Source organism: Actinocorallia longicatena (genome assembly GCF_039534125.1).
Taxonomy (GTDB): Bacteria; Actinomycetota; Actinomycetes; order Streptosporangiales; family Streptosporangiaceae; genus Actinocorallia; species Actinocorallia longicatena.
In genome coordinates, this window is the sequence record NZ_BAAAUV010000005.1 from 397,912 (window position 1) to 453,183 (window position 55,272).

Sequence of the window (55,272 nt, forward strand, 5' to 3'; positions counted from 1 at the left end):
AGCGAGGTCGCCGCGGTCGAGGTCAAGCGGGGCAGGACCGGCGAGCTCCTGTTCGTCACGGTCCGCAGCACATATCTCCAGCGCGGCAGGACCTGCCTGGTCGAGGAGCAGGACATCGTCTACCGCTCGGGCCGCGGCGCCGCCGCGCACCCGCCGGAACTCGACACCACCGCCGTGCCGGACGCGGACGAACCCTGGCTGCTTCCGCTCCGGGCCGATCCCGTGCTGCTGTTCCGGTTCAGCGCCCTCACCGCCAACGCCCACCGCATCCACTACGACGCCCCGTACGCCCGCGACGTCGAGGGCTATCCGGGGCTCGTGGTCCACGGGCCGCTGCTGGTCCTGGCGATGCTGGAGCCGGTGCGCCGCGACGCCTCCGCCCGTCCCGTGCGGTCCCTGTCCTACCGGCTGCGCAGCCCCGCCTTCGCGGGGGAGCACCTGCTGGCCGCCGGGACGGCCGCAGACGGGACGGCCTCCCTCCGCGTGGTGAGCCGTCGCGAGGAGCGGCACGCCACGGCCGAGGTCGTCTTCGGCTGAGGCCGGTCCTTCTCGCGGCAGGTCTCCCTCTTGCGGCGGGTCTATTTCCTGAGGTCGGCGGGCAGGCTCTCCAGCAGGCCGCGCAGGTCGTCGGCGTGGTCCTCCTCGTCGGCGAGGAGCTCCTCGAAGACGCGCCGGGTGGTGGGGTCGCCCTCGCCGAGCCACTGGATGATCTCGGTGTAGGAGGCGACGGCCACCCGCTCGGCGACCAGATCCTCCTTGATCATGTCGACGAGGTCGAGGCTGGCGTCGTAGGTGGTGTGGGAGCGGCCGGCCAGGACCTCGGGGTTGAAGTCCGGCTCGCCGCCGAGCTGGGTGATCCGCACGGCGAGCTTGTCGGCGTGGTCGGCCTCGTCCTTGGCGTGCTCGGCGAACTCGGCGACCACGGACTCGGAGTAGATGCCGGTCGCGGTGTACTGGTGGCGCTTGTAGCGCAGCACGCAGACGAGCTCGGTGGCCAGCGCCTCGTTGCAGACCTGGATGACGCGGTCGAGGTCGGCACCGTAGGCGTCCGTGACGGGTCCCTTGTCGATCTCCTGGCGAGCGCGTTCCCTCAGGGTCTTCAGGTCTGTCAGAAACTCCGCCATCGGTCCGCCTTCCCTGTTCGTCGGGGCGCCTGCGCGGAGCCCTCCTGTCTGGTCCTCTCCCGCTCCGGGTGCCTTAGTGCCATGGGGCGTTCAAGAATGCCCGTTCCGCGGCAGACGGGCGCGCAGATGGGGGGCGGTGCGGCTCAGCGGCGACCGCGCGACGTCCGCCGGTGTGCCCGCGGCGACGATCCGGCCGCCGTCCTCACCGCCGCCGGGCCCCAGGTCGATGATCCAGTCGGCGGCCGCGGCGACGCGCATGTCGTGCTCGACCATGACGACGGTGCCGCCCTCCTCGACCAGCCGGTCGAGCTGGCTCAGCAGGAGGTCCGTGTCGGCGGGGTGCAGCCCGGTGGTGGGCTCGTCCAGCAGGTAGAGCGTGTGGCCGCGGCGGCCGCGCTGGAGTTCGGCGGCGAGCTTGACCCGCTGGGCCTCGCCGCCGGACAAAGTCGTGGCGGGCTGCCCGAGGCGCAGGTAGCCCAGGCCGACGGAGTCCAGGGTCGTCAGGGTCCGGCCCGCGGCGGGCAGGTCGCCGAGCAGGACGGCGGCCTCCCCGACGGTCAGGTCGAGGATCCCGGCGATGGTGTGGTCGCGGAAGCGGACGCGGAGCGTGTCGTCGTTGTAGCGGGCCCCGGCACAGACGGGGCAGACCGCCGTGGCCTCGGGCAGGAACAGCATCTCGATGTGGACCAGGCCCTCGCCCTGGCAGTTCTCGCACCGCCCGCCCTGGACGTTGAAGGAGAACCGCCCGGCGCCGTAGCCCAGCCGACGCGCCTCGGGGGTGGTGGCGAAGGCGCGGCGCACCAGGTCGAACAGGCCCGTGTAGGTGGCGATGTTCGAACGCGGGGTGCGCCCGATCGGCTTCTGGTCCACGACGACGAGCCGGTCGACCGCCTCCAGGCCGGAGGCGGAACCCGGAGGAGAGTTCGGAGGAGCGCCCCCGTCCAGGTGCTCCGTCACCGCCTCGGCGAGGACCTTGCCGACCAGCGTCGTCTTACCGGAGCCCGAGACCCCGGTGACCACGGTCAGCAGGCCCAGCGGGAAGGAAGCCGTGACGTCGCGCAGGTTGTTCCGGCCGACGCCCCGCAGCTCCAGCAGGGGACCGGGGCGGCGCCCCCGGCGGACCGGGTCCGGTACCGCGCCCGCGAGGTACCGTCCGGTCACCGACTCCGGGACGCCCTTGAGGCCCGGGAGCGCGCCGCTGTACAGGACGCGTCCGCCCTCGGCTCCGGCGCCGGGCCCGACGTCCACGATCCAGTCGCAGTCGGCGACGAGGTCCAGGTCGTGCTCGACGAGGAAGACCGAGTTCCCGGCCGCGCGCAGCCGGTACAGGGCCGCCAGCAGAGCGCTCACATCGGAGGGGTGCAGCCCGGCGGACGGCTCGTCGAGCACGAACAGCACCCCGAAGAGCCCGGATCTGAGCTGGGCGCCCAGCCGGAGCCGCTGGAGCTCTCCCGCCGACAGGGTGTCGGTCGAGCGGTCGATCGACAGGTGGCCCAGGCCGAGTTCGACGAGTGTGCCGATCCGGTCGGCGAGCCCGCCCACGAGCAGCTCGGCCGCCTCCCGCGCGGCCCCGCCGCGCGGCCCGGTGGTGGACAGGGCCGCCGCCAGCTCGGTGAGGGGGAGCGCGGTGAACTCGGCGATGTCGCGCCCCGCGAGCTTCACGGCCAGCGCCTCGGGGCGGAGCCGTTTGCCCCCGCAGGCCGGGCACGGGTGGAAGACGATGAACCGCGCCGCCCTGGCGCGCAGCGCGTCGCTCCGGGTGGTGGCGAAGGTGTGCAGGACGTAGCGCCGGGCGCTGGAGTAGGTGCCCTGGTAGTCGCGGGTGATCCGGTCGGCGTCGCGGACGGGGTGGACGGTCACGACGGGCTGCTCGGCGGTCGTCAGGATCCACTCGCGCTGCTCCGCGGGGAGCTCCCGCCAGGGCGCGTCGACGTCGAAGCCGAGCTCGGCGAGGATGTCGCGGTAGTTCTTACCCTGCCAGGCGCCGGGCCAGGCCGCGATGGCGCCGTCCCGGATGGACAGGCCGGGGTCGGGCACCATCAGATCGGCGTCGACCTCGTGCACCCGTCCCCTGCCGTGGCACTCCGGGCAGGCCCCCGCGACGGTGTTGGGGGAGAAGGCGTCGGAGTCCAGGAAGGGGGTGCCCTCGGGCTGGTCGCCGACCCGGGAGAAGAGCATCCGCAGCAGGTCGGAGAGCTGGGTGACGGTGCCGACGGACGACCGGCTGCTGCCGCCGCCCCGCGTCTGCCGCAGCGCGACGGCCGGAGGCAGCCCGGTGATCTCGGTGACCTTCGGCGCCGCGACCTGCTCGATCAGCCGCCGCGCGTACGGGCTGACGGACTCCAGATAGCGGCGCTGGGCCTCGGCGTAGATCGTCGTGAACGCCAGCGACGACTTCCCCGACCCCGACACCCCGGTGAAGGCGACCAGCCGGTCCCGCGGTGCCTCGAGATCGACGTCGCGCAGGTTGTGCTCGGCGGCGCCCCGGACCCGGACCATCCCCTCGTCCATAGGGTCTACCTAGCCCGCCCGGACCCGCCAAAAGCCATGAAACCCCCAAATCTCGGCGCGGCCGCCGGGTCACTCGTCCTCGGGGGTGAGGAAGCCGGTGCGGTAGGCCCAGACGACGGCCTGGGTGCGGTCTCGGGCCTGGAGCTTGGTGAGGATGTGCTTGACGTGGGTCTTCACGGTCTCGAGGGAGACGTGCATGGCGGCGGCGATCTCGGTGTTGGACTTGCCGGTGGCCAGGGCCCGCAGGACGGCCGCCTCGCGGTCGGTCAGCCGGGGCGCGGACGGAGGGCGCCGGGGACGGGCGGCCAGCGATCTGAGCAACCGGCGGGTCACCCGTGGCGCCAGGACCGCGTCCCCGGCCGCGACGGTCCTGACGGCCGTGACGATCTCCTCGGGGGTGGCGCGCTTGAGAAGGAAGCCGTCGGCGCCCGCCGCGATGGCGTCGTCGACGATCTCGTCGAGGTCGAAGGTGGTGAGGACGAGGACCCTCGGCCTGGGGGCGGGCCACGAGGCGATCTCCCGGGTGGCGTGCACGCCGTCGTGGCCCGGCATCCGGACGTCCATGAGCACGACGTCCGGGCGGAGCGCCTCGACGCCCGTCACCGTCTGGAAGCCGTTGGCGGCCTCGCCGACCACGGCGATGTCGGGCTCGGCGGACAGCAGCGCCCGCATACCGCCCCTGACGAGCTCCTCGTCGTCGGCCAGGAAGACCCGGATCATGATCGCGTCCTCGCGGGGAGCGTCGCCCGGACGGTGAACCCGTCGAGACCGGGACCGGCGTGGAGGTCTCCTCCCTCCAGGCGGGCGCGCTCGCGCATGTTGGCCAGGCCGCGGCCGGGAAGCGGCTCGGCGAAACCGGTGCCCTCGTTGGTCACCTCCAGGCGGACCTCGTCCCCGACCTGGTGCAGCCGCACCCGGATCCGTCCCGACGCACTGTGCCTGAGGGCGTTGGTGACGGCCTCCTGGACGATGCGCCGCAGCGCCCTGTCACCGCCCGGCGGCAGGTCGACCCCGCCGTCGTCGAGGTCCAGCTCGCGTCCGGCTGCCCTGACCCGGGCGGCCAGCTCGGCGAGATCCGTCGCGACCGGGGCCTCCGAGCGCGGATCGAGGACCTTCAGGAGCTGGTCGAGCTCCACGAGCGCGCCCCGGCCCAGGGTCTCGACATGGCGCAGCGCCTCGCGGCCGAACGCCGGGTTCTCGGCGAAGACCCGCTGCCCGACCGCCGCCTGCATGACCATCACGTTGACGGCGTGCCCCAGGGCGTCGTGCAGTTCCCTGGCCAGCCGGGCCCGCTCCTCCAGGACCACCCGGGCACGCCTGCTGTGCGCCGCGTCGCCGCCGACGGTCGCGATCAGGAAGCTCATCGCGATCCCCGTCAGCTCGGACGCCCCGGTCGGACCGCGGTCCAGCGCGACGTAGGCCACGACGGCCAGGCCGGCGAGCGCCGCGGCGGCGGCCCGCCGGGTGAGGTCGCCGTGCAGCGCGAAGCAGCCGAACAGCGCGATCCAGGCGAGCCACTGCACGAACACCACCGGATATCCGGCCGCCGCGTTCCCGGTCAGGATCGCGCAGACCGCGGCGAGAACGGGCAGCGGAGCGGACTGGATCCAGGCCAGGCAGAGCGCCCCGGCCAGGCCGATGCAGAGCCCGGCGGCGTCGAAGTCCCGGTAGGGCGGCTCGGCGGGCGTCGCCAGGGCGAACACGAGGGACCCGGCGGCGAGCGCGGCGGGCAGCCAGAAGCGCATGGCCTCATCCTGCACCGGCGCGGCCGCCGGGGAATCCCTCAGATGAGTGAGGCGGGACCCGGGCCGTCCTTCCTACCGTGCTGAGCCATGACGACGATCCAAGCCCGTCCCCGGCGCCGCACCGCCGGCCTGTGGTGGCTGGCGCTCAGCGCGGCGGCCATCGCGGTGTTCGCGCCGCTGCCCTACCTCACCGACTCGCTGCACGCGCTGGCCGAGGACGACACCCAGCTCGCTGCCAACTACGCCGACCGGGCCGTCTGGGTGCGGGCGGCCTTCTACCTGCACATCACCTGCGGCGGAGTGGTCCTGCTGCTCTCGCCGGTGCAGCTGGCGTCGCGGGTGCGGGCACGGATCCCGCGCCTGCACCGGGCCGTCGGCCGGATCGTGATCCCGCTGATCGTCCTGGGCGCGGCCGGCGGGCTGGTCATCTCCTGGTTCAGCCTGGCCGGCCCGGTCGGGACGGCGGGCTTCGGCACCCTGGCCGTCCTGTGGGGCTCCTTCGCGGTCGCCGCCTTCCGCGCGATCAGGAGGGGCGACGTCGGGGCGCACCGCCGCTGGGCGATCCGGACGTTCGCCCTGACCTACGCGGGCGTCACCCTCAGGCTCTGGCTCGGAGTCCTCATCCCCCTCCAGGTCGGGGTCGACGCCGAGACCGCCTTCACCCGCGCTTACCACCTGGTCCCGTTCCTGTGCTGGGTCCCCAACCTGCTGGTCGCCGAACGCTACGCCCGGGCCTCGACCAGCCAGCAGGCCGCGGTGTAGCGGACCTCGGCGCCCTCGACGAAGGGCTCGAACGCGGCGCGGACGGCCTCGACGACCTTCTCCCGTGTCCTCTCGTCCGTCCCCGGCAGCGCCAGGCCGACATGGCCGAACCGGGTGTAGTAGCCGTCCAGCTCCCGCTCGGGCAGGACACAGGGGACGTCGACCGGGGTGATCTCGATGCCGGACCAGCCGCCGTCCGCCAGGATCCCGGCGACCCGGTCCCGATCGGCGAAGCCGAACTGCCCGGGCTTGCCGGAATCGGGGAGGGGCAGGTCCGGCAGGAACGGGAGCGCCGCGTGGACGGCCGCGGTCATGAACGGGTTCTCCTCGGGGCTCCGCCAGACGACGAGGCTCAGCCCGGCGCCGTCCCGGGCGGCCCGGCGCAGGTTGGCGAAGGCCTGGACGGGGTCGTCGAAGAACATGACGCCGAACCGGGAGACGACGGCGTCGAAGGAGCCGGGCTCGAACGGATGGTCCTGGGCGTCGGCGACCAGGAACGAGGCCCGCGCGCCCTCCCGCCCGGCCCGCGCCGTGGCCGCCTCGACCATCCCCTCGGAGATGTCGACCCCGACGGCCTCCGCTCCGAGGTCCCGCGCGAGCGCCACCGTCGTGCCGCCGGTCCCGCAGCCGACGTCGAGGATCCGGCCCCCGGACGGCACGGAGACCGCCCCGGCCAGCAGTTCCTCCAGCGGCCTGAACATCGCGTCGATGACGGCGAGCCCGTCCACCCAGGCATTGCCCGCGTCGCCGTTCCAGCGCGCCTTCTGATCCTCACCCATGATCATCCCCTGTCCGGTTGCCGTTTCCGTACCGCGATGTCATTCTGCTACCTCAAGCGGACTTGAGGTCAATATGACGGACACAGGCGAGCCGGACACCGGCGTGCTGGACATCGGTGAGGTGGCGCGGCGGAGCGGAGTCACGGTCGCCACGCTGCGGTACTACGAGGAGAGGGGGCTGATCTCCTCGACGGGCAGGCGCGGCCTGCGCCGCCAGTTCGCCCCCGGCGTCCTGCACCGGCTGGCCCTGGTCTCCCTGGGCCGCGCCGCCGGCTTCTCCCTCGCCGAGATCGCCGGCATGTTCGCCCCCGACGGCACCCCCCGCCTCGACCGCCTCACCCTCACCGCCAAGGCCGACGAGCTGGACGCCACCATCACCAGGCTCACCGTCCTCCGCGACGGCCTCAGGCACGCCGCCGCCTGCCCCGCCCCCACCCACATGGAGTGCCCCACCTTCCGCGCGCTCCTCGAATCCGCCCTCACGTCCCGGACCTGACGAGCACTACTGGTCGCGCCCCATGAGGTCCTCGGGGGAGAGGTGCTCGACGGTGACGCCGGAGTCGGTGAAGGTCCGGGTCACGGTGCCCGAGGTGTAGACCCACAGGATCCGGAGCGGGGTGGCGCCGACGTTGCGGAACAGGTGCGGGACGGGTGAGGGGATGTAGGTCGTGTCGTGGCGTTCCAGCCGGGTGATCGTCCCCTCGACCAGGACCTCGGCCTCGCCCTCCAGGATCGTGACGTGCTCGTCGCAGTTGTGGGAGTGCATCGGCGCCCCCGTGCCGACCGGGTAGACGCTCATGCCGCTGGTGATCAGGTTCTCGCCGAAGGCCGACACCGTGGTGATCAGCGGGGTCGTGACGATCGCACCGCCGCGATCGAGCAGGGGGACCTCGGAGGACTTGATGATCGCAGTCATGGACGCGCCTTTTCGTTGAGAGGTATGTCCCTCGAAGCGTAGATCTCGTCACCGGTGACGACCGTCACAAGGAGTGCAGCCTTACGTTGCATCGGGCGATCTGTGCCCTTCATCCGCTGAGCTGTACGTTCGTCCGCAACCACCCATCCGAGTGGTCCCGGTCACACGACTCGAAGGTCAGCGTCCATGAGACTTCCCATCATCGATCCCGAAGAGATGAACGACCGGCAGAAGGAGATCGCTTCGCGCATCGCCGGCCGCCGGGGCGCGGTCCGCGGGCCGTTCCGGGTCTGGCTGAACAGCCCGGAGCTGTGCGAGAAGGTCGAGGCGCTCGGGGCCTTCGCCCGGTTCGAGTCCTGCCTGCCGCTGCGGTTGCGCGAGCTGTCGCTGCTGATCGCCGCCCGGCACATGGACGCCCAGTACTCCTGGAACGCCCACGTGGACAAGGCGATCGAGTCCGGGGTCCCGGCGGAGGCCGTCCGGGCGATCGCCGAACGGCGCGAGCCGAGCTTCGAACGCGAGGAGGACGAGGCGTTCTACCGGTTCTGCCACGAGATCCTCACCGCGCACTTCGTCAGCGACGAGACCTTCGACCGGGCCCTCGGCCACTTCGGCGCCCAGGGCCTGGTCGACGCCGTGGGCTCGCTCGGCAACTTCACGATGCTGGGCATGTGCCTGAACGCCTTCCAGGTGGACCTGCAGGCCGACCGCACCCCGCCCTTCCCCGACGTCCGCGGCCACGAGCGGATCTCCGGCGAGGGGACCCGGTGAATCCGGCCCGGCCGCTCAACGCCGACCGGCTCGCGGGGCAGGCTCCCGCGCGCCGCGCCGAGGCGATCATCCGGGTGCACGGGGTCACCAAGAGGTTCGGCGGCGCGGTCGCGCTGAAGGACATCACCATGGAGTTCCATCCCGGCGAGATCCACGCGCTCATGGGAATGAACGGCGCGGGCAAGTCGACGCTGGTCAAGATCCTTTCGGGGGCGCAGAACCCCGACGTCGGCCATCTGGAGATCAACGGCCAGGCCCATCACCTGCTGAATCCGCGCAAGTCGCGGCTGCTCGGCATCTCGATGGTCCCGCAGCGCCGCGAGCTCGTCATGAGCCTGACGGTCGCCGAGAACATCATGCTCGGAGACCTGCCCCGCAGCGGGGCGATGGTCGCCTGGCGGGAGGTCAGGGAGGCGGCCCGCGAGGCGCTCGCGCTACTGGGCCTGCGGATCGACGTCGACCAGGTGGCCGGCGACCTCACCGTCGCCGAGCAGACCATGGTCGAGGTCGCGCGGGAGGTGCGCCGCGGCGGCCGGGTCCTGATCCTCGACGAGCCCACCGCCTGCCTCGGCACCGAGGCAGCCGAGCAGGTCCGGACGGTCGTGCGCCGGCTGCGCGACAACGGCGTGGCCGTCATCTACATCTCCCACCACATCGACGAGGTGATCGGGCTCGCCGACCGGATCACCACCCTGCGCGACGGACGGCTGGTCAAGAGCGTCCTGGCCGCCGAGACCGGTGAGGCGGAGGTCGTCCGGGACATGGTCGGCCGCGACGTGGTGTCGCACAGGCCCCGGCGCGGCGTGCGCCCCGGCGAGGTCGGGCTGAGCGTCCGGGACCTCAGCCAGGGCAGGCTGCTGGACGGCTTCGGTGTCGACGTCCGCAGGGGAGAGATCGTCGCGGTGCTCGGACCGGCGGGCGACGGGCAGTCACGCCTGTTCGACCTGCTGTCCGGCCGCAGGCGCCCGTCCCGCGGCGCGATGTGGGTCGGCGGGCGGCCCGTTCCGCTCGGCCGGGTCCGGAAGTCGCTCGACAGCGGGCTGCACTGCGTGACGGGCGACCGGCGCGCGCTGGGCCTCGTCCCCGGGCTGTCGATCGACGAGAACCTGATGCTGGCCATCGACCGGATGGAGGGCCGCACCCTGCACCTCAGGGACCGGCTTGCCCGCCGGGCGGCCCCGCTGCGCGAGCGCTACCGGGTGGTCTCGCTGACCAGCAACCCGCCGGTGGAGAGCCTGTCCGGCGGCAACCAGCAGAAGGTGCTGCTGGCCAAGTGGCTGGCCGCCGCGCCGCTCGCCTGCCTGCTGGAGGACCCGACCAACGGCGTGGACGTGGCCGCGATGGCCGACATCCACGTGCTCGTCGACAAACTCGCCGAGCAGGGAGCGGCCGTCCTGCTGGCCTCCTCGAACGCCGAGGAGGTCATGCGGCTCGCCGACCGGGTGATCGTCGTCCGGGACGGCAGGACGGTCACCGAATACGAGATCGACCAGATCACCCGCGATGAGCTCATCGCCGCCGTCCTGGGAGGAGACGTCAAGTGAACACCGACACCCCGGTCAGCCCCGCCAGGCACGAGGTACCCCGGCGGACCCTGGTCCCCGAGCCGCTGCGGAACATCCCGCACGGTGGCCTCGCCCTGGTCCTGGCGCTCATCGTCGTCTACGCGAGCCTCAGGACCGACGCCTTCCTCAGCTCCAACAACCTGTTGAACGTGCTGCGCCAGGTGAGCGTGCTGATGGTCCTGGCCTCCGGCCTGACCCTGCTGATGACCGCCGGCGGCATGGACTTCTCCATGGGCAGCACCATGGGAGTGACGGTCTCCTTCGCCTCACAGCTCATCGACAACGGGCATTCCGAAGTCGCGACGATCTTCCTGTCGATGCTGCTGGCCACCGTGATCGGCCTGGTGAACGGGGTCGTGGTGACCTACGCGAAGGTCGCGCCGTTCGTGGTGACGCTGGCGACCGCCACGATCCTCGACGGCATCGCCCTGCTGATCATCGACGGCATGAGCATCTCGATCGGCACCCACCTGTCCTGGCTCGGCGGCGACAAGACCTTCGGCATCCCCAACCTGGTCTATGTCGCGCTGGCCGTGCTCGTCGTGGTCGGCCTCGTCATGCAGTACACGATCTTCGGCCGCGACGCCTTCGCGATCGGCGGCAACGAGGACGTCGCACGGCTGAGCGGCATCCGCGTGGATCGCGACAAGCTCGTCCTCTACGCGCTGTCCGGCGCGCTCGCCGGCGTCGCGGGGATCATGCTCCTGGCCCGCCTGGCGGGGAGCAGCCCGAACGCCGGAGGGCTGCAGTTCCAGCTCCAGGCGGTCGCCGCCGTCGTCATCGGCGGGACCTCGCTGGCCGGGGGCAAGGGCACGATCGTCGGCACCTTCTTCGGCGTGATCCTGCTCGGCGTGGTGGCCAACGTGCTCAACCTGCTCGGGATCAACAACTACTACCAGACGATCTCCGTGGGCGCGGTCCTGCTGATCGCCGCCGTCGCCAACCTCCTCCAGGGCAGGTCCCGGCGCTGAGCAGCGTCTCCCCGCCCACCTTCCGCACCCCGGGACCGTCCCGGAACACCCCACCCCCGGAAAGGCACCTCCCCATGTCTGCACTCCGTCCCCTCAGAGCCGCGGCGATCGCGGTCATGTCCCTCTCGCTGCTGACCGCCTGCGGCTCCGACGACAAGAGCGCCGCCGGCGGCGGCAAGGTGAAGATCGGCTTCGTCAACGGGGCGAACACCGAGTTCCACTCCTGCCTGCTGAAGGCGATCACCAGCCAGGCCTCGGCCGACGGCGCCGAGCTCGTCACCGCGAACTCCAACCAGAATCCGGCGACGGAGCTGTCCAACATCGAGGACATGATCTCCCGTGACGTCGACGCGCTGATCGTCCAGACCGTGAACGTCGACGCCCTGAAGAACGACATCGCCAAGGCCGGAGAGGCCAAGATCCCGATCTATCTGACGGCGGTCTTCAACGGCGACACCGCCGGCGTGCTCGGTGCCTCCCCGGTCGACCTGAAGGCGGTGGGCGGCCTGGACGCGGAGTGGGTCGGCAAGGACGCCGCGGGCGCCGACGCCGAGGCGGCCGTGATCGCGGGAGCCCCGGGAGCGGCCTCGGACATCCTCGTCGGCGGCTTCACCGCGGGCCTGCCCGCCAACGTCAAGGTCGTGGGCAACCAGCCCGGCATGTTCAACCGGGCCAAGGCCCAGGACGTCGCCGAGAACCTGATCCAGGCCCACCCGAACCTCAAGTACGCCTTCGTGGCCAACGAGGACATGGCGTTCGGCGCCCTGGAGGCCTTCAAGGCCGCGGGCAAGGACGTCAAGATCGTCACGGTCAACGGCACCGAGCAGGGCCTGGCGGCGGTCAAGGACGGACGGTTCGCCGCGACCGTCGCCAACTCCGCCCTGGAGCTCGGGACGGGCGCGGTGAAGCAGACCCTCTCGCTGCTCAAGAACCCGGGCGGCCAGAAGATCTCGCCGGTGAAGATCAAGCTGATCACCAGGGAGAACGTCGCCGAGGCGCCGCAGTACTGCCTCCCGTGATCCTCACGTTCCTTTAAGACGAGAGCCTTAGCGTGACTTTCCGCACATTAGGCACAAACGGGTACGGAGGGGTCCGAGACCCCTCCACGCCCCGGTTCTTTCGGAGGAGCCATGGACCGTCTGCTCATCATGCGCAGCTTCGTCACCGTTGCGAAGGTCGGCAGCTTCAGCGGGGCCGCCAAGGCCCTGGGCTCGTCCGGTTCGCTGATCTCCAGGCACGTCGCCGACCTGGAGAAACAGCTGGGGGTCCGGCTGGTCAACCGCACGGCCCGCTCGGTCAGCCTGACCGAGCCGGGCCTGCGGTACAGCACGTTCGCCCAGCGGGTGCTGGACGAGATCGACGACGAGGACGCCAACATCGCGCAGATGCACGACAGGGCGGAGGGGCAGCTGTCGATCATCTGCCCGAAGTGGATCGGCGGCCTCGACCTGGGCGACGCGATAGCGGCGTTCGCGGTGGCCCACCCCAAGATCGCCGTGCGGTTCGAGCTGGGCGGGATGTCCGACCGGACCTACGACTTCCTGGACAGCGGGTTCGACGTGGCCTTCCACACCAGGGACCTGCGCGACTCCAGCGTCCGGCTGAAGAAGATCGCCTCGCTGCCCTTCGTGCTGTGCGCGTCGCGCGCCTACGTGGAGCGGCACGGCGCCCTGAGCGACCCGAACGAGCTGGCGCACCACGACTGCCTCGTGCACGTCAACGACCCGGTGTGGCGGATCGGGCACGGCCACGCCAGCACCCTGCACAAGATCCGCAACATCGCCTTCACCTCCAACTCCTACATCGCGCTGCAGAAGGCGGCGGTGCACGGGCGGGGCATCGCGCTGATCCCGCACCGCCCCGCCTACGAGGACCTCATGAGCGGGGCTCTCCAGCCGCTCCTGCCCGGGCTGCCCGTCCCGGCCCGCTCGCTGTACGCGATCTTCGGCCCCGCCGCGCAGGCTCCCCGCAAGGTCGAGGTCTTCCTGGACTTCCTGACCAAGTGGTTCTCCGACAACCCCATCCCGTCCTTCCGCATGTGACTCCCGGTGGCCGGGGTTCGTTCCGTGCAACCAACACTTGCGGCATCGGTGCTGCTCGGGGGGTTGGTGGCGGATCGCCGGATTTCTAGGATCGACATGTGCCCGTGACGGTCGTCACGCTCCGTAAACCAAGGACAAGGAAGGTCAGCGGTGGGAATCCAGCGCATCGAGTCCGTGCTCTACAGCGTGGACGACCTCGACGCCTGCGTCAGGTTCTTCGAGGACTTCGGCCTGACGCCCGCGGGCCGCGACGCGGCAGGGGCGGTCTTCACGACCCTGGCAGGGCAGACCGTCCGGCTCGTCCTCGAGGCCGATCCGGCGCTGCCTCCCGCGCTGGAGCGCACCCCGACCCTCCGCGAGGTGGTCTGGGGGGTCGACACCCCCGCCGAGCTGGAACGGCTCGTCGCCGAGGTCGCCGCGGACCGCGAGGTCAGGCGCACCAGGGACGGCGTCCACCACGCGGCGGACGAGACGGGGTTCGGCCTCGGCCTCGCCCTGGCGGACGTCCGCGAGGCGGCCGCCGCTCCCCGCCCCGCCAACGTCAACGGACGGGTGGAGCGGTGGAACAGCCCGCTGGAACCGGTCGGGCGGGTGCGGCCGCTGCGGATGTGCCATGTCGCGCTCAACATCCCCAAGGACGGCCGGGAGAAGGCGGTCGCGTTCTACGTCGACCGGCTCGGGTTCGCCCCCACCGACATCGTCGAGCCGATGGGCGTGTTCATGCGCGCCGAGGGCGACACCGACCAGCACACCTTCCTGCTCTGCCACCGCCCCGACAAGGCCGGGGTCAACCACGTCGCCTACGAGGTGCCCGGCTTCGACGACGTGATCGAGGGCGGCAACCACATGATCGAACAGGGCTGGCGGGAGGCGCGGCGGCTCGGCCGGCACACGGTCGGCTCGAACGTCTTCCGCTTCCTGCACGCCCCGTGCGGCGGCCGGGTCGAGTACGCGGCCGACATGGACCGCGTCGACGCCTCCTACGGGCCGAACGTCCACGAGACGGCGCCGCCGCACACCATCTGGGCGCTGCGCACGAACAGGGACGCGTCCGAGGACGCGGACCGGTGACCGCGCGTACCCGCTGACGAGGAAGAAGACGAGGAACATGACCTATCCCGCACCGCGGATGCTGATCGGCGGGGTCTGGTGCGCCGGGGAGACCGGCCGCACCCAGGCCGTCGTCAACCCCGCCACCGAAGAGGTGATCGGCCAGGTCCCCCTGGCGGCCCCCGGCGACCTCGACCGCGCCGTCGAGGCAGCGGTCGCCGGGTTCGCGGCCTGGCGGGCGACCCCCGTCGCCGCCCGGACGGCGATCCTGCGCGCCGCCGCGGACCTGGTGACCGCGCGGGCCGACCGGATCGCCCGGGTGATGACGCTCGAGCAGGGCAAGCCGCTCGCCGAGGCCAGGGGCGAGGCGCTGCGCGTCGCCGACGCCCTGCGCTGGGACGCCGACGACGCCCGGCGCGCCTACGGCCGCATCATCCCCTCCGCCGGCGACACCCTCCTGTCGGTCCGGCACGAGCCGATCGGGCCCGTCGCGGCGTTCACCCCGTGGAACTTCCCGGCCGGCTCCCCGATGCGCAAGATCGCCGCGGCGCTGTCGGCGGGCTGCTCGATCGTCATCAAGGCCTCGGAGGAGACGCCGGGGACCGCCGTGGAGCTGGCCCGCTGCTTCCAGGACGCGGGCGTCCCCGACGGCGCGCTCAACCTGGTGTTCGGCGAGCCCGCCGAGGTCTCCGCCCACCTGATCGCCTCGCCCGCGACCCGGCTGGTGGCCTTCACCGGCTCGATCCCGGTCGGCAGGCTGCTGGCCGCCGCCGCGGGAGCGGCGATGAAGCCGTCGCTGATGGAGCTCGGCGGCCACGCCCCCGTGATCGTCTGCGCGGACGCCGACCCGGTGAAGGCGGCCCGGCGCGCGGCCTTCGCGAAGTTCGTCAACGCCGGGCAGGTCTGCACCTCGCCCAGCCGGTTCCTGGTCCACGAGAGCCTCGTCGCGGAGTTCACCGCCGAGTTCGTCAGGGCCGCGGAGGCCGTCGTCGTCGGCGACGGGCTCGAGGAGGGCGTGACGATGGGGCCGCTGGCCAACGAGCGCAGGCTCAAGGCCATGGAGGAGTTCGTGTCCGACGCGGTCTCCCGCGGCGCCGCCGTCCTCACCGGCGGCCACCGCCTCGACCGGGCGGGCTACTTCTTCGCCCCGACGGTCCTCGCGGGGGTCCCGGCGGACGCCCGGATCCTGCTGGAGGAGCCGTTCGGGCCGATCGCCCCGATCATCCCCTTCGACGACCTCGACGAGGCGCTCGCGATCGCCAACTCCCTGCCCTACGGGCTGGCCGCCTACGGATTCACCCGGTCGGCGGCGACCGCGGAACGCCTGGTCACCGGGTTCGAAGCGGGCATCCTGTCGATCAACCACTGCGGCGGCTCGGTCCACGAGGCGCCCTCGGGCGGGGTCAAGTCCAGCGGCTACGGCAAGGAGGGCGGCCCTGAGGGCCTCGAGGGCTACCTGATCACCAAGCGGGTCTCGCACCTGCTCGAGGACTGACCGCGATGAGATTCTGCCGCATCGAGCTCGGCGGCCGTCCGGCCTGGGGGAGCGTCGAGGACGGGACCGTCCGGGTGCTGAGCGGGTCGCCGCTGGACGATGTCCCGGCCGCCACCGGCGCGGAGATCCCGCTGGCGGACGCCGTCCTCCTGCCGCCCGTGATCCCCGGGGTCTTCTACGCCGTCGGCCTCAATTACAGGAGCCATGTCGAGCACGCCCTCGCCCGCGGTTACCGGGTCGCGGCGCTCCCCGAGCGTCCCGAAGTCGCCTACCGGGCCAACAACGCCCTCACCGGGCACGGCTCACCGATCATCAGGCCCCACGGGGTCAAGGGCCGTTTCGAGGCCGAGGGGGAGGTCGTCGCGGTCATCGGCGCGACCCTCAGGAACGCCACCTACGAGGAGGCCAGGGCCGGGATCTTCGGCTGGACGATCGGCAACGACGTCAGCGCCCGCGCCTGGCAGCACGAGGACCGCTCCTTCTGGCGCAGCAAGAACAGCGACACCTTCAAGCCGATGGGCCCGTGGATCGAGACCGAGGTCGATCCGCTGGCGCAGACCACGACGATGCGCGTCAACGGCGAGATCGAGGCGGTCTTCCCGACCGGGGCGATGATCTTCGATCCTTACGAGTTCATCGTCGAGACGACCCGGTACATCACGATGCGCCCCGGCGACGTCCTGTGGATGGGCGCCGACGGCACCTGTCAGCTGGAGCCCGGCGACACCGTGGAGATCGAGATCACCGGGATCGGCACCCTGTCGAATCCCGTGCACGCAGAGAGGACCCGGCGATGAGCAACCGCCCGCTGTACATCCACCACGTCAACTTCCCGACGACCGACGTCGACCGCACCCGCGAGTGGTACGCCATGGTCTTCGGGCTCAAGGCGATCACCCCCAAGAGCAACACCCGCGTTCTGCTGATGACGCGCGGCAACTTCGACCTGCACTTCACCCCGGTCGAGGAGATGGACCGCATGGCGCCCTACCACTTCGCCATGGAGGTGGAGGACTGGGACGGCTTCCTGGAGCACCTCAAGGAACTCGGCGTCCGCCACACCCGGCCGATCGAGCGCCCCGAGAACCAGTCGAAGTTCTGCTACATCCACGACCCCGACCACACCATGATCGAGCTCGTCTACCACGGCAAGCGGCCCGCCTGACCGGCCCCGATCACCCCTACTGCTGGAAGGCTCCCATGGGCGTCGCACTTTCCGACGGCACGAAGATCTACTACGAGCGCCACGGCGAGGGACCGCCGATCCTGCTCGTGCACGGCTCGGGCGGCCACCACGCCGCCTGGTGGCAGCAGGTGGCGGTCCTGCGCGAGCACTACACCGTCGTGACGGTCGACCTGCGCGGCTTCGGCAACTCCGGCTCCTCCATGCCGGAGTTCGACGGCCAGGACTTCCCCGGCGACATCGTCGCGGTCCTCGACCGGGAGGACCTCACCGACGTCCTGCTGTTCGGCCAGTCCATCGGCGCGGTCGCCGCCCTGCGGGCCGGGCTGCTCCGCCCCGGACGGGTCTCCGGTGTGGCCCTCGGGCACTCCCTCGGCTCCATCAGCCATCCCGAGCTGTCGGAGCTGGTCGCCGCGGACCGGGCCGAGGCGGTGCGGCTGCCCGTCATCGACCGGCTGCTGACCAGGGAGTTCCAGGAGAACGAGAAGGCGATGACCTTCCTGTTCCAGCAGCAGGGGACGTTCAACGTCGCCACCATGGCCGACCTGCGCAACCTCAGCGCGGGAGGCCCCTCGGTCGAGGAGGTCACCGCCTCCGGGCTCGACATCACCTTCCTCGCGGGCGAGCGGGACGCCGTCATCAGCCCGGCGACCGTCAGGAGGGCGCACGAGCTCGTCGAGGGCTCGCACCTCGAGCTCGTCCCCGGCGCCCCGCACTCCATGTACTGGGAGCGCCCGGATCTGTTCAACGCCGCGCTGATCCGCATCCGCGAGCGCGTCTCCCAGCGAAAGGCACCGGCATGAGACTCACCCTTGCGGAGGCGGACGAGATCGTCGCCGCCGCGCAGAAGCGGGGACAGGACATCGGCAAGGCGTTCAGCGTCGCGGTCGTCGACGGCGGCGGGTTCCTGCTGGTCGTCAAGCGCAGCGACCGGGCCCGCCCGCTGACCCCGAACATCGCCATCGCCAAGGCCTACACGTCCGCGGTGATGGAGCGGCCGACGAGCATGCTGCGCGACTGGGCCGACAGCAACCCCGGCTTCTTCGCCCAGCTGTCGACCATGGGCTCGCAGCCGATCGTCGCCACGCTCGGCGGCGTCACCGTGAAGCGGGACGGAGAGATCATCGGCGGTCTCGGCGTCTCCGGCGGAACCGCCGCCGAGGACGAGCAGGTCTGCCTGGATGTCCTGGGGTCGCTGGGCTACCAGCTCGACTTCCAGGCATGGGGCGGCGCGAAGCAGCAGGAGGCCGGTCGTGGCTGACACCTACAAGTTCCGGATCGACCACCACGGCAGCCTGATCCGGCCCGCCGAGCTGCTCGGAGCCCGGGCGCGGCACGCCGCCGGCGAGCTCGACGCGGCGGGGCTGCGGGCCGCGGAGGACGAGGCCATCGCCGACGCCGTCCGCTTCCAGCGCAGGCTCAGCCTGGCGGTCGTCACCGACGGCGAGTTCCGCCGCGAGGACCCGCGCGGCGCGATCCTCGAGAACGTCGGCGGGTTCCACCGCACCGGCGAGACCGACGGCCACGGCCTCCCGGTCTGGACGGCGTCCGGGGAGCTCACGTCCGACGGCCCGCTCATCGCCGACGACGTCGCCGCGGTCGCCGCGCAGACCGCCATCGCCGCCAAGGCCACGCTGCCCTCCCCGGCCTACCTGGCCGCCCGCACCTTCGACCCCGGCGCCCCGGGGCCGTGGAAGAGCGCGACCGAGCTCGGCGAGGCGCTCGCGGAGATCATCCGTGCGGAGATCGAGCGGCTGATCGCCCGGGGCGTCCGGCTGATCCAGCTCGGCAACCCCGCCTACGCCAGGTCGCTGTTCGGCCGCGGGGAGGACGTCCTGACCCTGGCCGAGTCGATCGCGATCGACACGCTCGCGGTGGATCTGGCCGGCAAGCCGGGGGACGTCAGGATCGGCCTCAGCCCGACCCATCGCGCGTCCGGCGCCGTCGACCGGGCCGCGGCGGAACGGCTGTTCGGCGAGCTGCCGGTCGACCGCTGGGTGCTGCCCTACCTCACCGGATCGGAGGCCGAACGGGACCTGCTGCGCGCGGTCCCCGCCGACCGCGACGCCTGCCTCGGCATCGTGGACCCGGCCGTCCCCGAACTCGAGGACGTCGACGCGATCATGGATCGGATGGACGTCGCCGCGGAGCTGAAGGACATCGAGGACATCGCGGTCAGCCCGAGCCGCGGCTTCTCCGACCTGGCGGGAGCGCCCGCCATCGGCTTCGACGACCAGCGCCGCAAGCTGATCCACGTCGAGACCATCGCCCGCATGTGCTGGGGCAACGAGCTCTAGCGAGGGAAGCGCGGAGCGCCCGGACCCGTGCGGTCCGGGCGCTCAGGCGTGCCCGGGGATCAGAGGACGTCCAGGAACGACACCGTGCGCTCGGTCAGGAGCGGCCGGACGGTGCCGAGGACGTGCTCGGTGAAGTGGGGGGTCCGCGTGTGCGCCTCGAACCCGGCCTTGCCGGTGTACTGCTCGTAGAGGGTGAACGAGGCCGGGTCGTCGGGGTCGGCGTGGACCACGTAGGCGATGTTCGCCGGTTCCGCGAGCGTGTGCTCGCGCACCTCGAGGAGCGTCGCGCGGATGAGCCCGGCGTCCTCCGGCGCGCAGCGGTAGTGCGCGATGACGGCGTAGGGCATGACGGCCTCCGATGGATCGGTGGGTGTATCGGCGGATGTATCGGTGCAGGTGAGGGCTCGATTCCATCATGGGGCGCCGCGCCCGCAGGGTGCGGGGAGCGCAAGCAATGCATGCCTCGCAGCCCGTAGCCGGTCCCTGCCGCGGTTCCTATCGTGGGCGGTCGGCGCGTGGTCCGCACGCGATACGACCTCCCCCTCTCAAAGGAGCACCCATGCCCGTGCAGCAGTCGGAGACCCTGGCAGGAGGGCGCTGGGTCGGCGGCGGGACCTGGGTGGACGTGTTCGACCCTGCCGACGTCCGGGCGCCGATCGCCCAGGTCCCCGCCCTGACGGCCCTGGACGTCGCCGCCGTCTACGACGCGGCCGAGCGGGGCTTCGCCGTCTGGCGCCGCACCTCGCCGTTCGAGCGGGCCGCCGTCCTCTTCCGGGCCGCCGCCCTGCTGCGCGAGCGGTCCGACGCGGTCGCCGCCGAGGTGAGCGCCGAGAACGGCAAGACCCTGGCCGAGGCGGCGGGCGAGACCCTGAAGGCCGCGGACTTCCTGGAGTACTACGCGGGGGTCGCCCGCGAGGGGTACGGCACGCTCCTGCACGACGTCCGGCCGAACACCCGGGCGGGCTACCAGCACGAACCCCTCGGCGTCGTCCTGGCGATCACTCCCTGGAACGATCCGCTGCTGACGCCGGCCCGCAAGCTCGCCCCCGCGCTGGCCGCGGGCAACAGCGCCGTGCTCAAACCCGCCACCGAGACCCCGCGCTCGGCCCTCCACCTGGCCAGGGCGCTCGACGACGCCGGTCTGCCCGCGGGCGTCCTCAGCGTCGTGACCGGGCGGACCGTGGAGCTGTCGGAGGCGCTGCTGGGCGACCCGAGGATCGCCGCTGTCACCTTCACCGGCGGCAACGCCGTCGGAGACCGGCTGCGGGTCCGGTTCGCCGAGCGCAACATCCGGTTCCAGGGCGAGCTGGGCGGCAAGAACGCCTCGGTCGTGTTCGCCGACGCCGACCTCGAGGCCGCTGCCGACGCCGTGGTCGCCGCCTCCTTCGGCGGGGCCGGCCAGCGCTGCACCGCGACCAGCCGGGTCCTCGTCGAACGGCCGGTGGCCGAGCGGTTCACCGCGCTGCTCAAGGAGCGGGCGGAGGCCCTGCCGGTCGGCCCGGGCGGCGACCCGGCGACCCGGGTCGGGCCGCTGGTGAGCCCCGCCCACCGCGACGGGGTCCTGGCGGACATAGCGCTTGCCGTCGAGCAGGGCGCGCGGGTCCAGACCGGCGGCGGCGCACCGGCCGACCCCGCGCTCGCCCACGGCTGCTACGTCAGCCCGACGATCCTGCTCGACGTCACCGCCGAGATGGACGTCTGGCGGACCGAGGTGTTCGGGCCGGTCATCGTGGTCCGCCCCGTCGACGGCTTCGACCACGCGATCGCCGAGGTGAACGACTCCGCCTTCGGCCTCGCCGCCGGGGTGTTCACCCGCGATCTCGCCACCGCCCATCGGTTCGTCGACGAGGCCGAGTGCGGGCAGATCGCCGTCAACACCACCACGACCGGCTGGGACGTCCACCACCCCTTCGGCGGGTTCCGCGACTCCGGTTCGCCGTTCAAGGAGCAGGGCGCGGAGGCGCTGCGCTTCTACACCAGGGTCAAGGCGTTCGCGATCAACCTCGGGGCCCCGCGTGGCTGACGAGGTGGTGGGAATCGTCGGGGCGGGGATCATCGGCCTCGCGATCGCCCGGGAGATCACCCGGCGACGGCCGGGCGCCCGTGTCGTGGTCATGGAGAAGGAGGGCCGGGTGGCCGTCCACCAGACCGGCCACAACTCCGGAGTCGTGCACGCGGGCATCTACTATCCGCCGGGCAGCCTCAAGGCGGCCCTGTGCACGCGAGGCGCGGCTCTGCTCCGCGAGTACGTCCAGGAGAAGGGGCTGCCCTACGTGGAGTGCGGCAAACTCGTCGTGGCCGTCACCCCCGAGGACGTCGCGCGGATGGACGCGCTGGCCGAACGGGCGGGAGCCAACGCCGTGCCGGGGCTCCGGCGGATCGGCGCCGCGCAGATCCGCGAGATCGAGCCGCACGCCGCCGGCCTGGCGGCGCTGCACTCCCCGCGCACCGCGATCACCGACTACACCGCGGTCACCGAGGCGTTCGCCGGGGACGTCGTCGCGGCCGGGGGAGAGATCCGCACCTCCTTCCCCGTCACCCGGATCACGTCCACCACCGGCGGGGTCGAGGTGGCCTCGGGCGCGGAGACCGTCCAGGTGGACAGCCTGATCATCTGCGCGGGCCTCCAGAGCGACCTGGTCGCGGGACTGGCGGGGGACGACCCGGGGCCGAGGATCATCCCGTTCCGGGGCGAGTACATGAACGTCCTGCCGGAGAAGGCCTCCCTCGTCCGCGGGCTCATCTATCCGGTCCCCGATCCCCGCTACCCCTTCCTCGGGGTCCACTTCACCCCGCGGGTGTCGGGCGAGGTCGAGGTCGGGCCCAACGCCGTGCTGGCGTTCGCCCGCGAGGGCTACCGGCTCGCGCGGTTCTCCGCGCGGGACCTACGGAGCGTCGCGGCCTGGCCGGGATTCTGGAGAATGGCCGCCCGGCACTGGCGGACCGGCCTCGGAGAAATGCACGGATCGATTTCCAAGAAGGCCTATATGAAGGCCGCGCAGAAGTACGTTCCGGAGATCGGTGCCGAGGACGTGGTCCGGGCGGGATCCGGCATTCGCGCGCAGGCACTCGACCGCGACGGCACTCTCGTCGAGGACTTCCGCATTCACCGGATGGGCCGGATCACCGCTGTCAGAAATGCGCCTTCACCTGCGGCGACTTCCTCCATGGCCATCGCCGAGCACATCCTGGACGCCCTCGGGGACGGCTGAGCGACCGGTCGCTCCGCGCAACAACCGATTGCGCCGCACGGACTCCGCAAAACGGCCGGACGTCCCTAGTGTTTCATTCATGACCCGGCAGTGAAACCGCCGAAGAAAAGGAAGGACATCCCCATGTTCGTCGTCGACTCCCAGGTGCACATTTGGAAGGAAGAGACCCCGGACCGCCCGTGGGTCCCGGGGGCGCGCGAGCGGATCCGGCTGAACGGCCACCGCGAGGACCCCTTCTCCTACGAGGAGTGCCTGGAGCTGATGGACGAGGCCGGCGTCAACCGGGCCCTCATCCTGCCGCCGTCGTGGGAGGGCGACCGCATCGACTACGCCCTCGAGGCGTGCGAGGCGCACCCCGACCGCTTCGGCATCATGGCGCGCATCCCGCAGAACAAGCCCGCCGAGGGCACGGCCATGCTGAGGGACTTCGCCCAGAACCCCCACATCAAGGGCACCCGGCTCACCTTCCACCGGCCGCAGGACCGCAACTGGATGATCGACGGCACCAACGACTGGTACTGGCCGATCGCCGAGGAGCTGCGGATCCCCACGATGGTCCACGCCCCGGTGTGGAAGGCGGAGCTCGGCGCGATCGCGGCGAAGCATCCCGAGCTGAAGATCATCATCGACCACATGGGCATCATGGCCCGCTGCGTCGACGACGCGATCGGTTACTGGGTCGCCGAGACCGCCGACCTGCACGGGCACCCGAACATCTACGTCAAGGTCTCCGCGCTCCCCGGCTACTCGACCGCGCCCTTCCCCAACCTCAACATCGAGAAGTACGTGCGCGAGATGGTGGACAAGATGGGGCCCCGCCGCTGCTTCTTCGGCACGGACCTGACCCGGCTCATGGGCCACGGCCTCACCTACACCGACACGATCGAGCAGTTCACCAAGCACTTCGACCTCACCGCCGACGAGCTTGATTGGATCATGGGACGGGGCATCTGCGAGGTCCTCGACTGGCCGATCGAAGGATAAGAGACCATCTCATGACATACACCGCCGACGGCGGCGACGCCGTCATCAGCGCGTTCAACGCGATCGGGTCGGACCACCTGTTCTGCGCGTCCGGGTCGGAGTGGGCGCCGGTCTGGGAGTCGCTCGCCAGGCGCCACCGCGACGGACTGCCGTGCCCGCGCTATCTCGACCTCAAGCACGAGACCGTCGCGGTCGGGATGGCCACCGGCTACGGCCTGGTCACGCGCCGTGCCCAGGGCGTCCTGCTGCATGCGGGCCCCGGCCTGCTGCAGGGATCGATGGCCGTCCACGGCGCGCTGCTGGCGGGGGTGCCGATGGTGGTGGCCTCGTCGGAGTCCAGCACCTACGGCGACGGCGACGGGCCCGACCCGGGCGGCCAGTGGTACCGGAACCTGTCCGTCGTCGGCGGCCCGCACTCCTTCGCCCAGCCGTGGGTGAAGTGGTCCAACCAGGCGGCGAGCGTGGCGACGCTGGCCGCCATGGTGACCCGGTCGGCCGAGATGGCCGAGCGGGCCCCCGCCGGGCCCGCCTACCTCAACATCCCGCTGGAGGTCCTGCTCGACCCCTGGGACGAGCAGGAGGTGAAGCCGGTGGCCGCCAAGGGCTCGACGGTCAGCGCCCCGGAGGAGATCCGGGCCGTCCTCGACCTGATCGCGTCCGCGGCCACCCCGGTGATCGTCACGGAGACCGCCGGCCGCGAGGCCGGCGGGATGGAGGCGCTCGTCGACTTCGCCGAGACCCTGCGGATCCCCGTGGTCGAACCGCAGTCGGCCGTGTGCGCCAACTTCCCGCGCACCCATGAGCTGCACGCCGGTGGCGACATCGGCCCGTTCATGGACACCGCCGACCTGATCATCCTGGTGAACTGCCGGGCGCCGTTCTATCCGCCGAGCAGGCGCCCGGCCCGGGCCGCGGTCGTGGTGATCGACGAGGTCCCGCAGCGGCCCCACGTCGCCCACCAGGTGCTCTACGCCGACCACTACCTCGAAGGGGGCGTCCCCGCCACGCTCAGGGCCCTCGCGAGCGGGGCCCGCGAGCAGGGCCTGGCGCTCGAGGCCGCCCGGCGGCCCGCAAACGAGGAGCAGGCGGCCCGCCACGCCGCCGAGACGGAGTCCGCCGCCGAGGTGGAGGCGCGCGCCGCGGCCGGCGACCGGATCGATCCGGTCCTGGTGGCGCTGCGGCTGCGCGAGCTGCTCGAGGGCGACGAGACGATCGTCGTGGACGAGACCATCACGCACAGCAGGGTCGTGCAACGGCATCTGCGGCGCACGGAACCCGACTCCTACTTCTACGTCCAGGGCGGCCTCGGCCAGGGCATCGCCGTCGCGCTCGGCGTCAAGCTCGCCGAACCCGGCAGGACGGTCGTCTTCACGGTCGGCGACGGGGCTTTCCTCTACAACCCCGTCATCCCCTCCCTGGACGCGTCCAGGGAGAACGGCCTCCCGCTGCTCATCGTCATCTTCAACAACCGCAAGTACCTGTCCATGAAGATGAACCACCTGCGCTTCTACCCTGACGGCGCGGCCGTCGAGACCGGCGAGTTCCTCGGGGTCGACCTGGGCGGGCAGCCCGAGCTCTCCGCCTTCGGCGAACCGTTCGGCATGCACGGCGAGAGCGTCTCCCACGCCACTGAGCTCGTCCCCGCGCTCGACCGCGCGCTGAAGGCCGTGCGCGGCGGCACCACCGCCATCGTCAACATCGCGGTCTCCCGATGACCCCTGATCTCACGACACCCGATCTCACGACACCTGATCCGCTGACACTTCCTCCGCTGACACCCCTGGAGCAGTACTGATGCCTCCCGCGCCGAAAGCCGTGATCCCCGCCGCGGAACTGACCGGATTCGTCACCGCCCTGTTCGCCCGCTCGGGCGTCTCCGACGAGCACGCCCGCACGATCGGCGACGTCCTGGTCTGGGCGAGCCTGCGCGGCGTCGACTCCCATGGCGTCGCCCGGGTCCCCCGCTACCTGGAACTGCTGGACTCGGGGGAGGCCAACCCCACGCCCGTCATCCGGCTGACCTCGAACTCCCCGGCGGTCGCCGTCCTGGACGCCGACCGCGCGCCGGGGCCCGTCGCCCTCTCCCTCGCCGCGGCCAAGGTGATCGGCCGCGCCCAGGCCAACGGGATCGGTGCGGTCGGCGTGCGCGGGACCGTCCACACCGGCGCCATCGGCTACTACACCTCGCTGATCGCCGCCCAGGGACTCGTCGGCATCGCGTTCGTCGCGGGAATGCCGAACATGAGCTACACCGGGGTCAAGGGCGCTGCCGTGGCGACCAGCCCGCTGTCGGTCGCCGTGCCCGTCGAGGGACGCACACCGGTCCTGCTCGACATGGCCACCGCGGGCATCGCCCTCGGCAAGATCGCCCAGTACCGCACCAGCGGACGGCCCCTGCCGGAGGGCATGGCCGCCACCGCCGAGGGCGTCCCGACGACCGACCCGGCCCTCGCCCGGATGCCGCTGCCGCTGGGCGGCGCCAAGGGCGCGGGAATGTCCCTCTCGTTCGAGCTCATCACGAGCGTCCTGCTCGGCGCTCCGATCCTGTCCGCCTTCCACGGCGACGACCCGGACGGCCGGGTTCACCGGCAGAACGCCCTGCTCCTGGCCCTCGACCCCGCGGCGTTCGGCAACGGCGGGGACTTCGCCGCGGCGGCCGCCGCCACGGTGGATACGCTGAAGGGACTGCCACGGGCGGACGAGGAGATCGACATCCTCTACCCGGGTGAGCGCGGAGCCTCGGTCGCCGAGACCCGCGCAGCCGATGGAGTCCCCGTCGCGGCCAAGATCTGGAGCGAGCTTCAGACGGCCGCGGACAAGCTCGGGGTCGCTCCGCCCGAGCCGTTGAAAGGAACGTCGCATGGCTGAACGTCCGGAACGCAGGCCCCGCCGGGTCACCACCGCGCAGGTGCGGACGGTCGAGCGGATCACGCCGCACATGATCAGGGTCGTCCTCGGCGGCCCCGGCCTGGAGGGGCTCGTGATCGGGGAGTACACCGACCACTACATCAAGCTGCAGTTTCCCGCCGAAGGGGAGGGGGAGCGGCCGCGGACGCGGACCTACACCGTCCGGGCCTGGGACGCCGGTGAGCCGGCGCTGACGGTCGATCTGGTCCATCACGGCGACGTCGGCCTCGCCGGGCCGTGGGCCGCGAGCGTCCGCCCCGGAGACGAGATCACCTTCGGCGGTCCCGGCGGCGGCTACGCCCCGGACCCCGCCGCGGACTGGCATCTGCTCGCCGGTGACGAGAGCGCTCTGCCCGCGATCGCCGCCTCGCTGGAGCGCCTCGAGCCGGGCGCCCGCGCCCATGTGTTCGTCGAGGTCGCGGGGCCGGAGGAGGAGCAGAAGCTGGAGACCGCCGCCGACGCCGTGGTCACCTGGCTGCACCGGGGCTCCTCTCCGGTGGGGGAGCGGCTCGTCCGGGCGGTGACGGCGCTGGACTTCCCCGCGGGCGACGTGCACGCCTTCGTGCACGGCGAGGCGGGCTTCGTGAAGGAACTGCGGCGGCTGCTGCTCCTGGAGCGGGGCGTGCCCCGCGACCGCGCGTCCATCTCGGGATACTGGCGCCTCGACCACGACGAGGACGGCTGGCAGGCCGGCAAGCGCGACTGGAACCGCCAGGTCGAACTCGAACAGGACGGCCCCGCCTGACGGCCCGCCTGAGGGGGATGGTGGATTCGGGAGCCTCGCCGGCGGGTGCGGCGCCGCCGGCGGCGGTTCCCGTCCGCGGCGATTTACTCTGTCCTGGATTGTCCGGCTAGGCCGATACGATCTCGCGCATGACGGACGATGGGGCGGCCGCGCACGCCTTTCAGGTGGATCTTCGGGGACTCGTCGATCTGCTCTCGCACCACCTGTACTCGAGCCCGCGGGTCTATGTCCGCGAGCTGCTGCAGAACGCCGTGGACGCCGTCACGGCACGGCTGCGGACCGAACCCGGGGCGCCGTCCGCGATCCGGATCTCCCTGGCCGGCGGCGGCCTGCGGATCGACGATCCCGGCATCGGCCTGACCGAGGGGGACGTCCACCGGTTCCTCGCCACGATCGGCCGCTCCTCCAAGCGCGACGACCTCGAGGGCGCCCGCCGCGAGTTCCTCGGCCAGTTCGGCATCGGCCTGCTGGCCTGCTTCACCGTCGCCGAGGAGATCCGGGTGGTGACCCGCTCGGTGACCGGTGACGCGGTGGTGGAGTGGCGGGCGGCGTCCGACGGCACCTACACCGTCACCGTCCTCGACGAGGAGCGCGCCCCGGGCACCTCGGTCTTCCTGACCCCGCGCTCCGACGCGGAGCAGTGGTTCAGGCCGGAGACCGTGGTCCAGCTGGCCCGCGACTACGGCGCGTTGCTCCCGTACGAGGTGACCGTCGCCGCCGAGGGCCGTGAGGTCCGCACCACCGACAGCCCGCCCGTCTGGGACCGCCGCTTCGCCTCACCCGCCGACCGGCGGGTGGCGCTGCTGGAGTACGGGCGCGACGTGCTCGGCTTCAGCGCCCTCGACGTGGTCGAGCTGGACGTCCCGCTGGCGGGGGTGCGCGGCGCCGCCTACATCCTGCCGCGCGCCGCCAGCCCCGCCGAGGGCTCCCGGCACCGGATCTACCTCAAGGGGATGCTGCTCGGCGACTCCGTGGCAGGGCTGCTGCCCGAGTGGGCCTTCTTCGCCCGCTGCGTGATCGACACCGACACGCTCCGGCCCACCGCGTCACGCGAGAGCCTCTACGAGGACGACACGCTGCTGGCCGTCCGGGAGAATCTGAGCCTCCAGCTGCGCGACTGGCTGGCGGGGCTCGCCGCCACCGACCCCGGCAGGCTCGTCGCCTTCCTCGCGGTGCACAGCCTCGGGGTCAAGGCCTTGGCCAGGCACGACCTCGACCTGTTCCGGATCATGCTTCCGCATCTGCCGTTCGAGACCACCGACGGCCAGGTGCCGCTCGCCGAGTTCGCCCGCCGCCACACGGTCGTCCGGGTGAGCCGGAGCGTCGAGGAGTTCCGGCAGATCGCGCCGATCGCGGCGGCGCAGGGCGTCGGGATCGTCAACGGCGGCTACACCTACGACGCCGAGCTCGCCGCGCTGCTGCCGCGGATCGTCGACGGGGTGCGGACCGAGGAGCTCGCCGCCGACGCGGTCGCCGACGCTCTCGACCCCGTCCCCGCGGAGGAGGAGCTGGCGATGTCGGGCTTCCTCGCCGCCGCCCGCGCCGCGCTCGACCCGCTCTCCTGCGACGTGGTGCTGCGCGCCTTCGACCCGGTCACCGTGTCGGCGCTGCACCTCGACTCGCGTGAGGCCCGCACCGAGCGGACCCGCGCCGAGCTCGAGGCCGACTCCGACGACCTGTGGGCCGACCTGCTCGGCGCCCTGAAGGAGAGCGCGCCGCGGGCACGGCTGGTCCTCAACCACCGCAGCCCCGTCGTCCGGCGGCTGGCCACGATCAAGGAGCGCGCGCTGCTGGCGACGGCGGTCGAGGCGCTCTACGGCCAGGCGCTGCTGATGACCCACCGGCCGCTGCGGCAGGTCGACGCCGCGCTGCTCAACCGCACCTTCGACGACCTGCTGACCTGGGCTTCCCGCTCGCTGGAGGACTGATGAACGCCGAGGAGATCCGCGCCGGCCTCGCCGAGTGCGACCGTCTGCCCAAAGGACGGGTGAAGGCCGAGCGGCTCGAGACCCTGGCCGAGGCCGCCCGCGCCGGGTTCGACCGGAAGCTGGAGGCCGACGTGCTTCTCACGCTGGTCAGGTCCTACGAGTACGGCGGCGAACGCGACAGGCTGCCCGTCGCCTTCGGCCGCATCCTCAAGATCTACGACGAGTTCCCGCTGGAACTGTCCTCCCACACCCACACGATCCACTGGCAGCTCAAGTGGATGACCTACGGTCTGGTCCGCAACCCGGCGGTCCCGCTGGCGACCGCGGAGCGGTGGCTGGGCGAACTGGAGTCCCGGTACCGGCAGAGGGGCTACAGCGCCCGGCCGATCCTGTCCTTCCGGTCGCTCCTGGCGGAGTACCGCGGCGACCGGGCGGAGGCCGAGGCCATGATGGACGCCTCCCTCGCGGCCGAACGCGACGAGATGGCCGACTGCGACGCCTGCGAGCGCAACGACTGGGGCAGCCTGCGCGCCCATCTCGGCGACGACGAGGGGGCGCTGGAGCACTGGGCCCCGATCCTCGACGGCGAGCGGCACTGCATGGAGGAACCGCACCGGGTGCTCGCCAAGGCCCTTCTCCCGCTGGTGCGGACGGGCAGGATCGACGAGGCGCGCTCGGCCTTCCTGCGCGGCTATCCGATGGTCCGCCTCCAGCCCGGGCTACGCGAGGCCGTCGGGTTCCATCTGGAGTTCTGCGCGCTGACCGGCAACGAGGCGCGGGGCGTCGAGCTGCTGGCGGAGCACGTGGCGTGGCTGGACGAGCGCGGCGCCGACACGGCGCCCCGCCTGGGCTTCCTCAGCGGGGCCGCGGTGCTGCTGCGGCGGCTGCGGGCCCTCGGCCACGACGGGCTCACGATCGGCGGCCGGGACGCCGCCGGGCTGAGCGCGGAGATCGAGGCGGAGATCGCCGAGCTGGCCGCGAAGTACGACACCCGGCACGGCGACACCGTGTTCGGCGCCGGGGTCGAGGCCCGCCTGTCCTCGCCGCCGCTGCTGGCGAGCCTCCCGCTGGGAGCGGTCGCCACCCGGCTGCCCGCGCCCGTCGCGGTGGAGGCCGGCCTTCCGGAGGAGACCTTCACGTCCCTGGTCGCCGAGGCCCGGCGGCTCTCGGCGGCGAACCATCCCGGCGCGGTCGCCGCCTGGAGCCGGGTCGCGGCCCGGCAGGAGGAGCCGCCCGCGGATGTGGCCGCCGACCTCGCGCGGGCCGCCGCCCTCGGCCTGGCCGCGGAGGAGCCGCCGGCCGCCGTCGTCGCGATGCTGGCGGCGGCGGAGCTCTACCGCGCCCTCGCCGACACCGCACGGGAACTGCAGTGCAGGTCGGCCGCCGGTGCGATGCTGGCGGCCGCCGGGCGGGAGGACGGTCCCGGCATGGTCGAGCGGGCCGTCGCCGCGGCGGAGAAGGCCTTCGCCGACGGCGTCCTGACCCCCGCCGCCTATCTCAGGGTCCGCTCCCACCTCAGGCACGCCTGGTTCGCGGCGGAGGACACCGCCGCGTTCGAGGCCGAGCTGGCCCTGGCGGCCGCGCTGGACGTGCCGGAGGAGATCGCCCGGCTCAACGACGGCCTGGCCAGGATCCTGCTCGGCAGGGGCGAGACCGACGCCGCCCGCCCCGCCCTCGAGGAGGCGGTCAGGCTCGCCCTGGAGACCGGACGCCCGTGGGAGGCCGCCGACCGGACCGCGATCCTCGCCCAGCTCGCCCTCGAAGCCGGTGATCCGGCCGAAGCCGAGACCCTCGCGCTGCGAGCGGCGGAGTACGGGCGCGGAGCGGCCGAGCCGGACCTGATGGCCGCGATCGCCTCGCTTCGGGTCGAGATCCTCCAGCGACAGGACCGGCACCTCGACGTGGTCGCCGCCGCGCTGGAGGCGGCCGGTCTCTGGTCGGAACTGGCCGAGCCCGACACCCTCCACAACACCTTCATCGCCGCCCGCGCCTACCAGGCCCTCGACCGCCACGACGAGGCCCTGAGCCTCTACGACCAGGTCGCCGACCGGATCGAGATCCCCTACCAGGGCGTCTCCCTGGCGGGAGCGCGGCGCTCCCTCGGCGACGCGCTCAAGGCGGGTGCCCGGTACGACGAGGCGGCGGAGCAGTACCTTCAGGCGGCGCTGATCGTCCAGGACGATCCCCGGTTCACCCGCTTCCTCGCCGAGCTGTCCTGGTCGGCGGGGGAGGCGCTGGAGTACTCCGCCGGGCCCGACAGCGCGGCCGCGGCCTATGCGCGGTCCGCCGCGCTGTGGAAGGAGTGCGACGCGCTCGACCCCTACGTGCGCACCAGCAGGGCCGCCGCGTGGTGCCGTTTCGAGTGCACCGGCGACGACGATCCGGGCATCGTGGCGATGCGCGCCGTCGTGGCCGAGCTGGAGGCGGCGCCCGCAGGGGAGGAGAGGGCGGCGCTCCTCGAGGACACGCGGTATCAGCTCACGCAGATGCTCCGGCGTGTTTCGAACACCTGAGCGAGCTCCCGGAGTACGCTCGCGGGCATGTGGGAAGAAGAACAGATCATCGCCGAGGTCGCGGCCGCCGGGCCGGTCTGCATCACCCGTCACGGGCGCCGGTACCCGGTCCGCGTCATCGAGCAGTGGCAGGAGCCGGGCGGCGCGCGCCAGTACCGGCTCCAGGTCGCGGGCGACCGCGGCGTGCTAGCGATCGCCGAGGTCGTCGCCCGCGGCCAGGGCTTCGCCCTGCGCCACTGGTGGACCTGACCCCTCCGGCGGCGCGCCGTCCGCCGCCCTGAACCTGTGGATCAGCGCGACGGCCACCGAGGCGACCGGGGCGGCGAGGAACGCCCCGGTGATCCCCGCGACGGTGCCGCCGAACGCGATCACCACCAGGATGACGGCGCCGGGCAGCTCCAGCGCCCGGCCGTAGATCTGCGGCGCCAGGATGTGGCCCTCGAGCTGCTGGACCGCGATGGTGACGATCACCACGATCAGCGCGACCAGCCAGCCCTTGGCCACGAACGCGACGATCGCCGCGAGCATTCCGGCCAGGAACGCCCCGACGATCGGCAGGAACGCCCCCACCCAGGTGAGGACGGCCAGCGGCAGCGCGAGCGGCACCTGGAGGATCCACAGGGCGAGCCCGATGAAGAATCCGTCGACGAAGCCGACGACGGCGATGCCCCGGATGTACCGGCTGATGACGTCGAAGGAGAGCTGGACGCCCGACACCAGCCGCTCCCGGCCGCCCGCGGGGAACAGCTCCGCCAGCCAGTGCAGCAGGCTCCGCCCGCCATGGGTCAGGTAGATCGCCAGAACCAGCGCCAGGACGGTGCCGACGAGGATCTCTCCCGTGGTCCTGATCCCGCTGATGGTCCCGCTGGCGATCTTGCCGGACTGTTTCGTCAGCCAGGAGCGTCCCTGGGCGATCAGGTCGGCGACGTGCCGGTCGTCGAGGCCGAAGGTCGCGGCGGCGTCCCTGGCCTTGTCGCGGATCTGGTCGACGCTGCCGCTGAGCTCGTCCATGCTGCCGGCGGTCGGCCGGGCCAGCAGCAGGAACAGCCCGGCGGCGAGCAGCAGCCCGGCCAGGCAGACCACCGTGGTGGCCAGGGCCCTGTTGAGGCCCCGGCCCATCAGCCAGCGGCGCGGCGGGATCAGCACGGACGCCACGAAGACGGCCAGCACGACCGGAATCGCGACGGTCCGCGTCTCGTACAGCAGCCACACCGCGATGGCGGCGAGCACCACCACCAGAAGCCGGTGCCCCGCCCGCAGCGTCGACCGCCGCAGTCCCCCCTCATCGATCACATGATCAACATGCCCGGCCGGGAGCGGGTCAGTCCCGCTTGAACATGCCCTTGACCTTGTCGGCCGCATCGCCGACCGCGTCCTTGACCTTCTCGGTCGCCTGCTGGGCCTGACCCTTGACCTGGTCGCCCTTGCCCTCGCCCTGGAGTTCGTCGTCGCCGGTCATCTTGCCGAGGGCTTCCTTGCCCTTGCCCTTGAGCTCGTTGGCCTTGCCTTCCAAGTCACCCATTCTGAACTCCTCCGTCCGGAATCCGCCGAAGCGGCTCGCAGAGCACCCTGCCCTCGGGCGGGGACCGCTAGCTCCCGCCCCGGCAAAGACGCGTCTGATCATTTTTGGGGAAACCCGCATGAGCGGGGCCGGGCGGGGTAATGCGGCGTCGGCTGAGGGAGGCTCGATGGGCTGGCGCGAGAGATGGGTCCGGCACGGCGGGCGGCGGCGGATCCGCCGGGTCGCCCGGGACGTGTTCGGCTACCGCGATCTGCGGCCGGGACAGGCCGAGGCGATGGCCGAGGTGCTCCTCGGCAGGAACGCGCTGGTCGTCATGCCGACCGGCGGCGGGAAGTCGGCCGTCTACCAGATCCCCGCCCAGCTGCTGCCGGGCCCGACGATCGTGGTGTCGCCGCTGATCGCACTCCAGCGCGACCAGATGCTCTCCATCAACGGGCGCGGCGGCCGGGCCGTCGTGGTGAACTCCGCTCGCTCCGACGGCGACGCCGCGCTGGAGCGGATCCGCGCCGGCCACGCCGACTACGTGTTCCTGGCCCCCGAACAGCTCGCCAAGCCGGACGTCGTGGAGCGGCTCGCCGCCGCGGGGCCCGCGCTGATCGCCATCGACGAGGCGCACTGCGTCTCGTCCTGGGGCCATGACTTCCGCCCCGACTACCTGCGGCTCGGATCGGTCATCGACCGGCTCGGCCGTCCGCCGGTCCTCGCCCTGACCGCGACGGCCTCGCCGCTGGTGCGCGCCGACATCGTCGAGGTCCTCGGGCTCGCCGGGGCCCGGCAGATCATCCGGGGCTTCGACCGGCCCAACCTCTTCCTCGAGGTCAGGCAGGAGGTCGAGGAGGCGGCCAAGCGGCGGGCCGTCCTCGACGAGGTCGCCGGCCGGGACGGGCTCGGCCTGGTCTACACCGCGACCCGCAAGGACGCCGAGGCCTACGCCGAGGAGCTCGCGGGAACGGGACGCCGGGTCGCGGCCTACCACGCGGGCCTGAAGGCCTCCCTCCGCGAGGAGGTCCACCGGCGGTTCCTGGCCGACGAACTCGACGTGGTCGTGGCGACCTCGGCGTTCGGGATGGGCATCGACAAGCCTGATGTCAGGTACGTGCTGCACACCGCGCCGCCGGAGTCGCCCGACGCCTACTACCAGGAGATCGGCCGGGCGGGACGCGACGGGAAGCCCGCCGACGCGATCCTGTTCTACCGGATGGAGGATCTCGGGCTCCGCCGCTTCTTCGTGGCCGGCCGCCCCGACGAGGCCCGTCTCCTCCAGCTCGCCACGCTCCTGCGCGAGCACGGCGGCGCGGTCGCCGCCGCCCGCGTCCGCGCCGATCTCGACCTGTCGCACTCCAAGCTCACCGGCCTGGTGAACCTGCTGGAACGGGCGGAGGCGATCGAGGTCACGCCCGGCGGCGAGCTGCGGTACCTGCGGGGCGGGCCCGCCCCGCAGGACGCCGTCGTGGAGGCGCTGGCCCTGGACCGCAGCCGCCGCCGGATGGACGACTCGCGCATCGACATGATGCGCTCCTACGCCGAGACCTCCGGCTGCCGCCGCCGCTTCCTGCTGGAGTACTTCGGCGAACCCCACCCCGGAGCCTGCGGGACCTGCGACACCTGCCGCGAGGCGCCCGCCGCGCCGGTCCCGGCACCGTCCGCCGAGCGGGGTCCCTTCCCGCTGCACTCCGAGGTCGTCCACGGCCTCTGGGGCGCCGGCACCGTGATGAGCACCGAACAGGACCGGATCACCGTCCTGTTCCCCGAGGCCGGGTACAAGGCGCTGTCGCTGGAGGCCGTCCAGCGGGACGGCCTCCTGACCCTCGCGGGACCGGGCGCATAAGGGCGGGGCTCACAGCCGCCCGGCGTCGCGGGCGGCTGCCTCTGCCGCTTCGAGCTTGCGCTCGACCAGGTCGAGACCGCGGTCCCAGAAGCCGGGGTCGGCGAGGTCGATGCCGACGATCGCGCCGAGCTCCTCCGGCCCGCGCGAGCCGCCCGCCGAGAGGAGCTCGAGGTAGCGCGGCACGAACGCCTCGCCCTCCTCCTCGTAACGGGCGTAGACGGCCAGGGCCAGCAGCTGGCCGTAGGCGTAGGCGTAGACATAGCCGGGCGTGCCGATGAAGTGGGGGATGTAGGACCACCAGGTCCGGTACCCCTCGCTCAGCTCGACGGCGTCCCCGAGCAGCTCGCCCTGCGACTCGGCCCACAGTTCGCCGAAGCGGTCCACCGACAGCTCGCCCTCCTCGCGCCTGCCCGTGTGGACGAGGTGCTCGAAGCGGTTCATCGCGACCTGGCGGAAGACCGTCGCGATCGAGCCCTCGATCGACTCGGCCAGCAGCGACAGCCGAGACTCGGGGGTCGGGGCGTGCCGCAGCAGCCGCTCGAAGACGAGGGTCTCGCCGAACACCGAGGCGGTCTCGGCGAGCGTCAGCGGCGTCGACATGTGGAACAGGCCCTGACGGGAGCCGAGCACGCCGTGGACGCCGTGGCCGAGCTCGTGCGCGAGGGTCAGCACGTCCCTGCGCGTCGAGGTGTAGTTCAGCATCACGTACGGGTGCACCTCGGGGGTCCCGTAGGAGCAGAACGCGCCGCCGCGCTTGCCGGGACGGACCGGGGCGTCGATCCAGCGCTCGTCGAAGAAGCGGCGGACGATCCCGCCGAGTTCGGGCGAGAACCCGGAGTAGGTCTCCTGGACGAGGTCGCGCGCCTCGGCCCACGGGACGGACTCGTCGCCGTCGGTCACGGCGGCCATGCGGTCGTAGTCGGAGATCCGGTCGAGGCCGAGCAGCCCGGCCTTGAGGCGGTACCAGCGGCGCGGCAGCTCGTAGCGGCCCCTGACGGCCTCGATCAGCGCGGCCACCGACTCGTCGGACGCCTCGTTGGCCACGTTCCGCGAGGCCAGCCAGTGCGGGTAGGAGCGCAGCCGGTCGTCGGCCGCCTTGTCGGCGAGCAACGTGTTGAAGACGAAGCCACGCGTGCGCAGCCCGGGTTCGAGCGCCGCCGACACCCGCTCCGCCGCGTGCCGCCGCACTTCGCGGTCAGGCGATGCCAGCCGGGAGAGCCCGACCTCGAGGGCGACCGGCTCTCCCTCGCCGAGGTCGACGCGGAGGGCGGCGGTCTGCTCCTGGAACAGCCGCACCCAGGCGTTCCGGCCGGACGACGCCTTCTCGGCGAGGATCTTCTCCTCCGGCTCCGTCAGCAGGTGCGGCCGGTGCTGGCGCGCGGTGACGAGGTGGTGACGGGCGAAGTCGAGGCCGTCGGCGGCAAGGAGCTCCTCGGCCTTGGCGTCGTCGAGGGCGGCCCACTCGAGGCCGAAGAACAGGAGCGCGGTCCTGATCCCGGTGCCCTTCTCCTCGACCCGCTGGAGCAGCGCGCCGTTGGCCGGGTCGGCGGTGGCGACGGAGAAGGCGAGCTGGGCGTAGGTGCCCGCGCGGGTCGTGAGCTCCCTGATCGCGCCGAGTTCCCGCATCACCTCGACGAGCCCGGGCCCGTCGAGGTCGGCGATTCTTCCGGCGTGGGCCGCGGCGAAGGCCTCCGCCCGCTCTCCGGCCTCGGCCAGCAGCCCGTCGACGGCCTTCCGCGGCTCATCGCCGCCGATCAGATCGCCGAGCTCCCACGAGACCTTTTCCAGTTCAGCGTCCATGACGCCACTTTAGGCGGGCTGGTCGACGGCCTGGGGGGAGAGGACGGATTCGATGACCATCACGGCGGCGCCGATCGCGCCGGCGCGGTCGCCCAGTTCGGAGGTGCGGATCAGGAGGTGCTGGGTGGCGAGGGGGAGGGAGCGGCTGTAGACGATCTCGCGGATGCCGGCGAGGAGGTGCTCGCCGGCCTCGCTGATGTCGCCGCCGATGATGATGACGCCGGGATTGAAGAAGCTGACGATCCCTGCCAGGACGTCGCCGATCTCGCGGCCCGCCTGCCGGATGAGCTGGATGGCCTGGCCGTTGCCCGCCCTGACCAGCCGGACGACGTCGCGGCTGTCGGTGGCGTCCAGGCCCAGCTCGCGCAGCCTGGCGGTGAGCGCGCCGCCGCCGGCGATCGCCTCCAGGCAGCCGGTGTTGCCGCAGCGGCAGACCAGGCCCTCGGGGGCGGTGGCCGCGCGGATGTGCCCGATGTCGCCCGCGGCGCCTCGGGCGCCCCGGTGCAGCCGCCGCTCGGTGATGATGCCGCTGCCGATCCCGGTGCCGATCTTGACGTAGAGGAGGTGGTCGGCGAGGGTCGCCGCCGCCCAGTGCTCGCCGAGCGCCATGATGTTGACGTCGTTGTCGACCAGCACCGGGACGCGCAGCCGCCCCCCGAGCCAGCCGGGGACGTCGAAGCCGTCCCAGCCGGGCATGATCGGCGGATTGACCGGGCGCCCGGAGGTGTGCTCGACGGGCCCCGGCAGCCCGAGGCCGAGCCCGCATGCCTCATCCAGGGTGTGGCCGGTCTCCGCGACGAGGGTCTCGAACGCCCCGATCAGCCAGGTCAGCACCGCGTCCGGCCCGTCGGTGATGGGCACGTCGGCGCTGTGCTCGGCGAGGACCGTCGCGGCCAGGTCGGTGACGGCCAGCCGGGCGTGGGTGGCGCCGAGGTCGGCGGCCAGGACGATCCGGGCCGCGGTGTTGAAGGCGAAGGCGGTGGCCGGACGGCCGCCGGAGGAGATCGCGTCCTCCACCGGGACCACCCAGTTCTGGTCGAGCAGCGCGTCGAGCCGGAGTGAGACCGTCGACCGGGCCAGGCCCGTGAGCTGGACGAGCTCCGCGCGGGTGCGCGGTTCGCCCTGGCGGAGGATCGACAGCAGGGCTCCCGCCCCTACGGTTCCGGTGACCAAATCGGCGTCTCCCCGCGTCGCGCGCATGTTCTGGATCATATGGCCGTCCAGCGGCTCCCGTCGGCGGCGCTGACGGTCACGGCCTCGAGCACCCGCTGGACGCGCAGCCCGTCGCCGAAGGACGGCCGGGGGTCCTCGCCGGCGGCGACGGCCTCCAGGAAGTCCTTCACCTCGTGGGTGAAGGTGTGCTCGTAGCCGAGTCCGTGACCGGGCGGCCACCACGCCCCCGCGTAGGGGTGGCCGGGCTCGGTCATGAGGATCCTGCGGAACCCGGCCTCGGCGGCGGGCAGGGTGTGGTCGTGGAAGGACAGCTCGTTCATGGCCTCGAAGTCGAACGCGAGGCTGCCGAGCGAGCCGTTGACCTCGATCCGCATCGCGTTCTTGCGTCCGGAGGCGAACCGGGTGGCCTCGAACGACGCGAGCGCGCCGCCCGCGAACCGGCCGAGGAACAGCGCCGCGTCGTCGACGGTGACGGGGCCGCGCTCCGCTCCGCCCGCGCCGCCGGACAGTCCCGCCGATCCCTCGGCCAGGGGACGCTCCCCGATGAAGGTCTCGGTGATGGCCGACACCCCGGTGAGCAGGTCACCGAGGACGAACTGGGCGGTGTCGACGATGTGCGCGCCGATGTCGCCGAGCGCGCCCGAGCCCGCCCGCTCCTTCCGCAGCCGCCACACCAGCGGGAACTCCGGATCGACGATCCAGTCCTGGAGGTACTGGGCGCGCACGTGCCGGATCTCCCCGAGCCTGCCGTCGGCGACGAGCCGGCGGGCCATCGCGATCGCCGGGACGCGCCGGTAGTTGAAGGCGACCATGCTCCGCACGCCCCGCGCCGCGGCGTCGTGCGCCGCCGCGGCCATGGCCTCGGCCTCGGCGACGGTGTTGGCCAGCGGTTTCTCGCAGATCACGTGCTTGCCCGCCGCGAGCGCCGCCAGGGCGATCTCGGCGTGGGTGTCGCCCGGTGTGCAGATGTCCACGATCTGCACGTCGTCTCTGCGGATGAGCTCCTTCCAGTCCGTTTCGGCCGCCGCCCAGCCGAGGGTCGCCGCGGCCGCGGCGACCCGGTCCGCCGACCTGCCCGCGACGGCCGAGAGAACCGGCGTCACGGGCAGGTCGAAGAACGCCCCGACACTGCGCCAGGCCTGGGAGTGCACGCGTCCCATGAACGCGTGCCCCACCATGCCCACCCCGATGGGCTGTTTCGTCACGATTCGAACCCCAGCGGCAGGTACTTCTCGGCGTTCTCCTTGGTGATGGTCTCCGAGGCCAGGGTGATCGACTGGGGGACCTGCTGTTCGACCAGGTCGCTCATGCCCTTGCCCTGGGCGACGAGGCGGGCGAGCTTGATCGCGGAGGACGCCATGGTGGGGGAGTAGGTGACGGTCGCCTCCAGGACGGTGTCGCCCTTCTGGATGTCGCGGATGGCGTTGGCGGATCCGGCGCCGCCGACCATGAAGAACTCCTTGCGTCCGGCTTCCTTGATGGCGGCCAGGACGCCGATGCCCTGGTCGTCGTCGTGGTTCCAGATCGCGTCGATCTTCTTGTGCGCCTGGAGGAGGTTCGAGGCGACCTTGGTGCCGGATTCGACGGTGAAGGCCGCGTCCTGCTTGGCCGTCACCGAGAACCCGAAGGTCTTGAGGGCGTCGGCGAAGCCCTTGCTGCGGTCCTGGGTGAGGGGGAGGGTCGCGATGCCCTGGATCTCGACGATGACCGGGTTGGCGGTGTTGGCCGCCTTGAGTTTCTTGCCGATGTAGGTGCCGGCGGCGACGCCCATGCCGTAGTTGTCGCCGCCGATCCAGGTCCGGTACGACAGCTTGTCGGGGAAGATCCGGTCGAGGTTGATGACGGGGATCCCGGCGTCCATGGCCTTGCGGGCGACCTGGTTGAGCTGGCCGCCGTCGTTGGGCAGCAGGACGAGGGCGCCGACCTTCTGCTGGATGAGCGACTCGACCGCGGAGATCTGCTGGTTGATGTCGTTGGTCGGCTCGACCGACTTGAAGTCCACGTCGCTGTACTGCTTGGCGGTCGCCGCGGCGTTCTTGGCGATGGCCGCGATCCAGCCGTGGTCGGCTGCGGGCGCGGAGAAGCCGATGACGACCTTGGTACCGGGCTTGTCGTTGTCGCCGCCGGGCGCGGCGGCCGCGGCGGCGGGCTTGGGGTCGTCGTCGCTGGAGTTGCTGGTGCAGGCCGCCGCGAGCAGGCCGGCGCCGACGGCCACGCCGCCGAGCAGGAAACCTCGTCTGGCGGGCGGTTCGATCGCAGGGGACATGATTTCTCCTTGGGGGGTGGGGTGCTGCTCAGGCGCCCGCCGTGCCGCGCCGCTGGAGCAGCACGGCGGCCACGATGATGAGGCCCTTGGCCACGAGCTGGTCGCTGGTGTTCAGCCCGTTGAGGATGAACAGGTTCGTGATCACGGTGAAGATGAAGAGCCCGAGGATCGAGCCGGTGATCGTGCCGCGGCCGCCGGTCAGCAGGGTGCCGCCGATGATGACGGCCGCGATGGCGTCGAGCTCGTAGAGGTCGCCGTGGGTGGAGGACCCCGTCGTGGTCCGCGCCATGATCACGATCGCGGCGATGCCGCAGCACAGCCCGGACAGCCCGTAGAGCAGGAGGGTGTGCCTGCGGATGTCGATGCCCGCCAGCCGCGCCGCCTCGGGGTTGCCGCCGACGGCGTAGGTGCGCCGGCCGAAGGTGGTGCGGTTGAGGACCACCCAGCCCGCCACGACGATCGCCGCGAAGATGTAGACGAGGATCGGCAGCCCGAGCAGCCGCGTCGTCGACAGGTCGACGATCGGGGAGTTGTCCACCTTGACGAGCTGGGTCTTGCGGTCCGACATCCGCTGGGCCAGCCCGCGGGCGGCGACCAGCATCGCGAGGGTGGCGATGAAGGGGACCATCCGGCCGTAGGCGATGAGGAAGCCGTTGACCAGACCCGCCCCGGTCCCGACGGCGATCGCGCAGACGGACATCACGACCGGGCCGTAGGACTGGGTGGCGACCGTCGTGGCCCAGACCGAGGCCAGCGCCATGACCGCGCCGACCGACAGGTCGATGCCGCCGCCGATGATGACGAAGGTCATCCCGACCGTGATGACGCCGATCGTCGAGGCCAGGGCCAGCAGGCTGACCATGTTCGAGGTCGTCGCGAAGCTGTCCGGCGCGGTGACCATCCCGATGATCGCCAGCAGCACGAGCACCCCGGTGAGCCCGAGGTGCGGGACGCGGCGGATCACGGTCATCACTCGTGCTCCTCGATCGTGGGGAGGGAGTCCATGACGAGGTCGAGGACCCGGTGCTCGTCGAGGTCGGCGGCGGGCGCCTCGTGCACGATCCGGCCGTCCCGGACGACCAGCGCCCGGTCGGCGAGGCCCAGCACCTCGGGCACCTCGCTGGAGACCAGCAGCACGCCGACGCCGTCGTCGGCGAGCCGCCGGACCAGGGCGTACAGCTCGGCGCGGGCGCCGACGTCCACCCCGCGGGTGGGCTCGTCCAGCAGCAGCAGCCTGCAGCCCTCGACGAGCCAGCGGCCGAGGACGGCCTTCTGCTGGTTGCCGCCCGACAGGACCCGGACCGGCCGGTCGGGATCGGCGGGCCTGACCCCGAGCGCGGCCACCATCTTCACGGCCTCCGCGCGCTCGCGGCCCGCGTCGGTCCAGCCGAAGCGCGAGAAACGGCGCAGGCTTGCGAGGGTCAGGTTGCGGGCGACGCTCTGGTCCAGCAGCAGCGCCTGGGCCTTGCGCTCCTCGGGCACCAGGCCCATGCCGAGCCGGACCGAACGGTGGGTGCTGCCGAGCCGCAGCGGCCGGCCGAGGAACTCGACCTTCCCGGTCGCCTTGCGCGCCCCGTAGACGGCTTCGAGGATCTCGGTCCGGCCGGATCCGACCAGCCCGGCGAGGCCGACGATCTCCCCCGCCCGCACCGTGAACGACACGTCCCTGACCCGGCCGGGGACCGAGAGCCCGGAGACCCTGAGGATCTCCTCGCCGTCGGCCGTCCCGCCGGCCGGGCGCGGCGGGAAGACGTACTCCACGTCGCGGCCGGTCATCAGCGACACGATCGTGCGGGCCGGGGTGTCACGGGCCGGAAGCCCGACCGCGACGGTCCTGCCGTCCTTCAGCACGGTCACCCGGTCGCCGATCTCGCGGATCTCCTCGAGCCGGTGGGAGATGTAGACGACCGCGACGCCCTGCTCGGTGAGCTCGCGGATGATCCGGAAGAGGTTGGCGACCTCGTCGTGGGCCAGGGCGGCCGACGGCTCGTCCATGACGATCACCCGCGCCTCGTGGGAGAGCGCCCGCGCCATGCTGACGAGCTGCTTTCCGGCGGGGGACAGCCGTCCCACCTCCATGCCGGGCCTGATCTCGCCATGGCCGAGGCGGGACAGCAGCGCCCGGGTCGCGGTGTGGGCGTCGCCGCGGCGGGTGAAGCCGAAACGCGCGTGCTCGTGGCCGAGGAAGATGTTCTCGGCGACGCTCAGCCCGTCGACGAGGTCGAGCTCCTGGTAGATCGTGGCGACGCCCTGCCGCATCGCGGCCGTCGGGTCGCTGAGGCGCACGAGTTCGCCGCCGAGAAGGACCTCGCCCTCGTCGGGCTGGTGCGCTCCGGCCAGCACCTTGATGAGGGTGGACTTGCCCGCGCCGTTCTGGCCGAGCAGGCAGTGGACCTCTCCGGCCCGGACGTCGAGATCGACGCCGTCGAGCGCCCGGACGCCCGGAAACTGCTTGACGATCCCCTTCATCACCAGAAGGGGCGAGATATCGGCCGATTCCCGGCTGATGTCCTTCATAAACCGGGACGGTAGGCCGACTTATAACAACGGTCAAGCAAAAGATTTCAGCTGATCGACATCCCAACCGATTCGATCATCGAAACCGGACCCCGAGATCCGGTGGTAATTACGGTGGATCTGCCAAGTTTTGATGGCTTTCATCCCCTTCGAACGCCCGTCCGGGGAAGGAATATCCGCATGGACATCTCTGCGAGCACCTCCAGAGCGGCCGTTACCGGACTCCTGGCCTCCGCGCTCGCCGCGGGCGTGCTATCGGCACCCGCCGCGGCCGCTGCCGAGACCGCGCCGCCGGGCTCGTCCTGCAAGGTCTTCGTCACCGTCACCCTGGCGGAGAGGGTGCGGCTCCCCCTGTCGCTGCCCGGCAAGGTCGGCGACGACGGTGAGGGGTGCGGCTCGCTCCCCGAGGGCATGGTGACCTTCCTGGTCAACGTGGTCGGCCGCATCGCCGGCGGGCCCGAGCGGGTCAGATCGTTCCTCGGGCGCGGGCTCGTCCCCTGCTCGACCGACCGCACACTCGGCGGCACCGGCAACAACATCCACATCGCCGTCACCTGCGGAGGCGGCATTCCCTCCTGACCGGTCCCGGGTCACAGCGGGCGGCGGTCCTCCAGGGGGAGCAGCAGCACCTCAAGGGTCCTGGCGCACGAGACGGCGCGGTCGAGGAACCAGTCCAGCCTGCCGGTGGTGAGGACGGCGGGGGTGGATCGGACCGCCAGGGCGTAGCGGGCGTTCCCGCCACCGTCCCGGACGGGCACCGCCAGGGTTCGCACCCCCGCCTCCGACTCGCCGTCGTTCACCGCGTAACCGTCGAGGCGGACCTGGTCGAGCTCGTCGCGGAGCTCGCCCGGGTCCACGATGGTCCGGTCGGTCAGCGCGGTCAGCGGCCCGAGCACCGCCAGATCGGCCGGGGGCGACCAGGCGAGCAGGACCTTGCCCATGGCGGTCGAGTGCAGCGGGCGGCGCAGCCCGATGCCGGTGTCGGGACGGACGGTGCCGCCGACCAGGATCAGGACCTCGTTGCCGCTGCGAACGGCCAGGTCGACGGTCGCGGAGGTGGTGCGGGCCAGCCGGCCGAGCTCGGGCGCGGCCAGATGCAGGCGCCGCTGGTGGAAGGAGAGCTGGCCCAGCTCGGTGATCGACGGGCCCAGGCGATAGCGGGCCGACCGGGGGTCCTGTTCGAGGAAGCCGGCCGCGACCAGGGTGCGGGCCAGCCGGTGCGCGGTCGAGCCGGACAGGCCGAGCCGCCGCCCGAGCTCCGACGCGCTGAGCGCGGGCCCGTTGTCGCGGAAGCAGTGCAGCACGCCGAGCGCCCGCTCGACGGCCTGGGCCCCTGAGGTCATCGGTCACCTTTCCCATATGATGGGATCAAACTTGTCCTACCAGAATAGTAGTGATTTGCTCGGGGCATGTCGCACCAGCCCCCTCCGCAGACCCTCTGGTTCACCCGGTGTCCCGTCCCCACCGCGACGGGCATCGCCGCTGACCTGGGCTGGCTCGCCGGGGAGTTCCGCCCCGACGGCATCGAGGTGCGCTCCCTCCAGGACGCCGACCGCACCGAGGAGGCCGCGCACCACTTCAGCCACACGCTCACGAACCTCTTCCGCGAGGGCGGGAACGTTCCCGCACTGTGGGCGCGCGCCCGCGGCCAGGACACCCGTCTGCTCGGCCTGACCTGGATCGAGGAGCGCCAGGCCGTCCTCACCCGTCCCGAGGACACCGGGCGCTGGCGGGAGGGCCGGCTGGCGGTCCCGCGCCGCGACATCGCGATCGACTTCTGGCGGGCGATGGCGCTCAAGGGCTTCGACGGCGTCCTCGACCTGGCCACCGCCGAGCGCGTCGAGGTCAAGGCCGGACCGGAGGCCCCCCAGTGGGAGGCCGAGCTCCGGGCGCTGCGCGACGGCGAGGTCGACGCCGTCTACGTGAAGGGGGCGCTGGCCGTCGAGGCGGCCGCGCGGTTCGGCGCGGTCGTCGCCCTCGACCTGGACGCGCTGCCCGACCCGCGCTCGCGGATCAACAACGGCACCCCACGGCCGATCACCGTCCACCAGCGGCTGCTCGACGAGCGTCCCGACCTCGTCATCCGATTCCTCACCGTGCTGCTCCGCGCCGCCGACTGGGCCGCGGCCCGGCCCCGTGAGCTCCAGCGGATCCTCGCCGCCGAGACCGGCGCGGGCAGCGCCGCCACCGCCACCGCCTACGCCCACCAGCCGCTCCACCCCGACCTCTCGGACGAGCGCCTGGACCTGCTCGCCGAGCAGGAGCGCTTCCTGTTCGCCCACGGTTTCACCGATGCCCCGGTGGACGTCCGTGCCTGGTCCGACCCGGCCCCCCTCGCCGCGGCCCGTCAATCCCTCTAGGAGATCCCCGATGCGTGTTCGCGCAGTCCTGCCCCTCGTGCTGGCCCTGACCCTGCCCTTCACCGCCGCGTGCGGCTCCTCCGGGGACGAGGCCGGCGCCTCCGGGACGGTCGTCGTCCGGATCCCCGACCCCGGCAACGACGGCTACCTCGCGGCCGCCAAGAAGGACGGCAGCTTCGACGCGGCCCTCAAGAAGGTGCACGCCAGGGTCCAGTGGGCGGGCGACTTCCCGACCTTCGCCCCCGCCGCCCAGGCGATCAACTCGGGCTCGCTCGACCTCGCCATCGGCTCGATCACCTCGGCGATCGCCGCGCTGTCCGTCAAGCCCAGCTTCAAGATCTTCGCAGTCATCCCGCCGGACCGGGCGGGCGAGGGGATCATCGTCAAGAACGGCTCGCCGATCAAGAGCGTCGCCGACCTCGCCGGGCGCAGCGTCGCCGTCGGCAAGGGCGGCAGCAGCGAGTACCTGCTGCTCAAGGCGCTGGAGACCTTCAACGTCCCGGTCGACAAGGTCAAGCGCGTCTACCTGCCGCCGGGCGAGACCGCGGCCGTGTTCGGCTCGGGCAAGGTCGACGCCTGGGCGACGTTCTCGACCTTCCTCGCCCCGGCCGTCACGGGCCTCGACGCCCGGATCCTCGTCGACGGCGGCCAGATCAAGTCCGACAACTACGCGCTCTGGGTGGCCTCGAACAAGGTCCTCGACGCCCACCCCGACGTCGTGAAGGCCGTCTTCGGCTTCCTCAAGGAGGGCTCGGCCAAGGAGATCGCCGACCCGGCCGCCTACCAGAACGTCTTCACCTCGACCGGCCCGCAGGCCGCGTCCGGCGCCCTGAAGGACAAGCTGGTCGCGATCCGCGAGCAGGGCGAACCGGTCAAGAACGTCGAGCAGGCCGACGTCACCCGCTTCGACTCGGTGGCGAAGTTCTTCCTCGACCAGAAGGTCATCACCGCCCCGCTCGAGGTCGCCCAGTACACGGTCGACGTCTCGGCCGCGTCATGACGGCCGTCCTCAGGGGCACCGGCCGGCCGGCCCCGGAGCTGGTCGCCCCGCGGGCCGCCCGGTCGTCAGGGCCGCGCCGCCGCTGGGCGGGCCCGGTCCTGCGGACGCTCGGCCCGCTGGCCCTGATCGGGCTCTGGCAGCTCGCCGTCGTCTCCGGGGTGCTCACGCCCGACGTGCTGACCGGCCCCGGCACCGTGCTGCGGACGGGCCGCGACCTGTGGGCCGACGGCCAGCTCCAGGAGGCGCTGCGGGTGTCGCTGACCCGCGCGGCGATCGGGCTGGCGCTCGGCGCGTCGGCGGGCCTGGTCATCGGCACCGTCGCGGGCCTCACCCGGCTCGGTGAGGAACTGATCGACTCCTCCATGCAGATGCTGCGGGCGATCCCGTTCCTGTCACTGGTGCCGCTGTTCATCGTCTGGTTCGGCATCGAGGAGATCTCCAAGATCATCCTCATCACGGTGGCGTGCACGTTCCCGATGTACATCAACGTCTACAGCGGGGTCCGCAACACCGACCGGAAGGTCGTCGAGGCGGCCAGGACCTTCGGGCTCTCGCCGTTCCAGATCGTCCGGCAGGTGGTCCTGCCGGGCGCGCTGCCGTCGATCTTCGCCGGGCTGCGGCTGGCGTCCACGCTGAGCGTGATCGCGCTGATCGCGGCCGAGGAGCTGAACGTCACCTCGGGGCTCGGCTACCTGATGAACCAGGCCAAGGACTACCTGCGCACCGACGTCCTGGCCGTCTGCGTGCTGCTGTACTCGCTGGTCGGTCTGCTCGCCGACCTCGTGCTCAGGCTCGCCGAGCGCCTGGTCATGCCGTGGCGGAAGGCGGTGGCGGTCCGATGAGCCTCGCCGTCGACGTCACCGGGCTGCGGAAGGTGTACGGCGAGCGGGCCGTGCTCGACGGGGTGGACCTCCAGGTCCGTCGCGGGGAGTTCACGGCGCTGCTGGGCGCCTCGGGCACCGGCAAGACGACCCTGCTGCGGATCCTCGCCGGGATCGAGGGCTCCGACGCCGGATCGGTGCTCGTCCCGCGGACCAGGACCGTGGTCTTCCAGGAGCCGCGGCTGGTGCCGTCCAAGCGGGTGGTGGACAACGTCGTGCTCGGCCAGGGCCGCGGGGCGCGGCCGACCGGGCTGGCCGCCCTCGCCGAGGTCGGCCTGGAGGACCACGCCCTGGCCTGGCCCGCGACGCTCTCTGGCGGCGAGGCGCAGCGCGTCGCGCTGGCCCGCGCCCTCGTCCGCGAACCCGACCTGCTGCTGCTCGACGAGCCGTTCGCCGCGCTCGACGCCCTGACCCGGCTGACGATGCAGGCGCTCATCGGCGATCTGGTCGTCAAGCACCGGCCGGCCGTCGTCCTGGTCACCCATGACGTCGAGGAGGCCATCGCCCTCGCCGACCGGGTCCTGGTCCTGCGCGGCGGGGAGTTCGTCACCGACGTCCGGGTCGAGCTCGACCGGCCGCGCGACCGCGGCACCGCGGACTTCGCGGAGCTGCGGCGCTCCCTCCTCGCCGACCTGGGGGTCACGGTATGAGCAGGGCCAAGGAGATCGCCCGGCGGTGGATCGACGTCGCGGGGGCGGAGGTGACCGGTCTCGCCGACGAGCTGTGGGGGTACGCCGAGCCGTCGCTGCGCGAGTGGAGATCGGCCCGCGCCACCGCCGCCCTCCTGCGCTCCCACGGGTTCGAGATCGCGTGGGGCACGGGCGGCTTCCCCTCGGCGTTCACCGCGACGCTCGGTTCCGGCGGCCCGGCGGCGACCGCGTCGGCTGGATCGGCCATCGGCCACGCGGGCGCCCTGTCGGCCGCGCGTTACCTGGCGGCCACCGCGCTCGACCTGATCGAGCGGCCGGAGACGCTGGCCGCGATCAAGGAGGAGTTCGCGGAGCGGTCCGCCGCCGAACCCTGGCGGACCCTGCTGCCCGACGAGGCGCTGGCACCGCTCCACCCGCCGCCACCGGAGTTCCTCGCCGCCACCGGCCAGGACTGGAACCCCCGCACCCGACCGCCGCTGATCTCCGCCGAACCGCTCGGCGAGGTCTGAGAGGACCCCATGACGGAGATCCATCTGACCCTGCCCGCCCGCGGGCCGTTCGACCTGCTGGAACGGGTCGCGCGCGGCGCCGACCTGTCCGGTCTCGACGGCCTGTATGCGCCGTCCGACCCCGGCGGGCTGGACAGCCTGGTCGTGGCCGCGGGGGCGCTGCGCGCCACCCGGTACACCCTGACCGCCGCCGCGTTCTCACCCCGCGTCTCCACCCCGGTCTACGCCGCGAAGTTCTCCGCCTCCCTCCAGCGGTTCTCCGGCGGCCGGTTCGGCTGGCACCTGGCGGGCGCCGCCCCCGACGTCACCGCGGAGTTCCTGACCGTCGCCAAGGGCGTCTGGACCGCTCCGGACTTCAGCTTCGAGGGCCGTCACTTCTCGGTCCTCAAGGGCGGGCTAGGGCCCGTCCTCGCCGCCGGGCCCTTTCCGCGGGTCTACCTGTCGGGGACCTCGCCCGCCGAGCTGGAGCTGTCGGCCCGCCATGCCGACGTCCACGTGTTCGACCCGGCCGACGACATCGAGGCCCTGCTCCCGGCCGGGGTGACCGCGGCTCTGCGGGTCACGGCGGAAGAACTCGGCGACCATCTCGGCCGCGCCGGGATCTACCTCGTCACGAGCGGGGAGCCGCTGCGCGACGCCTACCGGATCGGAGAATCCCGTGTCGGCTGACCTCTACTGGCGCGTCCACATGGAGGGCGACCAGTCCTCGCTCCGCAGCCGTGCGCACGTCCGCGGCGGTTTCGAGCCGGGCGGCATCGCTCCGGGCGTCCGCGGCGGCCGTCCCGACGGGTTCACCCACCTCGACTACATCGGCGAGGTCGCCAGGACGACCGAGGCGGCGGGCTTCACCGGGGCGCTGCTGCCGTCCTTCCCGCACACCGACGACCCGTGGGCCGCCGCGGCCTCCCTCGCCCGGGAGACCAGCACCTACCGGTTCATGATCGCTTTTCAGCCGGGCTTCCTGCATCCCGTCCAGGCCGCCCGGATGGCCGCCTCGCTCCAGCTCGCGACCGGCGGCCGGGTCGTCTTCAACATCATCTCCGGCGGGGGAGGCCCGGCCCAGCTCTGGTGGGGCGACAAGGTCGACCATGACGACCGCTACGCCCGCACCTCGGAGTTCCTCGACGTCCTCAAGGGCGTGTGGGCCGGCGGCTTCACCCACCATGGGCGCTTCTACCAGGTCGAGGACGAGAGCCTCCCCGAGCTTCTCGCGGGCCGGCCGCTGCCGGAGATCTTCTTCTCCGGCTCCTCGCCCGCCGCGATCGCCGCCGCCGGACGCCACGCCGACTACTACCTGTCCTGGCTGGAGCCGTTCGACGCCCTCGCGGAGAAGTTCGACCAGGTCCGTGCGCACAGCGAGACCCCGCCGCGCTTCGGCGTCCGTGTCGACGTCCTGGCCCGCGAGACGGAGGAGGAGGCTTGGGAGGAGATCCGGCAGGGCTGGGCGAACCGTCCGTCCCCGGCGGGCCGTGAGGGCGGCGATTCCATCGGCGTCGCCCGTTCCGCGGCCTTCCTGGCCGACGCGGGCGACGGGTTCCGCGCCCGCGAGGTCGCCCCGAACGTGTGGGGCGGCTTCAGCGAGCTCCGCGACGGCCCCGCGTTCGGTCTCGTCGGCTCCTACGCCCAGGTCGCGGCCCGTCTCGACGAGCTGATCGCCCTCGGCGCCGACGCCCTCATCCTCGCGGGCGTCCCGCATCTCGAAGAGGCGCAGCGCGTCGGCGCCCACGTCCTCCCGCTCCTGAAAGGCATCTGACATGACGACCCGTGTGGGGTTCTTCCCGCAGAACAACTCGCTCTGGGTGCTCCGGCACCGCGGCATCCTGGAACGCTCCCTGCCCGACGTCGCCTGGGTGAACCTGCGCGACCTCGAGTCCGGGGAACGCGTCGACCCGAGGCTCGGCCTGCCGTCGCTGCACGGCGACCACCTCTTCGACGGCGGGTACGACTTCATCGGCACCGGGGCCACTCCGCCCATCACCGCGCAGGGCAAGGGCCACGACATCGTCTACGTCGCGATCTCCGAGCCCCGCCACGAGAACGGCCGTCTCGTGACCCTCCGGGGGAACGGCATCACCTCGCCCGGCGACCTGCGCGGCAGGAGGGTCGGCCTCGGCCACGGCTCCTGGCAGACGACCCTGGTGCTGCTCGCGCTGGAGAAGGCCGGGCTGACCTGGAAGGACATCGAGCCGGTCGACGTCTACGACGACGCGGCCCGCCGCTTCCTCGACGGAGAGTTCGACGTCTGGGTCGGCTCCTACCCCTATCTCCGTGAGGTCGAGGCCGAGGCGGAGCTTCACGACCTCGTCGCCACCGAGACCCTGTTCACCCACCGGTCCCTCTGGTTCACCGGCAGGGAGTGGGCGGCCGCGCACCCCGGCGAGCTGAGGGCGATCGTCGAGGCGCTCCAGGAGGCCGACCGCTGGACCGAGGCCCATCCGCGCGAGGCCGCGGAACTGTTCCCCGGGCAGACGGCCGAGGCGTGGGAGCACGCCCTCGTCACCCGTCCCTGGGGGCTGCATCCCGTCAGCGCGGAGTTCGTGGCCGAGCAGCAGCGCGCCGCCGACCTCTACTTCGCCAGCGGCCTCATCGACCGCGAGATCCGCGTCGCCGACGCGGTCGTCCCGGAGATCAACGACATCGTGCAGCAGAGCCGGAACTAGCGAAGGCGGGCCGTTCCATGTCCAGGTACGACTATGTGGTGGTCGGCGGCGCGACGAGGAGTTCTGCGCCCCCGATCTGGGGACCTGCTCGGCACCGGGCCCCAGGACGACGGCCGCGACGGCTATCTGCTCTCCCCGGTGGTCCTTCAGCCGCAGAGCCGCGGCACCGTCCGGCTGGTCTCAGCCGACCCGGACGATCCGCCCCTGGTCGATCCGGCCCATCTCACCGAGCCGGAGGACCTCGCCGTGCTGGTCCACGGGCTGCGCGCCGCGCTGTGGATCTCCGAGCAGGACGCGCTCCGGTCCCGTACCGCGGATCGCTCGCCGGCGCCCGACTCCACCGACGCCGAGCTGGCCAGGCACGTCCGGGCCACCGCCGAGACGCTCGCGCATCCCGCCGGGACCGCCAGATCCGGCGCGCCGGACGACCCGGACGCCGTCCTCGACGAGCGGCTGCGCGTCCGTGGCGTCACCGGGCTCCGGGTCGCCGACCCCTCCGCCGCCCCGGTGGTCACCCGGGGCCACCCCGCGCCCCCGGCCGTCGTCATCGCCGAACGCGCCGCCGACCTGATCCTCGCCGACCTCTACTGGCCTCCGGACTGAGCCCGTGCGGCGAGGAACCCGGCCCGCAGCGCCTCCGTCTCGTCGGCCAGGAAGTGCTCGAAGGAACGGGCGGCACGGCCGGTCAGGTCCTCGACCGCCGGGGTGGTGGCCGCCAGCGAACCGGCGGCCACCTGCTCGGACAGCACGCGGAGGTCGTCGGCGAAGGACTCCGGCAGGCCCTGCTCCCGGAGGGCGGCGGCGAGCTCCGCGGGGGTGAGGTCCACCAGGCCGACCGGCTCGCCGAGGGCCGAGGACAGGGCCCGGGCGATCTCGGCGCCGGTGAGCCCCTGCGGTCCGGTGAGGACATGGGTGCCGACGCCGTCGCCGGTCAGCAGCGCGGCGCCGCAGGCCGCGATGTCCCGGCAGTCGATGTAGGAGACCCGGGCGTCGCCGTAGGCGTTGACGAGCCCGCCGCCCGCGGTGAAGGCCCCGGCGCCGGTGACGAAGTTCTGCATGAAGCCGCTGGGCTGGAGGATCGCCCAGGCCGGGCCGGCGGCCTTCAGGTACTCCTCGATCTCCCAGTGGGCGCCCTCGGCCAGCCGCCCGCCCGGCCTGGCGTTCCAGACCGACACCTTCACCACCTTCGACACCCCGGCCTTGACGGCCGCGTCGACGGCCGTCTTCTGCTGCCGGACCATCGGCTGCTCGCCGGGCACGGGAACCGCCCCTCCGGCGTTGAGGAACAGCCGGTCGGCCCCCTCCATGGCGCGGGCGACGGAGCCGGGGTCGTCGAAATCGCCGACGACGAAGGCGCAGCCGAGCGCCCTGCCCTTCGCCTCGTCCCTGACCATCGCCCGGAACGGGACGCCCGCCCGCCGGAGGTCCCGCACCAGGAAGCCGCCGATGGAGCCCGTCGCCCCGGTCACCAGAATCATCACGATCTCCCGTCCGTTAAACTGAGGCATCCTCGAGAACAGTAACTCGAGGATGCCTCGACTTGGAAGGGATCATGCCGATGAGCCCGGCCCGCCGTCCCCGCGCCGACGCCCTGCGCAACCGCGAGAAGATCCTCGCCGAGGCCGACGCGGTCTTCGCCGAGCAGGGCGTCGAGGCGTCACTGGAGCTGGTCGCGCGCAGGGCCGGGGTGGCGATCGGCACCCTCTACGGCCACTTCCCGACCCGCCGCTCGCTGGTCGGGGCGCTGGTGCGCGAGCGCAACGAGGAGATCTTCGGTCTCGGCGACGAGCTGCTGGCGGGGCCGCCGGAGGAGGGGCCGGCCCGCTGGATCCGCGCGGTCGCCGAGCACTCGGCCCGCTACGGCGGGCTCGCGGCGATGCTGGCCGGAGGCCTGGACGACGAGGCCTCCGAGCTCCACGACTCGTGCGTGCGCATGGCAGGGTACGGCGACGGCCTGATCGCCAGGGCCAGGGAGGCGGGAGTCCTCCGCTCCGACGTCACCGGCGAGGACGTCCTCGCCCTCACCAGCGCGGCCGCCTGGACCCGCGAGCAGAGCGGCCCGGACCGTTCCGACCGGCTCATCCGCTTCACCCTGGCGGGATTCCGGCCGGACGCGCAGGAGTGAGCGCGGGCGGCCGGTCAGACCGCGTCGAGCCGGACGACCGTGCCGGTGGTCCTGGCGTGCTCGGCGGCCCACACCACGCGATGGGTGGCGAGGCTGGTCGCGGCGTCGCTGGACAGCAGCGAGGGATCACCGGAGGCGACGGCCGCGAGGAAGGCCTCGGTGAGTGCCTCATCGCCGCCGCCATGGCCGTCGGCGGCCGAGGGGCCCGCCTCGGTGGCCGTGTCGACGACCTCCTCGGCGCCGGTCCGGAAGTCGGTGACGCGCAGCGTCCGGCCGTCGCCCTCGACGCAGCCGTGCGTGCCGAACAGCCGGGTCTTGCGATGCTCCATCGGGGTAAAGGCGGTCATCGTGAACGAGCAGGTGGCGCCGTCCGCGAACTCCATGCTGACGACCTGGTGGTCGAAGACGTCGTTGTCGCAGGCGTAGACGCAGCGGCCGTAGGGGCCGGTGCGCAGCGCCGCCAGCACGTCGTCCTCGGTGCGTCCGGCGGTGACGGCGCCGAGCGGCCAGAAGTGCCGCTCGGGATCGGACAGGCAGCCGAGGTACAGGCGCTTGGCGGAGTAGGGGCAGGAGGGCTCGAGCGGGCAGTCCAGGCAGCGGTCGGCGGCTCCCTCCGGGCGCTGCGACGGCGTGAAATGGGCCAGCCCGCCGAACGAGCTGACCCGGACGGGCGGCCGCCCGAACAGGTGGATCAGCCAGTCGATGTCATGGCAGGACTTGGTGAGCAGCATCGGCGCGGAGGTCTCCCGGCTGTTCCAGTTGCCGCGCACGAACGAGTGGGCCTGGTGCCACCAGCCGACCGGCTCCAGGTGCTGGACGCTCACCAGCCGCCCGATCCGCCCTTCGTCCAGCAGCCGCTTCAGGGCACGGGTGTAGACGGTGTACCGCAGCACGTGACAGACCGCGAGGATGATGCCGTTGCGCTCGGCGGCCTCCGCGATCGGGGCGGCCTCGGCGTCGCTGGTCGCCATCGGCTTCTCCAGCAGGAGGTGGTAGCCCTGATCGGCCAGCCGCACCGCGGGTTCGAGGTGCATCCGGTCCTGCGTCGCGATGATCGCCGCGTCGGCGAGCCGTCCCGCACCGGCCAGCTCGGCCCAGCCGGTGAAGACCCGCTCGGGCGGGAGCCCGAACTCGGCGGCGGCGCTCTCGCGCCGGTGCCGGTCGGGCTCGGCCACCGCCACGACCCGCCCGGCGCCGGAGGCGACCGCGTGCCGTGCGTAGGTCTGGCCGCGCAGTCCGGCGCCGACGACGGCCAGGCTCACCCGGGACATGGGATCCTTCCGGTTAGTTACACTGGACTCCATCATTATTAGGCACGGCGACGCGGAATCTCAAGGGAGACCGGTGACCGAAGATCTGGCCGGGGGCGACCTCTCCACGCTCCGGCACCTCAACGGCCTGGCGGTCATCGGGGTGCTGCGCGGGGGACCGGCGCTCACGCTGACCGAGCTGTCCAGGCGCACAGGACTGTCCCGGGCCTCGACCGAGGACGTGGTCCGCGAGCTGCGCGAACGCGGCTGGGTCGGCGAGGCGGAGCCGACCGCGGGGAGCGTGGGGCGTCCCGCCCGCCGCTACCGTTTCAGGGCCGACGCGGGCCGGGTCCTGGGCGTCGACGTCGGCGGTCACAAGATCCTCGCCCAGGTCGCCGACCTCGACGGCGCCGTGCTGCACACCCGCCGGGTCGCGGTCGGTCCCGGGCTGGGGCGCCGGGAGCGGCTGGCCGCCGTGGACGACGCCGTGAACGGGGTCCTGGCCGCCGCGGGCCGCGCACCTTCCACGATCTGGGCCTCGGGCGTGGCGACCACGGGCCTGGTCGACGGCGCGGGCCGGGTGACGCTCTCCGAGGCGCTGCCGGAATGGACCGGAGTGGACCTCGCGGCCCATCTGGGCCGCCTGGTCGAGGGCCCCGTCCTGGTCGAGAACGACTGCAGGCTGGCCGCGCTCGCCGAGTCCTGGACGGGCGTCGCACGCGATGCCGAGGACGTGGTGTTCCTCCTGGCGGGCCTGCGCACCGGCACCGGGCTGATCATCGGAGGCAGGCTCCACCGGGGCTTCGCCAACGCCGCGGGGGAGATCGGGGCGCTGCCCGCGGCGGGCTGGTCACGCGCCCGAAACCATCTGAAGGCCTGGACGGCCCCCGGAGCCGTCGCGGACGTCTTCGCCGCGGCGCGCTCGGGGGACCGTGAGGCGGCCGAGGCCGTCGATCGCTATGTACGTGATCTCGCGGTGGGAGCGTCGGCGCTGGTCCTGACCCTTGACCCGGAACTGGTCGTGATCGGCGGCGGGTTCTCCCGCTCGGCCGACCTGATCGTCGAACCGCTCCGGCGCGAGCTGGACCGCTGGTGCCTGCGCACGCCGGAGATCAGGGTCTCGGCGTTCGGCGACGAGGGGGTCGCCCTCGGCGCCGTCCGCCTGGCCCTCGGCCACGTCGAGTCGGCCCTGAACCGCAGGCCCCCTAGGGGAGCAGCAGCGGCCCGGGCG

General features: G+C 72.4%; 56 protein-coding genes (3 of these 56 running past the window's edge). 37 read left to right on the forward strand and 19 right to left on the reverse strand.

The genetic code is table 11. The annotated features are described in order from the left end of the window. Positions 1-537: the 3' portion of an HTD2 family dehydratase gene (locus ABD785_RS12680; RefSeq protein ID WP_344826622.1), read on the forward strand. It extends 327 nt beyond the left edge of the window; only the last 537 of its 864 coding nucleotides appear in the window; its start codon lies beyond the left edge, outside the window; the stop codon is at positions 535-537. A gap of 41 nt (positions 538-578) precedes the next feature. Here the strand turns inward: ABD785_RS12680 and ABD785_RS12685 are convergent, their stop codons facing one another. The 4 genes from ABD785_RS12685 to ABD785_RS12700 all read right to left on the reverse strand — a co-directional run bounded on the left by ABD785_RS12685 (position 579) and on the right by ABD785_RS12700 (position 5,380). After that, the gene (locus ABD785_RS12685; protein ID WP_344826625.1) at positions 579-1,124 is read right to left on the reverse strand and encodes a ferritin-like domain-containing protein; all 546 of its coding nucleotides are present in this window, start codon (positions 1,122-1,124) and stop codon (positions 579-581) included. Positions 1,125-1,214: 90 nt separating this feature from the next. After that, positions 1,215-3,635 (reverse strand): excinuclease ABC subunit UvrA, encoded by a 2,421-nt coding sequence (locus ABD785_RS12690; RefSeq protein WP_344826628.1) that lies wholly within the window; start codon positions 3,633-3,635, stop codon positions 1,215-1,217. 69 nt (positions 3,636-3,704) lie between these two features. Next, a complete protein-coding gene (locus ABD785_RS12695) occupies positions 3,705-4,358 on the reverse strand; it encodes a response regulator (protein ID WP_344827104.1) in 654 nt (217 codons plus the stop codon). Then, complete coding sequence (locus ABD785_RS12700) at positions 4,352-5,380, reverse strand: sensor histidine kinase (protein WP_344826631.1); 1,029 nt, start codon at positions 5,378-5,380, stop codon at positions 4,352-4,354. The genes ABD785_RS12695 and ABD785_RS12700 overlap by 7 nt, the downstream gene beginning before the upstream one ends. A gap of 87 nt (positions 5,381-5,467) precedes the next feature. Here ABD785_RS12700 and ABD785_RS12705 point away from each other — a divergent pair, with 87 nt between their 5' ends. Further along, entirely contained in the window at positions 5,468-6,142 is a 675-nt protein-coding gene (locus tag ABD785_RS12705) for a DUF2306 domain-containing protein (RefSeq protein WP_344826633.1), read from the forward strand. On the opposite strand, the gene ABD785_RS12710 is transcribed toward ABD785_RS12705, so the two are convergent. Then, positions 6,103-6,921 carry a class I SAM-dependent methyltransferase gene (locus tag ABD785_RS12710; RefSeq protein WP_344826635.1) on the reverse strand — a complete coding sequence of 273 codons (819 nt, stop codon included), beginning with the start codon at positions 6,919-6,921 and terminating at the stop codon, positions 6,103-6,105. The two genes, ABD785_RS12705 and ABD785_RS12710, sit on opposite strands and share 40 nt — an antisense overlap. 73 nt (positions 6,922-6,994) lie before the next feature. On the opposite strand from ABD785_RS12710, the gene ABD785_RS12715 reads away from it, so the two are divergent. Further along, positions 6,995-7,417 (forward strand): helix-turn-helix domain-containing protein, encoded by a 423-nt coding sequence (locus ABD785_RS12715; protein WP_344826637.1) that lies wholly within the window; start codon positions 6,995-6,997, stop codon positions 7,415-7,417. A 6-nt stretch (positions 7,418-7,423) separates the two neighbouring features. On the opposite strand, the gene ABD785_RS12720 is transcribed toward ABD785_RS12715, so the two are convergent. Next, positions 7,424-7,837: a cupin domain-containing protein gene (locus ABD785_RS12720; protein WP_344826639.1), complete on the reverse strand. Its 414-nt coding sequence runs from the start codon at positions 7,835-7,837 to the stop codon at positions 7,424-7,426. Positions 7,838-8,023: 186 nt separating this feature from the next. Between ABD785_RS12720 and ABD785_RS12725 the strand changes: the two genes are divergently transcribed. The 12 genes from ABD785_RS12725 to ABD785_RS12780 all read left to right on the forward strand — a co-directional run bounded on the left by ABD785_RS12725 (position 8,024) and on the right by ABD785_RS12780 (position 19,211). Next, the gene (locus ABD785_RS12725) at positions 8,024-8,608 is read left to right on the forward strand and encodes a carboxymuconolactone decarboxylase family protein (protein ID WP_344826641.1); all 585 of its coding nucleotides are present in this window, start codon (positions 8,024-8,026) and stop codon (positions 8,606-8,608) included. Then, positions 8,605-10,152 carry a sugar ABC transporter ATP-binding protein gene (locus ABD785_RS12730; protein WP_344826643.1) on the forward strand — a complete coding sequence of 516 codons (1,548 nt, stop codon included), beginning with the start codon at positions 8,605-8,607 and terminating at the stop codon, positions 10,150-10,152. Before ABD785_RS12725 ends, ABD785_RS12730 begins: the two co-directional genes overlap by 4 nt. Then, positions 10,149-11,144: an ABC transporter permease gene (locus tag ABD785_RS12735; protein WP_344826645.1), complete on the forward strand. Its 996-nt coding sequence runs from the start codon at positions 10,149-10,151 to the stop codon at positions 11,142-11,144. The genes ABD785_RS12730 and ABD785_RS12735 overlap by 4 nt, the downstream gene beginning before the upstream one ends. 74 nt (positions 11,145-11,218) lie before the next feature. After that, entirely contained in the window at positions 11,219-12,163 is a 945-nt protein-coding gene (locus ABD785_RS12740; protein ID WP_344826646.1) for a sugar ABC transporter substrate-binding protein, read from the forward strand. Between the two features lie 111 nt (positions 12,164-12,274). Then, complete coding sequence (locus tag ABD785_RS12745; RefSeq protein WP_344826649.1) at positions 12,275-13,186, forward strand: LysR family transcriptional regulator; 912 nt, start codon at positions 12,275-12,277, stop codon at positions 13,184-13,186. A 150-nt stretch (positions 13,187-13,336) separates the two neighbouring features. After that, on the forward strand, positions 13,337-14,257 hold the full coding sequence (locus tag ABD785_RS12750; RefSeq protein ID WP_344826652.1) for a VOC family protein: 921 nt from the start codon (positions 13,337-13,339) through the stop codon (positions 14,255-14,257). A 37-nt stretch (positions 14,258-14,294) separates the two neighbouring features. Then, complete coding sequence (locus ABD785_RS12755) at positions 14,295-15,731, forward strand: NAD-dependent succinate-semialdehyde dehydrogenase (protein ID WP_344826655.1); 1,437 nt, start codon at positions 14,295-14,297, stop codon at positions 15,729-15,731. A 5-nt stretch (positions 15,732-15,736) separates the two neighbouring features. Further along, positions 15,737-16,528, forward strand: a complete 792-nt coding sequence (locus ABD785_RS12760; protein ID WP_344826657.1) for a fumarylacetoacetate hydrolase family protein — start codon at positions 15,737-15,739, stop codon at positions 16,526-16,528. Further along, entirely contained in the window at positions 16,525-16,896 is a 372-nt protein-coding gene (locus ABD785_RS12765) for a VOC family protein (RefSeq protein WP_344826660.1), read from the forward strand. Before ABD785_RS12760 ends, ABD785_RS12765 begins: the two co-directional genes overlap by 4 nt. Positions 16,897-16,931: 35 nt before the next feature. Continuing rightward, positions 16,932-17,717 carry an alpha/beta fold hydrolase gene (locus ABD785_RS12770; RefSeq protein ID WP_344826663.1) on the forward strand — a complete coding sequence of 262 codons (786 nt, stop codon included), beginning with the start codon at positions 16,932-16,934 and terminating at the stop codon, positions 17,715-17,717. Beyond that, positions 17,714-18,175 (forward strand): GlcG/HbpS family heme-binding protein, encoded by a 462-nt coding sequence (locus tag ABD785_RS12775; RefSeq protein WP_344826667.1) that lies wholly within the window; start codon positions 17,714-17,716, stop codon positions 18,173-18,175. The genes ABD785_RS12770 and ABD785_RS12775 overlap by 4 nt, the downstream gene beginning before the upstream one ends. Further along, a complete protein-coding gene (locus ABD785_RS12780; RefSeq protein WP_344826672.1) occupies positions 18,168-19,211 on the forward strand; it encodes a hypothetical protein in 1,044 nt (347 codons plus the stop codon). The genes ABD785_RS12775 and ABD785_RS12780 overlap by 8 nt, the downstream gene beginning before the upstream one ends. A gap of 59 nt (positions 19,212-19,270) precedes the next feature. On the opposite strand, the gene ABD785_RS12785 is transcribed toward ABD785_RS12780, so the two are convergent. Further along, the gene (locus ABD785_RS12785) at positions 19,271-19,558 is read right to left on the reverse strand and encodes a putative quinol monooxygenase (RefSeq protein ID WP_344826676.1); all 288 of its coding nucleotides are present in this window, start codon (positions 19,556-19,558) and stop codon (positions 19,271-19,273) included. 212 nt (positions 19,559-19,770) lie between these two features. Between ABD785_RS12785 and ABD785_RS12790 the strand changes: the two genes are divergently transcribed. The 9 genes from ABD785_RS12790 (at position 19,771) to ABD785_RS12830 (ending at position 31,749) form a co-directional block, all read left to right on the forward strand. After that, positions 19,771-21,234, forward strand: coding sequence for an aldehyde dehydrogenase family protein (locus ABD785_RS12790; protein ID WP_344826682.1), 1,464 nt, complete (start codon positions 19,771-19,773; stop codon positions 21,232-21,234). Next, positions 21,227-22,423 (forward strand): L-2-hydroxyglutarate oxidase, encoded by a 1,197-nt coding sequence (gene lhgO / locus ABD785_RS12795; protein WP_344826687.1) that lies wholly within the window; start codon positions 21,227-21,229, stop codon positions 22,421-22,423. The genes ABD785_RS12790 and lhgO overlap by 8 nt, the downstream gene beginning before the upstream one ends. A 123-nt stretch (positions 22,424-22,546) precedes the next feature. Then, positions 22,547-23,407, forward strand: a complete 861-nt coding sequence (locus ABD785_RS12800) for an amidohydrolase family protein (protein ID WP_344826691.1) — start codon at positions 22,547-22,549, stop codon at positions 23,405-23,407. 11 nt (positions 23,408-23,418) lie between these two features. Then, positions 23,419-25,122: a thiamine pyrophosphate-dependent enzyme gene (locus ABD785_RS12805; RefSeq protein WP_344826696.1), complete on the forward strand. Its 1,704-nt coding sequence runs from the start codon at positions 23,419-23,421 to the stop codon at positions 25,120-25,122. 79 nt (positions 25,123-25,201) lie between these two features. Beyond that, the gene (locus tag ABD785_RS12810) at positions 25,202-26,275 is read left to right on the forward strand and encodes an Ldh family oxidoreductase (protein ID WP_344826701.1); all 1,074 of its coding nucleotides are present in this window, start codon (positions 25,202-25,204) and stop codon (positions 26,273-26,275) included. Beyond that, a complete protein-coding gene (locus tag ABD785_RS12815; RefSeq protein WP_344826705.1) occupies positions 26,268-27,059 on the forward strand; it encodes a siderophore-interacting protein in 792 nt (263 codons plus the stop codon). Before ABD785_RS12810 ends, ABD785_RS12815 begins: the two co-directional genes overlap by 8 nt. Positions 27,060-27,187: 128 nt before the next feature. Further along, on the forward strand, positions 27,188-28,987 hold the full coding sequence (locus tag ABD785_RS12820; protein WP_344826709.1) for an HSP90 family protein: 1,800 nt from the start codon (positions 27,188-27,190) through the stop codon (positions 28,985-28,987). Further along, positions 28,987-31,500: a hypothetical protein gene (locus ABD785_RS12825; protein ID WP_344826712.1), complete on the forward strand. Its 2,514-nt coding sequence runs from the start codon at positions 28,987-28,989 to the stop codon at positions 31,498-31,500. Before ABD785_RS12820 ends, ABD785_RS12825 begins: the two co-directional genes overlap by 1 nt. A gap of 27 nt (positions 31,501-31,527) precedes the next feature. Beyond that, a complete protein-coding gene (locus ABD785_RS12830; RefSeq protein WP_344826714.1) occupies positions 31,528-31,749 on the forward strand; it encodes a hypothetical protein in 222 nt (73 codons plus the stop codon). Here ABD785_RS12830 and ABD785_RS12835 read toward each other — a convergent pair. Beyond that, the gene (locus tag ABD785_RS12835) at positions 31,687-32,793 is read right to left on the reverse strand and encodes an AI-2E family transporter (RefSeq protein WP_344826716.1); all 1,107 of its coding nucleotides are present in this window, start codon (positions 32,791-32,793) and stop codon (positions 31,687-31,689) included. The two genes, ABD785_RS12830 and ABD785_RS12835, sit on opposite strands and share 63 nt — an antisense overlap. Before the next feature lie 28 nt (positions 32,794-32,821). Next, positions 32,822-33,022 carry a CsbD family protein gene (locus tag ABD785_RS12840; RefSeq protein ID WP_344826719.1) on the reverse strand — a complete coding sequence of 67 codons (201 nt, stop codon included), beginning with the start codon at positions 33,020-33,022 and terminating at the stop codon, positions 32,822-32,824. Between the two features lie 166 nt (positions 33,023-33,188). Here ABD785_RS12840 and ABD785_RS12845 point away from each other — a divergent pair, with 166 nt between their 5' ends. Then, positions 33,189-34,850, forward strand: coding sequence for a RecQ family ATP-dependent DNA helicase (locus tag ABD785_RS12845; RefSeq protein ID WP_344826722.1), 1,662 nt, complete (start codon positions 33,189-33,191; stop codon positions 34,848-34,850). A gap of 9 nt (positions 34,851-34,859) precedes the next feature. On the opposite strand, the gene ABD785_RS12850 is transcribed toward ABD785_RS12845, so the two are convergent. The 6 genes from ABD785_RS12850 to ABD785_RS12875 are packed head-to-tail and all read right to left on the reverse strand — an operon-like array spanning position 34,860 to position 42,606. Then, positions 34,860-36,650 (reverse strand): M3 family oligoendopeptidase, encoded by a 1,791-nt coding sequence (locus tag ABD785_RS12850; protein ID WP_344826725.1) that lies wholly within the window; start codon positions 36,648-36,650, stop codon positions 34,860-34,862. 9 nt (positions 36,651-36,659) lie between these two features. Then, positions 36,660-37,850: an ROK family transcriptional regulator gene (locus ABD785_RS12855; RefSeq protein ID WP_344826728.1), complete on the reverse strand. Its 1,191-nt coding sequence runs from the start codon at positions 37,848-37,850 to the stop codon at positions 36,660-36,662. An 8-nt stretch (positions 37,851-37,858) separates the two neighbouring features. Further along, entirely contained in the window at positions 37,859-39,028 is a 1,170-nt protein-coding gene (locus ABD785_RS12860; RefSeq protein ID WP_344826731.1) for a Gfo/Idh/MocA family protein, read from the reverse strand. Then, positions 39,025-40,089 carry a substrate-binding domain-containing protein gene (locus ABD785_RS12865; RefSeq protein WP_344826734.1) on the reverse strand — a complete coding sequence of 355 codons (1,065 nt, stop codon included), beginning with the start codon at positions 40,087-40,089 and terminating at the stop codon, positions 39,025-39,027. Before ABD785_RS12865 ends, ABD785_RS12860 begins: the two co-directional genes overlap by 4 nt. A gap of 28 nt (positions 40,090-40,117) precedes the next feature. Continuing rightward, positions 40,118-41,059, reverse strand: coding sequence for an ABC transporter permease (locus ABD785_RS12870; RefSeq protein ID WP_344826737.1), 942 nt, complete (start codon positions 41,057-41,059; stop codon positions 40,118-40,120). Further along, positions 41,059-42,606, reverse strand: a complete 1,548-nt coding sequence (locus tag ABD785_RS12875) for a sugar ABC transporter ATP-binding protein (protein WP_344826741.1) — start codon at positions 42,604-42,606, stop codon at positions 41,059-41,061. Before ABD785_RS12875 ends, ABD785_RS12870 begins: the two co-directional genes overlap by 1 nt. A gap of 180 nt (positions 42,607-42,786) precedes the next feature. Between ABD785_RS12875 and ABD785_RS12880 the strand changes: the two genes are divergently transcribed. Continuing rightward, the gene (locus ABD785_RS12880; protein WP_344826744.1) at positions 42,787-43,185 is read left to right on the forward strand and encodes a hypothetical protein; all 399 of its coding nucleotides are present in this window, start codon (positions 42,787-42,789) and stop codon (positions 43,183-43,185) included. An 11-nt stretch (positions 43,186-43,196) separates the two neighbouring features. On the opposite strand, the gene ABD785_RS12885 is transcribed toward ABD785_RS12880, so the two are convergent. Continuing rightward, positions 43,197-43,949, reverse strand: coding sequence for an IclR family transcriptional regulator (locus tag ABD785_RS12885; protein WP_344826748.1), 753 nt, complete (start codon positions 43,947-43,949; stop codon positions 43,197-43,199). A gap of 66 nt (positions 43,950-44,015) precedes the next feature. Here ABD785_RS12885 and ABD785_RS12890 point away from each other — a divergent pair, with 66 nt between their 5' ends. From ABD785_RS12890 to ABD785_RS12930, 9 genes are read left to right on the forward strand one after another with little or no spacing between them, the layout of a single operon-like run. Then, positions 44,016-44,966: a substrate-binding domain-containing protein gene (locus ABD785_RS12890; protein ID WP_344826751.1), complete on the forward strand. Its 951-nt coding sequence runs from the start codon at positions 44,016-44,018 to the stop codon at positions 44,964-44,966. 10 nt (positions 44,967-44,976) lie between these two features. Continuing rightward, on the forward strand, positions 44,977-45,966 hold the full coding sequence (locus tag ABD785_RS12895; protein WP_344826754.1) for an NrtA/SsuA/CpmA family ABC transporter substrate-binding protein: 990 nt from the start codon (positions 44,977-44,979) through the stop codon (positions 45,964-45,966). Beyond that, positions 45,963-46,808, forward strand: a complete 846-nt coding sequence (locus ABD785_RS12900) for an ABC transporter permease (protein WP_344826756.1) — start codon at positions 45,963-45,965, stop codon at positions 46,806-46,808. Before ABD785_RS12895 ends, ABD785_RS12900 begins: the two co-directional genes overlap by 4 nt. After that, on the forward strand, positions 46,805-47,497 hold the full coding sequence (locus tag ABD785_RS12905; protein ID WP_344826759.1) for an ABC transporter ATP-binding protein: 693 nt from the start codon (positions 46,805-46,807) through the stop codon (positions 47,495-47,497). The genes ABD785_RS12900 and ABD785_RS12905 overlap by 4 nt, the downstream gene beginning before the upstream one ends. Next, the gene (locus tag ABD785_RS12910) at positions 47,494-48,006 is read left to right on the forward strand and encodes a hypothetical protein (RefSeq protein WP_344826764.1); all 513 of its coding nucleotides are present in this window, start codon (positions 47,494-47,496) and stop codon (positions 48,004-48,006) included. The genes ABD785_RS12905 and ABD785_RS12910 overlap by 4 nt, the downstream gene beginning before the upstream one ends. 9 nt (positions 48,007-48,015) lie before the next feature. Continuing rightward, entirely contained in the window at positions 48,016-48,675 is a 660-nt protein-coding gene (locus tag ABD785_RS12915) for an LLM class flavin-dependent oxidoreductase (protein ID WP_344826767.1), read from the forward strand. Further along, on the forward strand, positions 48,665-49,759 hold the full coding sequence (locus tag ABD785_RS12920; protein ID WP_344826771.1) for an LLM class flavin-dependent oxidoreductase: 1,095 nt from the start codon (positions 48,665-48,667) through the stop codon (positions 49,757-49,759). Before ABD785_RS12915 ends, ABD785_RS12920 begins: the two co-directional genes overlap by 11 nt. Before the next feature lies 1 nt (position 49,760). Beyond that, the gene (locus tag ABD785_RS12925; RefSeq protein WP_344826776.1) at positions 49,761-50,666 is read left to right on the forward strand and encodes an ABC transporter substrate-binding protein; all 906 of its coding nucleotides are present in this window, start codon (positions 49,761-49,763) and stop codon (positions 50,664-50,666) included. Between the two features lie 33 nt (positions 50,667-50,699). Then, positions 50,700-51,269, forward strand: a complete 570-nt coding sequence (locus ABD785_RS12930) for a GMC oxidoreductase (RefSeq protein WP_344826779.1) — start codon at positions 50,700-50,702, stop codon at positions 51,267-51,269. Here ABD785_RS12930 and ABD785_RS12935 read toward each other — a convergent pair. Further along, positions 51,251-52,144, reverse strand: coding sequence for an NmrA family NAD(P)-binding protein (locus ABD785_RS12935; RefSeq protein ID WP_344826783.1), 894 nt, complete (start codon positions 52,142-52,144; stop codon positions 51,251-51,253). The genes ABD785_RS12930 and ABD785_RS12935 overlap by 19 nt on opposite strands. Positions 52,145-52,206: 62 nt before the next feature. Between ABD785_RS12935 and ABD785_RS12940 the strand changes: the two genes are divergently transcribed. After that, positions 52,207-52,791, forward strand: coding sequence for a TetR/AcrR family transcriptional regulator (locus ABD785_RS12940; RefSeq protein ID WP_344826787.1), 585 nt, complete (start codon positions 52,207-52,209; stop codon positions 52,789-52,791). 14 nt (positions 52,792-52,805) lie between these two features. Here the strand turns inward: ABD785_RS12940 and ABD785_RS12945 are convergent, their stop codons facing one another. Further along, on the reverse strand, positions 52,806-54,062 hold the full coding sequence (locus tag ABD785_RS12945) for a Gfo/Idh/MocA family protein (RefSeq protein ID WP_344826790.1): 1,257 nt from the start codon (positions 54,060-54,062) through the stop codon (positions 52,806-52,808). A 73-nt stretch (positions 54,063-54,135) separates the two neighbouring features. Between ABD785_RS12945 and ABD785_RS12950 the strand changes: the two genes are divergently transcribed. Further along, positions 54,136-55,272: the 5' portion of an ROK family transcriptional regulator gene (locus ABD785_RS12950; protein WP_344826793.1), read on the forward strand. 6 nt of this gene lie beyond the right edge of the window; only the first 1,137 of its 1,143 coding nucleotides appear in the window; its start codon is at positions 54,136-54,138; its stop codon lies beyond the right edge, outside the window. After that, on the reverse strand, positions 55,247-55,272 hold the 3' portion of the coding sequence (locus ABD785_RS12955; protein ID WP_344826798.1) for a VCBS repeat-containing protein. It continues 1,213 nt past the right edge of the window; 26 of the gene's 1,239 nt are visible here — the last part of the coding sequence; its start codon lies beyond the right edge, outside the window; its stop codon occupies positions 55,247-55,249. The two genes, ABD785_RS12950 and ABD785_RS12955, sit on opposite strands and share 32 nt — an antisense overlap.

Excerpts from the sequence above, each read along its gene's own strand:
- ABD785_RS12800 (WP_344826691.1), top strand. The coding sequence starts at position 22,547 with ATGTTCGTCGTCGACTCCCAGGTGCACATTTGGAAGGAAGAGACCCCG.
- ABD785_RS12810 (WP_344826701.1), top strand. The coding sequence starts at position 25,202 with ATGCCTCCCGCGCCGAAAGCCGTGATCCCCGCCGCGGAACTGACCGGA.
- ABD785_RS12850 (WP_344826725.1), bottom strand. The coding sequence starts at position 36,650 with ATGGACGCTGAACTGGAAAAGGTCTCGTGGGAGCTCGGCGATCTGATC.
- ABD785_RS12760 (WP_344826657.1), top strand. The coding sequence starts at position 15,737 with ATGAGATTCTGCCGCATCGAGCTCGGCGGCCGTCCGGCCTGGGGGAGC.
- ABD785_RS12865 (WP_344826734.1), bottom strand. The coding sequence starts at position 40,089 with ATGTCCCCTGCGATCGAACCGCCCGCCAGACGAGGTTTCCTGCTCGGC.
- ABD785_RS12855 (WP_344826728.1), bottom strand. The coding sequence starts at position 37,850 with ATGCGCGCGACGCGGGGAGACGCCGATTTGGTCACCGGAACCGTAGGG.
- ABD785_RS12815 (WP_344826705.1), top strand. The coding sequence starts at position 26,268 with ATGGCTGAACGTCCGGAACGCAGGCCCCGCCGGGTCACCACCGCGCAG.
- ABD785_RS12825 (WP_344826712.1), top strand. The coding sequence starts at position 28,987 with ATGAACGCCGAGGAGATCCGCGCCGGCCTCGCCGAGTGCGACCGTCTG.
- ABD785_RS12930 (WP_344826779.1), top strand. The coding sequence starts at position 50,700 with ATGTGGTGGTCGGCGGCGCGACGAGGAGTTCTGCGCCCCCGATCTGGG.
- ABD785_RS12805 (WP_344826696.1), top strand. The coding sequence starts at position 23,419 with ATGACATACACCGCCGACGGCGGCGACGCCGTCATCAGCGCGTTCAAC.
- ABD785_RS12925 (WP_344826776.1), top strand. The coding sequence starts at position 49,761 with ATGACGACCCGTGTGGGGTTCTTCCCGCAGAACAACTCGCTCTGGGTG.
- ABD785_RS12745 (WP_344826649.1), top strand. The coding sequence starts at position 12,275 with ATGGACCGTCTGCTCATCATGCGCAGCTTCGTCACCGTTGCGAAGGTC.
- ABD785_RS12875 (WP_344826741.1), bottom strand. The coding sequence starts at position 42,606 with ATGAAGGACATCAGCCGGGAATCGGCCGATATCTCGCCCCTTCTGGTG.
- ABD785_RS12910 (WP_344826764.1), top strand. The coding sequence starts at position 47,494 with ATGAGCAGGGCCAAGGAGATCGCCCGGCGGTGGATCGACGTCGCGGGG.
- ABD785_RS12765 (WP_344826660.1), top strand. The coding sequence starts at position 16,525 with ATGAGCAACCGCCCGCTGTACATCCACCACGTCAACTTCCCGACGACC.
- ABD785_RS12720 (WP_344826639.1), bottom strand. The coding sequence starts at position 7,837 with ATGACTGCGATCATCAAGTCCTCCGAGGTCCCCCTGCTCGATCGCGGC.
- ABD785_RS12705 (WP_344826633.1), top strand. The coding sequence starts at position 5,468 with ATGACGACGATCCAAGCCCGTCCCCGGCGCCGCACCGCCGGCCTGTGG.
- ABD785_RS12945 (WP_344826790.1), bottom strand. The coding sequence starts at position 54,062 with ATGTCCCGGGTGAGCCTGGCCGTCGTCGGCGCCGGACTGCGCGGCCAG.
- ABD785_RS12845 (WP_344826722.1), top strand. The coding sequence starts at position 33,189 with ATGGGCTGGCGCGAGAGATGGGTCCGGCACGGCGGGCGGCGGCGGATC.
- ABD785_RS12890 (WP_344826751.1), top strand. The coding sequence starts at position 44,016 with ATGTCGCACCAGCCCCCTCCGCAGACCCTCTGGTTCACCCGGTGTCCC.
- ABD785_RS12895 (WP_344826754.1), top strand. The coding sequence starts at position 44,977 with ATGCGTGTTCGCGCAGTCCTGCCCCTCGTGCTGGCCCTGACCCTGCCC.
- ABD785_RS12830 (WP_344826714.1), top strand. The coding sequence starts at position 31,528 with ATGTGGGAAGAAGAACAGATCATCGCCGAGGTCGCGGCCGCCGGGCCG.
- ABD785_RS12755 (WP_344826655.1), top strand. The coding sequence starts at position 14,295 with ATGACCTATCCCGCACCGCGGATGCTGATCGGCGGGGTCTGGTGCGCC.
- ABD785_RS12685 (WP_344826625.1), bottom strand. The coding sequence starts at position 1,124 with ATGGCGGAGTTTCTGACAGACCTGAAGACCCTGAGGGAACGCGCTCGC.
- ABD785_RS12725 (WP_344826641.1), top strand. The coding sequence starts at position 8,024 with ATGAGACTTCCCATCATCGATCCCGAAGAGATGAACGACCGGCAGAAG.
- ABD785_RS12740 (WP_344826646.1), top strand. The coding sequence starts at position 11,219 with ATGTCTGCACTCCGTCCCCTCAGAGCCGCGGCGATCGCGGTCATGTCC.
- ABD785_RS12775 (WP_344826667.1), top strand. The coding sequence starts at position 17,714 with ATGAGACTCACCCTTGCGGAGGCGGACGAGATCGTCGCCGCCGCGCAG.
- ABD785_RS12880 (WP_344826744.1), top strand. The coding sequence starts at position 42,787 with ATGGACATCTCTGCGAGCACCTCCAGAGCGGCCGTTACCGGACTCCTG.
- ABD785_RS12840 (WP_344826719.1), bottom strand. The coding sequence starts at position 33,022 with ATGGGTGACTTGGAAGGCAAGGCCAACGAGCTCAAGGGCAAGGGCAAG.
- ABD785_RS12700 (WP_344826631.1), bottom strand. The coding sequence starts at position 5,380 with ATGCGCTTCTGGCTGCCCGCCGCGCTCGCCGCCGGGTCCCTCGTGTTC.
- ABD785_RS12770 (WP_344826663.1), top strand. The coding sequence starts at position 16,932 with ATGGGCGTCGCACTTTCCGACGGCACGAAGATCTACTACGAGCGCCAC.
- ABD785_RS12690 (WP_344826628.1), bottom strand. The coding sequence starts at position 3,635 with ATGGACGAGGGGATGGTCCGGGTCCGGGGCGCCGCCGAGCACAACCTG.
- ABD785_RS12915 (WP_344826767.1), top strand. The coding sequence starts at position 48,016 with ATGACGGAGATCCATCTGACCCTGCCCGCCCGCGGGCCGTTCGACCTG.
- ABD785_RS12870 (WP_344826737.1), bottom strand. The coding sequence starts at position 41,059 with ATGACCGTGATCCGCCGCGTCCCGCACCTCGGGCTCACCGGGGTGCTC.
- ABD785_RS12710 (WP_344826635.1), bottom strand. The coding sequence starts at position 6,921 with ATGGGTGAGGATCAGAAGGCGCGCTGGAACGGCGACGCGGGCAATGCC.
- ABD785_RS12935 (WP_344826783.1), bottom strand. The coding sequence starts at position 52,144 with ATGATTCTGGTGACCGGGGCGACGGGCTCCATCGGCGGCTTCCTGGTG.
- ABD785_RS12885 (WP_344826748.1), bottom strand. The coding sequence starts at position 43,949 with ATGACCTCAGGGGCCCAGGCCGTCGAGCGGGCGCTCGGCGTGCTGCAC.
- ABD785_RS12790 (WP_344826682.1), top strand. The coding sequence starts at position 19,771 with ATGCCCGTGCAGCAGTCGGAGACCCTGGCAGGAGGGCGCTGGGTCGGC.
- ABD785_RS12900 (WP_344826756.1), top strand. The coding sequence starts at position 45,963 with ATGACGGCCGTCCTCAGGGGCACCGGCCGGCCGGCCCCGGAGCTGGTC.
- ABD785_RS12785 (WP_344826676.1), bottom strand. The coding sequence starts at position 19,558 with ATGCCCTACGCCGTCATCGCGCACTACCGCTGCGCGCCGGAGGACGCC.
- ABD785_RS12905 (WP_344826759.1), top strand. The coding sequence starts at position 46,805 with ATGAGCCTCGCCGTCGACGTCACCGGGCTGCGGAAGGTGTACGGCGAG.
- ABD785_RS12820 (WP_344826709.1), top strand. The coding sequence starts at position 27,188 with ATGACGGACGATGGGGCGGCCGCGCACGCCTTTCAGGTGGATCTTCGG.
- ABD785_RS12715 (WP_344826637.1), top strand. The coding sequence starts at position 6,995 with ATGACGGACACAGGCGAGCCGGACACCGGCGTGCTGGACATCGGTGAG.